This is a genomic window from Streptomyces sp. NPDC057271 (assembly GCF_042668715.1).
Taxonomy (GTDB): domain Bacteria; phylum Actinomycetota; class Actinomycetes; order Streptomycetales; family Streptomycetaceae; genus Streptomyces.
Genome location: NZ_JBHUYJ010000024.1, coordinates 1 through 56,080 on the forward strand (window position 1 = coordinate 1; position 56,080 = coordinate 56,080).

The 56,080-nt window shown below is 70.1% G+C and carries 53 protein-coding genes, 1 tRNA gene and 2 pseudogenes (1 of these 56 cut by a window edge); 22 read left to right on the forward strand and 34 right to left on the reverse strand.

The features are described 5' to 3' along the window. The first annotated feature begins 223 nt into the window (after positions 1-223). Entirely contained in the window at positions 224-1,681 is a 1,458-nt protein-coding gene (locus ACFUJR_RS14075) for an aminopeptidase P family protein (protein WP_383163680.1), read from the forward strand. Between the two features lie 98 nt (positions 1,682-1,779). Here the strand turns inward: ACFUJR_RS14075 and ACFUJR_RS14080 are convergent, their stop codons facing one another. Beyond that, positions 1,780-2,226 (reverse strand): ATP-binding protein, encoded by a 447-nt coding sequence (locus tag ACFUJR_RS14080; RefSeq protein ID WP_383163678.1) that lies wholly within the window; start codon positions 2,224-2,226, stop codon positions 1,780-1,782. A 290-nt stretch (positions 2,227-2,516) separates the two neighbouring features. On the opposite strand from ACFUJR_RS14080, the gene ACFUJR_RS14085 reads away from it, so the two are divergent. The 9 genes from ACFUJR_RS14085 to ACFUJR_RS14125 all read left to right on the forward strand — a co-directional run bounded on the left by ACFUJR_RS14085 (position 2,517) and on the right by ACFUJR_RS14125 (position 12,425). Further along, positions 2,517-3,314 carry a hypothetical protein gene (locus tag ACFUJR_RS14085; RefSeq protein WP_383163676.1) on the forward strand — a complete coding sequence of 266 codons (798 nt, stop codon included), beginning with the start codon at positions 2,517-2,519 and terminating at the stop codon, positions 3,312-3,314. 124 nt (positions 3,315-3,438) lie between these two features. Then, on the forward strand, positions 3,439-4,191 hold the full coding sequence (locus tag ACFUJR_RS14090) for a YcnI family protein (protein ID WP_383163674.1): 753 nt from the start codon (positions 3,439-3,441) through the stop codon (positions 4,189-4,191). A 96-nt stretch (positions 4,192-4,287) separates the two neighbouring features. Then, positions 4,288-4,953, forward strand: coding sequence for an SCO family protein (locus tag ACFUJR_RS14095; protein WP_383163757.1), 666 nt, complete (start codon positions 4,288-4,290; stop codon positions 4,951-4,953). After that, entirely contained in the window at positions 4,950-5,426 is a 477-nt protein-coding gene (locus ACFUJR_RS14100; protein WP_383163672.1) for a copper chaperone PCu(A)C, read from the forward strand. The genes ACFUJR_RS14095 and ACFUJR_RS14100 overlap by 4 nt, the downstream gene beginning before the upstream one ends. Before the next feature lie 25 nt (positions 5,427-5,451). After that, a complete protein-coding gene (locus ACFUJR_RS14105; RefSeq protein WP_383163670.1) occupies positions 5,452-7,521 on the forward strand; it encodes a copper resistance protein CopC in 2,070 nt (689 codons plus the stop codon). Between the two features lie 5 nt (positions 7,522-7,526). Beyond that, positions 7,527-8,807, forward strand: coding sequence for an iron uptake transporter deferrochelatase/peroxidase subunit (gene efeB, locus ACFUJR_RS14110; RefSeq protein WP_383163668.1), 1,281 nt, complete (start codon positions 7,527-7,529; stop codon positions 8,805-8,807). A gap of 27 nt (positions 8,808-8,834) precedes the next feature. Beyond that, a complete protein-coding gene (pheA, locus tag ACFUJR_RS14115; RefSeq protein ID WP_383163666.1) occupies positions 8,835-9,770 on the forward strand; it encodes a prephenate dehydratase in 936 nt (311 codons plus the stop codon). Between the two features lie 562 nt (positions 9,771-10,332). Next, a complete protein-coding gene (gene serS / locus ACFUJR_RS14120) occupies positions 10,333-11,622 on the forward strand; it encodes a serine--tRNA ligase (RefSeq protein WP_383163664.1) in 1,290 nt (429 codons plus the stop codon). Further along, positions 11,619-12,425, forward strand: coding sequence for an HAD family hydrolase (locus tag ACFUJR_RS14125; protein WP_383163662.1), 807 nt, complete (start codon positions 11,619-11,621; stop codon positions 12,423-12,425). The genes serS and ACFUJR_RS14125 overlap by 4 nt, the downstream gene beginning before the upstream one ends. 50 nt (positions 12,426-12,475) lie before the next feature. On the opposite strand, the gene ACFUJR_RS14130 is transcribed toward ACFUJR_RS14125, so the two are convergent. The 6 genes from ACFUJR_RS14130 to ACFUJR_RS14155 all read right to left on the reverse strand — a co-directional run bounded on the left by ACFUJR_RS14130 (position 12,476) and on the right by ACFUJR_RS14155 (position 18,407). Continuing rightward, positions 12,476-12,560: transfer RNA gene (locus ACFUJR_RS14130), tRNA-Ser, on the reverse strand. Between the two features lie 464 nt (positions 12,561-13,024). Further along, complete coding sequence (gene lpdA, locus ACFUJR_RS14135) at positions 13,025-14,428, reverse strand: dihydrolipoyl dehydrogenase (RefSeq protein ID WP_383163660.1); 1,404 nt, start codon at positions 14,426-14,428, stop codon at positions 13,025-13,027. Between the two features lie 481 nt (positions 14,429-14,909). Further along, positions 14,910-15,629: an ABC transporter permease subunit gene (locus ACFUJR_RS14140; RefSeq protein WP_352188593.1), complete on the reverse strand. Its 720-nt coding sequence runs from the start codon at positions 15,627-15,629 to the stop codon at positions 14,910-14,912. Between the two features lie 14 nt (positions 15,630-15,643). Then, positions 15,644-16,555, reverse strand: coding sequence for an ABC transporter ATP-binding protein (locus ACFUJR_RS14145; protein ID WP_383163658.1), 912 nt, complete (start codon positions 16,553-16,555; stop codon positions 15,644-15,646). Beyond that, complete coding sequence (locus ACFUJR_RS14150) at positions 16,552-17,448, reverse strand: ABC transporter permease (RefSeq protein ID WP_383163656.1); 897 nt, start codon at positions 17,446-17,448, stop codon at positions 16,552-16,554. The genes ACFUJR_RS14145 and ACFUJR_RS14150 overlap by 4 nt, the downstream gene beginning before the upstream one ends. Then, positions 17,445-18,407 carry an ABC transporter ATP-binding protein gene (locus ACFUJR_RS14155; RefSeq protein ID WP_383163754.1) on the reverse strand — a complete coding sequence of 321 codons (963 nt, stop codon included), beginning with the start codon at positions 18,405-18,407 and terminating at the stop codon, positions 17,445-17,447. Before ACFUJR_RS14155 ends, ACFUJR_RS14150 begins: the two co-directional genes overlap by 4 nt. 249 nt (positions 18,408-18,656) lie before the next feature. On the opposite strand from ACFUJR_RS14155, the gene ACFUJR_RS14160 reads away from it, so the two are divergent. The 6 genes and pseudogenes from ACFUJR_RS14160 to ACFUJR_RS14185 all read left to right on the forward strand — a co-directional run. Further along, a complete protein-coding gene (locus tag ACFUJR_RS14160; RefSeq protein ID WP_383163654.1) occupies positions 18,657-19,508 on the forward strand; it encodes a M24 family metallopeptidase in 852 nt (283 codons plus the stop codon). After that, on the forward strand, positions 19,505-21,286 hold the full coding sequence (locus ACFUJR_RS14165) for an SDR family oxidoreductase (RefSeq protein WP_383163652.1): 1,782 nt from the start codon (positions 19,505-19,507) through the stop codon (positions 21,284-21,286). Before ACFUJR_RS14160 ends, ACFUJR_RS14165 begins: the two co-directional genes overlap by 4 nt. A 283-nt stretch (positions 21,287-21,569) precedes the next feature. Continuing rightward, positions 21,570-22,541 carry a MerR family transcriptional regulator gene (locus ACFUJR_RS14170; protein ID WP_383163650.1) on the forward strand — a complete coding sequence of 324 codons (972 nt, stop codon included), beginning with the start codon at positions 21,570-21,572 and terminating at the stop codon, positions 22,539-22,541. A 134-nt stretch (positions 22,542-22,675) separates the two neighbouring features. Continuing rightward, positions 22,676-23,218 carry an RNA 2'-phosphotransferase gene (locus ACFUJR_RS14175; RefSeq protein ID WP_383163751.1) on the forward strand — a complete coding sequence of 181 codons (543 nt, stop codon included), beginning with the start codon at positions 22,676-22,678 and terminating at the stop codon, positions 23,216-23,218. A gap of 38 nt (positions 23,219-23,256) precedes the next feature. Continuing rightward, positions 23,257-23,709, forward strand: a complete 453-nt coding sequence (locus tag ACFUJR_RS14180; protein ID WP_383163648.1) for a hypothetical protein — start codon at positions 23,257-23,259, stop codon at positions 23,707-23,709. Next, positions 23,685-23,942, forward strand: a pseudogene (locus tag ACFUJR_RS14185) (LLM class flavin-dependent oxidoreductase); the annotation flags it as partial. The gene ACFUJR_RS14180 and the pseudogene ACFUJR_RS14185, both read left to right, overlap by 25 nt. Before the next feature lie 24 nt (positions 23,943-23,966). Here ACFUJR_RS14185 and ACFUJR_RS14190 read toward each other — a convergent pair. The 7 genes from ACFUJR_RS14190 to ACFUJR_RS14220 form a co-directional block, all read right to left on the reverse strand. After that, positions 23,967-24,911 (reverse strand): GNAT family N-acetyltransferase, encoded by a 945-nt coding sequence (locus ACFUJR_RS14190; RefSeq protein WP_383163646.1) that lies wholly within the window; start codon positions 24,909-24,911, stop codon positions 23,967-23,969. Next, positions 24,911-25,885 (reverse strand): phosphotransferase family protein, encoded by a 975-nt coding sequence (locus ACFUJR_RS14195; RefSeq protein ID WP_383163644.1) that lies wholly within the window; start codon positions 25,883-25,885, stop codon positions 24,911-24,913. Before ACFUJR_RS14195 ends, ACFUJR_RS14190 begins: the two co-directional genes overlap by 1 nt. Continuing rightward, the gene (locus ACFUJR_RS14200) at positions 25,882-26,601 is read right to left on the reverse strand and encodes an HAD family hydrolase (RefSeq protein ID WP_383163642.1); all 720 of its coding nucleotides are present in this window, start codon (positions 26,599-26,601) and stop codon (positions 25,882-25,884) included. Before ACFUJR_RS14200 ends, ACFUJR_RS14195 begins: the two co-directional genes overlap by 4 nt. Continuing rightward, positions 26,598-27,749, reverse strand: a complete 1,152-nt coding sequence (locus ACFUJR_RS14205) for a hypothetical protein (protein ID WP_383163640.1) — start codon at positions 27,747-27,749, stop codon at positions 26,598-26,600. The genes ACFUJR_RS14200 and ACFUJR_RS14205 overlap by 4 nt, the downstream gene beginning before the upstream one ends. 118 nt (positions 27,750-27,867) lie before the next feature. Then, entirely contained in the window at positions 27,868-29,058 is a 1,191-nt protein-coding gene (locus ACFUJR_RS14210) for a hypothetical protein (protein ID WP_383163638.1), read from the reverse strand. A gap of 23 nt (positions 29,059-29,081) precedes the next feature. Beyond that, complete coding sequence (locus ACFUJR_RS14215) at positions 29,082-30,389, reverse strand: MFS transporter (RefSeq protein ID WP_383163636.1); 1,308 nt, start codon at positions 30,387-30,389, stop codon at positions 29,082-29,084. 354 nt (positions 30,390-30,743) lie between these two features. Beyond that, positions 30,744-31,637, reverse strand: coding sequence for an LLM class flavin-dependent oxidoreductase (locus tag ACFUJR_RS14220; protein WP_383163634.1), 894 nt, complete (start codon positions 31,635-31,637; stop codon positions 30,744-30,746). A 101-nt stretch (positions 31,638-31,738) separates the two neighbouring features. On the opposite strand from ACFUJR_RS14220, the gene ACFUJR_RS14225 reads away from it, so the two are divergent. The 4 genes from ACFUJR_RS14225 to ACFUJR_RS14240 all read left to right on the forward strand — a co-directional run bounded on the left by ACFUJR_RS14225 (position 31,739) and on the right by ACFUJR_RS14240 (position 34,056). Further along, positions 31,739-32,089, forward strand: coding sequence for a hypothetical protein (locus ACFUJR_RS14225; protein ID WP_383163632.1), 351 nt, complete (start codon positions 31,739-31,741; stop codon positions 32,087-32,089). 101 nt (positions 32,090-32,190) lie between these two features. Next, entirely contained in the window at positions 32,191-33,351 is a 1,161-nt protein-coding gene (locus ACFUJR_RS14230) for a hypothetical protein (RefSeq protein WP_383163630.1), read from the forward strand. 55 nt (positions 33,352-33,406) lie between these two features. After that, positions 33,407-33,655, forward strand: coding sequence for a hypothetical protein (locus ACFUJR_RS14235; protein ID WP_145488736.1), 249 nt, complete (start codon positions 33,407-33,409; stop codon positions 33,653-33,655). Beyond that, positions 33,652-34,056: a DNA-binding protein gene (locus tag ACFUJR_RS14240; protein ID WP_383163628.1), complete on the forward strand. Its 405-nt coding sequence runs from the start codon at positions 33,652-33,654 to the stop codon at positions 34,054-34,056. Before ACFUJR_RS14235 ends, ACFUJR_RS14240 begins: the two co-directional genes overlap by 4 nt. Before the next feature lie 56 nt (positions 34,057-34,112). On the opposite strand, the pseudogene ACFUJR_RS14245 reads toward ACFUJR_RS14240, so the two are convergent. From ACFUJR_RS14245 to ACFUJR_RS14255, 3 genes and pseudogenes are all read right to left on the reverse strand, one after another. After that, positions 34,113-34,357 (reverse strand): annotated as a pseudogene (locus ACFUJR_RS14245) (LLM class flavin-dependent oxidoreductase); the annotation flags it as partial. A 90-nt stretch (positions 34,358-34,447) separates the two neighbouring features. Further along, entirely contained in the window at positions 34,448-34,660 is a 213-nt protein-coding gene (locus tag ACFUJR_RS14250; protein WP_383163626.1) for a hypothetical protein, read from the reverse strand. 121 nt (positions 34,661-34,781) lie between these two features. After that, a complete protein-coding gene (locus tag ACFUJR_RS14255) occupies positions 34,782-35,138 on the reverse strand; it encodes a hypothetical protein (RefSeq protein WP_383163624.1) in 357 nt (118 codons plus the stop codon). Positions 35,139-35,317: 179 nt separating this feature from the next. On the opposite strand from ACFUJR_RS14255, the gene ACFUJR_RS14260 reads away from it, so the two are divergent. After that, positions 35,318-36,322 (forward strand): helix-turn-helix domain-containing protein, encoded by a 1,005-nt coding sequence (locus ACFUJR_RS14260; protein WP_383163622.1) that lies wholly within the window; start codon positions 35,318-35,320, stop codon positions 36,320-36,322. Between the two features lie 29 nt (positions 36,323-36,351). On the opposite strand, the gene ACFUJR_RS14265 is transcribed toward ACFUJR_RS14260, so the two are convergent. From ACFUJR_RS14265 to ACFUJR_RS14330, 14 genes are all read right to left on the reverse strand, one after another. Further along, a complete protein-coding gene (locus tag ACFUJR_RS14265; protein ID WP_383163620.1) occupies positions 36,352-37,095 on the reverse strand; it encodes a 4'-phosphopantetheinyl transferase family protein in 744 nt (247 codons plus the stop codon). Between the two features lie 269 nt (positions 37,096-37,364). After that, positions 37,365-38,090, reverse strand: a complete 726-nt coding sequence (locus tag ACFUJR_RS14270; protein WP_383163618.1) for a class I SAM-dependent methyltransferase — start codon at positions 38,088-38,090, stop codon at positions 37,365-37,367. A gap of 127 nt (positions 38,091-38,217) precedes the next feature. After that, positions 38,218-38,883 carry an O-methyltransferase gene (locus ACFUJR_RS14275; RefSeq protein WP_383163616.1) on the reverse strand — a complete coding sequence of 222 codons (666 nt, stop codon included), beginning with the start codon at positions 38,881-38,883 and terminating at the stop codon, positions 38,218-38,220. Positions 38,884-38,897: 14 nt separating this feature from the next. Further along, positions 38,898-39,704: an aspartyl/asparaginyl beta-hydroxylase domain-containing protein gene (locus ACFUJR_RS14280; protein WP_383450408.1), complete on the reverse strand. Its 807-nt coding sequence runs from the start codon at positions 39,702-39,704 to the stop codon at positions 38,898-38,900. Positions 39,705-39,767: 63 nt separating this feature from the next. Then, complete coding sequence (locus ACFUJR_RS14285) at positions 39,768-40,493, reverse strand: 2OG-Fe(II) oxygenase (protein ID WP_383173681.1); 726 nt, start codon at positions 40,491-40,493, stop codon at positions 39,768-39,770. Positions 40,494-40,521: 28 nt separating this feature from the next. Further along, positions 40,522-40,839 carry an acyl carrier protein gene (locus tag ACFUJR_RS14290; RefSeq protein WP_383173677.1) on the reverse strand — a complete coding sequence of 106 codons (318 nt, stop codon included), beginning with the start codon at positions 40,837-40,839 and terminating at the stop codon, positions 40,522-40,524. Then, positions 40,836-42,143 carry an AMP-binding protein gene (locus ACFUJR_RS14295; protein ID WP_383173674.1) on the reverse strand — a complete coding sequence of 436 codons (1,308 nt, stop codon included), beginning with the start codon at positions 42,141-42,143 and terminating at the stop codon, positions 40,836-40,838. Before ACFUJR_RS14295 ends, ACFUJR_RS14290 begins: the two co-directional genes overlap by 4 nt. Next, entirely contained in the window at positions 42,136-43,419 is a 1,284-nt protein-coding gene (locus tag ACFUJR_RS14300) for an MFS transporter (RefSeq protein WP_383173671.1), read from the reverse strand. Before ACFUJR_RS14300 ends, ACFUJR_RS14295 begins: the two co-directional genes overlap by 8 nt. Continuing rightward, on the reverse strand, positions 43,419-44,420 hold the full coding sequence (locus ACFUJR_RS14305; protein ID WP_383173668.1) for a radical SAM protein: 1,002 nt from the start codon (positions 44,418-44,420) through the stop codon (positions 43,419-43,421). The genes ACFUJR_RS14300 and ACFUJR_RS14305 overlap by 1 nt, the downstream gene beginning before the upstream one ends. Then, positions 44,414-45,649 carry a dienelactone hydrolase family protein gene (locus ACFUJR_RS14310; RefSeq protein ID WP_383173666.1) on the reverse strand — a complete coding sequence of 412 codons (1,236 nt, stop codon included), beginning with the start codon at positions 45,647-45,649 and terminating at the stop codon, positions 44,414-44,416. The genes ACFUJR_RS14305 and ACFUJR_RS14310 overlap by 7 nt, the downstream gene beginning before the upstream one ends. Beyond that, positions 45,646-46,590 carry a GNAT family N-acetyltransferase gene (locus ACFUJR_RS14315; protein ID WP_383173663.1) on the reverse strand — a complete coding sequence of 315 codons (945 nt, stop codon included), beginning with the start codon at positions 46,588-46,590 and terminating at the stop codon, positions 45,646-45,648. The genes ACFUJR_RS14310 and ACFUJR_RS14315 overlap by 4 nt, the downstream gene beginning before the upstream one ends. Continuing rightward, the gene (locus tag ACFUJR_RS14320) at positions 46,574-47,950 is read right to left on the reverse strand and encodes a B12-binding domain-containing radical SAM protein (protein ID WP_383173660.1); all 1,377 of its coding nucleotides are present in this window, start codon (positions 47,948-47,950) and stop codon (positions 46,574-46,576) included. Before ACFUJR_RS14320 ends, ACFUJR_RS14315 begins: the two co-directional genes overlap by 17 nt. A 148-nt stretch (positions 47,951-48,098) precedes the next feature. After that, a complete protein-coding gene (locus tag ACFUJR_RS14325; protein ID WP_121828340.1) occupies positions 48,099-48,392 on the reverse strand; it encodes a hypothetical protein in 294 nt (97 codons plus the stop codon). Between the two features lie 156 nt (positions 48,393-48,548). Continuing rightward, on the reverse strand, positions 48,549-48,725 hold the full coding sequence (locus ACFUJR_RS14330) for a hypothetical protein (RefSeq protein WP_383173657.1): 177 nt from the start codon (positions 48,723-48,725) through the stop codon (positions 48,549-48,551). Between the two features lie 167 nt (positions 48,726-48,892). Between ACFUJR_RS14330 and ACFUJR_RS14335 the strand changes: the two genes are divergently transcribed. Beyond that, entirely contained in the window at positions 48,893-49,750 is an 858-nt protein-coding gene (locus ACFUJR_RS14335) for a Cof-type HAD-IIB family hydrolase (protein WP_383173654.1), read from the forward strand. A gap of 117 nt (positions 49,751-49,867) precedes the next feature. On the opposite strand, the gene ACFUJR_RS14340 is transcribed toward ACFUJR_RS14335, so the two are convergent. The 3 genes in view from ACFUJR_RS14340 to cydB are tightly spaced (at most 20 nt apart) and all read right to left on the reverse strand, a layout consistent with a single transcriptional unit that may run on beyond the window. Continuing rightward, positions 49,868-51,583 carry a GAF domain-containing protein gene (locus ACFUJR_RS14340; protein ID WP_383173651.1) on the reverse strand — a complete coding sequence of 572 codons (1,716 nt, stop codon included), beginning with the start codon at positions 51,581-51,583 and terminating at the stop codon, positions 49,868-49,870. Between the two features lie 20 nt (positions 51,584-51,603). Beyond that, the gene (cydD, locus tag ACFUJR_RS14345; RefSeq protein ID WP_383173648.1) at positions 51,604-55,224 is read right to left on the reverse strand and encodes a thiol reductant ABC exporter subunit CydD; all 3,621 of its coding nucleotides are present in this window, start codon (positions 55,222-55,224) and stop codon (positions 51,604-51,606) included. 15 nt (positions 55,225-55,239) lie between these two features. Then, on the reverse strand, positions 55,240-56,080 hold the 3' portion of the coding sequence (gene cydB, locus ACFUJR_RS14350; protein ID WP_383173645.1) for a cytochrome d ubiquinol oxidase subunit II. The gene runs 167 nt beyond the window's last position; the window shows 841 of its 1,008 coding nt (coding positions 168-1,008); its start codon lies beyond the right edge, outside the window; it ends in the stop codon at positions 55,240-55,242.

The following is a 56,080-nucleotide window of genomic DNA, read 5'->3' on the forward strand; positions in this document are numbered from 1 at the left end:
GGCGCTTCGACCGCTGCTCACGCGCGGCGGGCGCCGCACCCGCCGCGCCCGCCGCGGGTGAACCGCGCCCGCGCCCCGCGCCCCGCGCCGGCGACGCGCCCGCCGCGCGTGAGCCGCGTGTAGCCCGCAGGTGACTCAGCGGTAATGGGTCTTCCGGCCCTGGGCCCCCTTCCGTACGACCGTACGATGGAGGGGGTTCAGTGTCGTACCAAAGGAGACCCCCGTGGCAGACGAGCTCACCCCGGAAACCCCGGACGAGACCGAAGAGCCGATCAAGCAGCGCAAGAACGGCCTGTACCAGGGCGTATCCGACGAGCTCGCCGAGAACATGAAGTCCGGCTGGGCCGACACCGAGCTGCACGGCCTGGAGCCGATCGCCCAGGCGCGGCACACCGCCGACCGCCGCGCCGCGCTTTCCGCGCGCTTCCCCGGCGAGCGCCTCGTCATCCCCGCCGGCAACCTGAAGACGCGCTCGAACGACACCGAGTACAGCTTCCGCGCGTCCACCGAGTACGCCTACCTCACCGGCGACCAGTCGCAGGACGGCGTCCTCGTCCTGGAGCCCACGAAGAGCGGCCACAAGGCGACGATCTACCTGCTGCCGCGCTCCGACCGTGAGAACGGCGAGTTCTGGCTCGACGGCCAGGGCGAGCTGTGGGTCGGCCGCCGCCACTCCCTGACCGAGGCCGAGCAGCTCCTCGGTATCCCGGCCAAGGACGTCCGCGAGCTGGCCGCCGCGCTCAAGGAGGCCACCGGGCCGGTCCGCGCCGTCCGCGGCCACGACGCCGGCATCGAGGCCGCGCTGGCCGACAAGGTCACCGCCGAGCGCGACGAGGAGCTGCGCGTCTTCCTCTCGGAGGCCCGTCTCGTCAAGGACGCCTTCGAGATCGCCGAGCTCCAGAAGGCCTGCGACTCCACCGCCCGCGGCTTCGAGGACGTCGTCAGGGTCCTCGACAAGGCCGAGGCCACCAGCGAGCGCTACATCGAAGGCACCTTCTTCCTGCGCGCCCGCGTCGAGGGCAACGACGTCGGCTACGGCTCCATCTGCGCCGCCGGCCCGCACGCCACCACCCTCCACTGGGTCCGCAACGACGGCGCGGTCCGCTCCGGCGAGCTGCTGCTCCTCGACGCCGGCGTCGAGACGGTCGAGCTCTACACCGCGGACGTGACCCGCACCCTGCCGATCAACGGCAGGTACACCGAACTCCAGCGCAAGATCTACGACGCCGTGTACGAGGCGCAGGAGGCGGGCATCGCGGCGGTGAAGCCCGGCGCCGCCTACCGCGACTTCCACGACGCCGCCCAGCGCGTGCTCGCCGAGAAGCTGGTCGAGTGGGGCCTGGTCGAGGGCCCCGTCGACCGTGTGCTTGAGCTGGGTCTGCAGCGCCGCTGGACGCTGCACGGCACCGGTCACATGCTCGGCATGGACGTCCACGACTGCGCCGCCGCGCGCACGGAGGCGTACGTCGACACCACCCTGGAGCCGGGCATGTGCCTGACCGTCGAGCCGGGGCTCTACTTCCAGGCCGACGACCTGACCGTGCCGGAGGAGTACCGGGGCATCGGCGTCCGGATCGAGGACGACATCCTCGTCACGGAGGACGGCAACCGGAACCTCTCCGCCTCGCTGCCGCGCCAGGCCGACGAGGTCGAGGCGTGGATGGCCGGCCTGAAGGGCTGACGCACCGCGCTTCGCACGAGGCGCGCGTACGACGAAGGCCTCCGCGGACGTCACGGTCGGCGGAGGCCTTTTCGTACACCTCGTCAGATCACACCGGGTCAGGTCAGCGCGAGCGGTGCGTCCGTCCGCCACTTCACGATCTTGTCGAAGCTGACCAGCGCCCCGCCTCGTCCCGTACGGCCGAAGTGGACGTGGTCCGCCAGCTCCTCGATCAGCCGCAGACCCCGCCCGTTCTCGGCGTCCGCGGCGGCGGAGGTCACCGGGAACCCGGTCCCGGAGAAGCCCGGCCCCGAGTCGGCCACCTCGATACGGCAGGTCTCGCCGTCCAGATAGGCCGTGACCCGGTACTCCTCCGAGGCCGGGCCGGAACCGGAGTCCCCGCCGTGCTCCACGGCATTGGCGCACGCCTCGGTCAGAGCGACCGACAGTTCGTAGGACACGTCGGGGTCGACCCCCGCCGTCTCCATCGTGCCGAGCAACAGCCGCCGGGCGAGCGGAACGCTCGCGGCCTCGCGCCTCAGATGGAGGGACCACCAGATGCTCATGCTTCAGCCTCCTGGCTGCGGCTCGACATGCTGCGGCGCGACATACCGTTACCTATTGCCGCCCTAAGGGGCCCGTAAGCCCCTCGCAACCACAAGAGCGCTCGTTCGGCGGATGTGTACACGCCGCGCGCCGGTGTATGCCCGGCCCGGGGGTCCCACCCCAGGCACCGCCCCTCACCTGCCCGACGCCCCGGCGGACGCCCCGTCCGAAGTCGGCCCGAAGGCACCAAAGGTGATCTTCCGGACCTGCCTCATGTGAGGCATGGGGCTGGTGCAATGATGGGCCCGCCATGTCTGCCCCCGCGCTCGCGCCACGCATGCTGAGGGCCGCGGTCTTCACCGCGGTCTGCGTCGTGCTGTCCGGACTCGGGCACGCCCTCGCCGCGTGCGCGGGCATCGCCCTGTGGACATTGGCCGTCGGATTCCTGACGATCTTCGGCGTCACCGTGCTCCTCGCCGGGCGGGAGCGCTCACTCCCCGCCATCGTCACCGCGCTGGCCGGCGGACAGCTCGGCCTGCACGTCCTGTTCGGGCTCGGACAGCGGCCGCTCTCGGTCGGCTCCCTCGGCCCGGTCACCGAGGACGCGCTGATCCGGATGGCCGCCAAGATCGTCTGTGGCGGCGGGGCGACGTCCCTGAGCGCCGCCGACGCCACCCGCATCATCACCGACGCCGGCCTCGACCCGGCCGACGCCGTCACCGCGCACGCGGCCCACGGCACCCACCTGGCGACCGGAGCGGCCGGAGCCGACCTCCTGCCCGACCTGCCGATGGCGCTCGGCCACCTCCTGGCCGCACTCGCCACCGGCTGGCTCCTGCGCCACGGCGACCTCGCCCTCGGCCGGCTCGTCCGGCTCTCCACCGACGGGGCGACCGAGCTCGCCGAATGCGCCCTCGTCCGCTCCCTGCGCGCCGCGCTGACTCTCGTACGGGCTCTGCTCGCCGGCCTCCCCGGGCTTCCGGCCGCCGGATCGCTGCGCCCCGCGCGTACCGCGGACGACACCTCGCCGCCCACCGGCGCCGAGGCACTCCAGCACACGGTCGTCCGGCGCGGCCCCCCGGCCGCCGACTGCGTCCTCGCAGCCTGACGCGGACCGCTCAACGAGAGCGGACCCGCGGCCCGTCGTACGCCCGCACCACCCGGAACACACCCTTCCGGCCGTCGGCGTGCCGGAACCCCGACCCTTCTTACGAGCTGGAGTGTCTGAAGTCATGAACGTTTCCCGTATCGCCCTCGCCGGCGGCATCGCCCTCTCCTCCGTCGCGCTGCTCTCCGGCACCGCCTTCGCGCACGTCGGCGTCCAGCCCCAGGGCGAGGCCGCCAAGGGCGGCTACGCCACGGTCAACGTCAAGGTCCCCAACGAGCGCGACAACGCCTCCACCATCAAGGTCGAGGTCAACTTCCCGGCCGACCACCCCCTCGCCTCGGTGATGCCGCAGCCCGTTCCGGGCTGGAAGGCCGAGACCACCAGGTCCACGCTCGCCAAGCCGCTGGAGCTGCACGGCAAGACCATCAAGGAGGCGGTCACCAAGGTCACGTGGACCGCCGAGGGCGGCGCGAAGATCGGCCCCGGTCAGTTCCAGCAGTTCCCGCTCTCCCTCGGCCAGCTGCCGGAGGACACCGACCAGCTCGTCATCAAGGCCATCCAGACGTACGACAACGACGAGGTCGTCCGCTGGATCGAGGAGCCCAAGGACGGCGCCGAACTCCAGAACCCCGCGCCCGTGCTGAAGCTCTCCGCGGCGAGCGACGACCACCACGGCGCCGGCGCGAAGACGGACGACAAGGCCGGCCACGACGACAAGGCCAAGGACGAGGCCAAGGGCGACAAGGCCCACACCGAGAGCGCCGCCGACTCCGGCAGCAGCGACACCACGGCCCGTGTCCTCGGCATCGTCGGCATCCTCGTCGGCGTCGCGGGCGTCGCCTTCGGCCTGCTCGCCGGCCGCCGCCGCTCGGCCTGAACCGAAAAGAACCACGAGAGAACGAGTTCCATGTCCGTCCAGAAGACGAACGATCCCAGCACCGACGCGCGCCCCCGGCCCAGCCGCCGCGCACCCATGATCGTCGCCGCCGCCGCAGTCGTCGCCGCCTCCGTGGTGACGGCCGCGGTCGGCCTCGGCGTCGGAGACGACAAGGCCACCGGCTCCGGCAGCGGAACGGTCGCCGAGGTCTCCGGCGGCAGCGACAGCACCCGGGCGGCGACCGTCCTCGACCGCCCCTTCACCAAGCCCGACCTCGTCCTCACGGACACCAAGGGCAAGCCGTTCGACCTTCGCGCGCAGACCAAGGGCAAGCCGACGCTGATCTACTTCGGCTACACGCACTGCCCCGACGTCTGCCCGCTGACGATGAGCAACATCGCCATCGCCAAGAAGCAGCTCCCCAAGGCCGACCAGGACAAGCTCCAGGTCGTCTTCGTCACCACCGACCCGGAGCGGGACACTCCGGCCGAACTCGGCAAGTGGCTGCCCGCCGCCGGAGACCCGTCCTTCGTCGGGCTCACCGGCGACTTCACCACGATCCAGGCGGGTGCCCGTCAGATCGGCATCGGCATCGATCCGCCGAAGAAGGAGAAGGACGGCTCGGTCGTCTCCATGCACGGAGCCCAGGTGATCGCCTTCTCGCCCACGACCGACCAGGGCTACGTCCTGTACGGCGAGGACACGAGGGTCGAGGACTACGCCAAGGACCTGCCGAAGCTCATCAAGGGGGAGAACCCGTGAACCGCCGCACCACCACCCTGATCGCCGCCCTCGCCCTCACCTCCGGGCTGGCGCTGACCGGGTGCTCGACCGACAGTTCCGCCGGGGCCGCCGGAGCCGACGGCAAGCCCGAACTGAAGGTCAGCGGCGCGTTCATGCCGCAGCCCGTGATGGACATGGCAGGCGGCTTCCTGACCATCAAGAACGACAGCGGCGCCGCGGACAAGCTGACCTCCGTCACGAGCCCGATCTCGGACGACGTCCAGATCCACGAGACGAAGAACCAGAAGATGCAGCAGGTGAAGTCCTTCGACATCCCCGCGAACGGTGAGCTGAAGCTCGAACGTGGTGGCAGTCACATCATGTTCATGGCGCTGAAGACCAAGCCGAAGCAGGGCGAGAAGGTCAGCATCGAGCTGCACTTCGAGAAGTCAGACCCCATCAAGGTCGACCTTCCCGTCGAGGCCGCCACCCACAACCCGAAGCAGCACTGAGCTACTTGAGGGACTGACGACACACATGCCCACCACCACCGCCCCGCGCCTCGGAACCGCCCTGGTTCGGCTGCTGCTCGTCGCGGCCACGCTTCTCGGCACCCTGCTCGCCGCAGCGGCGCCCGCGTCCGCGCATGCCGCGCTCACCGGCAGCGACCCGCAGGACGGGGCGGTGGTCGCCACCGCCCCCCAGGACGTCAACCTCACCTTCTCCGAGCAGGTCGCCATGAGCGACGACTCGATCCGGGTCCTCGACCCGGCGGGCAACCGCGTGGACACCTCCGAGATACGCGACCTGTGCAGCGGCTCGATCGTCAGATACGGGGTCGGACTCCGTGCCGGGCTGCCCGAAGGTACGTACACCGTCGCCTGGCAGACCGTCTCCGCCGACAGCCACCCCATCGCGGGCGCCTTCACCTTCTCCATCGGCGCCCCCTCCCAGACCACCGTCGCCCTCCCCGACCAGGAGGTCGGCGGCGGACTCGTCGGCGCGCTCTACGGCATCGCCCGCTATCTCTCGTACGGAGGTTTCGTCGTCCTCGTCGGCGGCGGCGCCTTCGTCCTCGCCTGCTGGCCGCACGGCGCGAGCGTCCAGGCCCTTCAGCGGCTCGTCGTCAGGGGCTGGCTCACCCTGACCGCGGCCACCCTGGCCATGCTGCTGCTCCGCAACCCGTACACCGGCTCCGGCGAACTCGCCGACGCCTTCGACCTCGGCGGGCTGGGCTCTGTCCTGGAGACGAAGACGGGCGCCGCGCTCATCTCCCGGCTGCTGCTGCTCGGCGCCGCGGCGCTCTTCATCGCCGTGCTCTTCGGGACGTACACCAAGCGGACGGACGAGAAGGAGAAGAAGGACCTCACCTTCGGTCTCGCGATCGGCGGCACCGTGGTCGCCGCCGGAATCGCCGGCACCTGGGCCCTCGCCGAGCACGCGTCCACCGGCATCCAGCCGGCGATCGCGATGCCCGTCGACCTGCTGCACCTGCTGGCCGTGGCGTCCTGGCTCGGCGGACTGACCGCCCTGCTCGTCGCGCTCTACCGGGCGCCGGGCATCGAGCGGGCGGCGGTGGAACGCTTCTCGAAGATCGCCTTCGGCTCGGTCGTCGTCCTCGCGGCCACCGGGCTCTACCAGTCCTGGCGTCAGGTCGGCTCCTGGTCCGCCCTGACCGGCACGTCCTACGGCCGGCTGCTCCTGGCCAAGATCGGGCTCGTGGCCGTCCTGGTCGGCATCGCCTGGGTGTCCCGACGCTGGACCCAGCGCCTCGGCGACCCGACGGCGTCCGAGCAGGCCGAGGAACCCGAGGAACCCGAGGAAGCCGAGGAAGCCGAGGAAGCCGAGGAAGCCGAGGAAGCCGAGGAGGCCGAGGAGGCCGAGGAGGCCCCCGAGGCGGAGGACACCACGCAGACCACCGCCGCAGAGGACGACCCGGGAGCGGACGACCGGGAACGGGCCGCTGAGAATGGGACCACTGAGAACGGGACCGCTCAGGAAGAGGCCGCTCAGGAAGAGGCCGTCGGCCCCGAGCGGGCCGCCCAGCTCGCCCGGCAGCGCGCCGCCGTCGCCACCGCCCGCACGAAGCGGGACCGGGACGCCGACCCCGAGCGCACCGGCCTGCGACGCTCCGTCCTGACCGAAGCCGTCGTCGCTGTCGTCCTGCTCGCCGTGACGACCGTCCTGACCTCGACCGAACCCGGACGCACGGAGGAGGAGTCGGGACGCTCGCAGTCCGCCTCCGGCTCGACCGCCGTCCCCGAGCGGCCCGTCGACATCCGGCTGCCCTTCGACACCGGAGGCGCCGCGGGCAAGGGGACCGTCCGGCTCAGCCTCGACCCCGGCCGGACGGGTGCCAACGTCCTGCACCTCTTCGTCGACGACCCCGACGGCCGACCCCTGGACCTTCCCGAGATCAAGGTCGCCTTCACCCTGAAGGCGAAGGACGTCGGCCCGCTGCCCGTCGTCCCCGAGCGGATCCAGGCCGGACACTGGAGCGCCAACGGAGTGCAGATTCCGATGGCCGGGGACTGGCAGATCCAGGTGACCGTCCGCACCTCCGACATCGACCAGACCACCATCGACAAGAACGTGAAGATCGGCTGACCGACGTGAGCAACGACGACAACCTTGAGATCTCCCGCCGACGGCTTCTCGGCACGGTCGGCGCGGCGAGCGCGGCCGGTCTCGCCCTCGGCGCGGCGGGCGGTACCGGGGTGTACGCGGCGGTCGCCGACTCCGGCACCTCCGCCTCTTCGGCCGGCGACGGGACGGCACTGACGACGGTCGGCTCCACCCAGGCGATGTTTCACGGGAAACATCAAGCGGGGATCACCACTCCGCTTCAGGCACGGGGCCATCTGATCGCCTTCGACCTCGCGCCCGGAGCCGGCCGCAAGGAGGCCGCAGCACTGCTGCGCCGCTGGTCGGCGACGGCCAAGGCCCTGATGGCGGGCGAACCGTCGACCGACGACACCGGCATCGCCCTGGACGCCGGACCCTCCTCCCTGACGGTCACCTTCGGCTTCGGCCACTCCTTCTTCGGCCGTACGGGACTCACCGCCCGCCGCCCCGCGCAGCTGGACGCGCTGCCCGCCTTCTCCGCCGACGCTCTCGACCCCAAGCGGTCCGAGGGAGACCTGTGGGTGCAGATCGGCGCCGACGACGCGCTGGTCGCCTTCCATGCCCTGCGCGCCCTGCAGAAGGACGCCGGCGCGGCCGCCACCGTCCGCTGGCAGATGAACGGCTTCAACCGGTCCGCAGGCGCCACGGCCAGGCCGATGACCGCCCGCAACCTCATGGGCCAGGTGGACGGAACCGGCAACCCCAAGCCGTCCGACCCCGACTTCGACCAGCGCGTCTTCGTCCCCGCCGGAGGCGGCACCGGCCCGTCCGGAGCGCAGGAGTGGATGGCCGGAGGCTCGTACGCGGTCGTCCGCCGGATCCGCATGCTGCTCGACGACTGGGAGAAGCTCCCCCTCGACAAGCAGGAGAAGGTCATCGGCCGCCGTAAGTCCGACGGAGCCCCGCTCACCGGAGGGACGGAGACCACCGAACTCGACCTCGACAAGACCGGACCCGACGGCAAGCTCGTGATCCCGGACAACGCCCACTCCCGGATCTCCGCCCCCGAACAGAACGGCGGAGCCGCCATGCTGCGCCGCCCCTTCTCCTTCCACGACGGCATCGCACCTGACGGCACCCCCGACGCCGGGCTGCTCTTCATCTGCTGGCAGGCCGACCCGCTCAGGGGCTTCGTGCCCGTCCAGCGGAAGCTCGACCGGGGCGACGCGCTCTCCCCTTTCCTCCGGCACGAGGCGAGCGGCCTCTTCGCCGTGCCGGGCGGGGCGGCGGAGGGCGAGTACGTGGGCCAGCGGCTTCTGGAGTCCTGAAAGCCGGGCGCCTATTAGGGTGACCGTATGTCAGCCACCCGGTATACGTATCTCGGCCCCGAAGGCACGTTCACGGAGGCCGCGCTGCGTACGCTGCCCGAGGCCGCGACCAGGGAACTCGTCCCGATGGTCTCCGTGCCCGCCGCGCTGGACGCAGTACGCAACGGAGAGGCAGCCGCCGCTCTCGTACCGATCGAGAACTCGGTGGAGGGTGGCGTCACCGCGACGCTGGACGAGCTGGCCTCCGGCGAACCGCTGATGATCTATCGCGAGGTGGTCCTGCCGATCGCCTTCGCGCTGCTCGTCCGGCCGGGCACCAAGCTGTCCGAGATCAAGACGGTCACCGGTCACCCCGTGGCGCAGCCGCAGGTACGGAACTGGCTGCGCGGCCACCTGCCCGAGGCCCTGTGGGAGTCGGCGGCCTCGAACGCGGACGGGGCCCGACTGGTGCAGGAGGGCCGGTTCGACGCGGCCTTCGCCGGCGAGTTCGCGGCGGTGACCTATGGCCTGGAGGCCCTGGTCACCGAGATCCATGACGCGGAGAACGCCGAGACCAGGTTCGTCCTGGTGGGCCGTCCGGCGCGGCCCGCGGCGCCGACCGGCGCGGACAAGACGTCGCTGGTGCTGTGGCTGGGTGATGACCATCCGGGTGCCCTCCTTGAGCTGCTCCAGGAATTCGCGGTGCGCGGGGTCAACCTGATGCTGATCCAGTCCCGTCCGACGGGCGCGGGGATCGGCAACTACTGCTTCGCCGTGGACGCCGAGGGCCATGTCTCGGACCGGCGTGTGGGCGAGGCGCTCATGGGTCTGAAGCGGATCTGCCCGAAGGTGCGGTTCCTCGGTTCGTACCCGCGGGCGGGCGTCGCGGTGGAGGACGTACGGGCGCTGCGGCGCGGGACGTCGGACGCGGAGTTCATGGCGGCCTCCGATTGGCTGGCGAGGGCCCAGGACGGTCGGGCCTGACCTGATCGTGCCCCATCGCCTCGGTCGCCGGGGGCGGTCGTCCACAGGCACGAACCATTAGTCCTACCTGCATATTTTCCTTCCACCCACATAGTTATCCACAGGCTGTGCGCTCAACCTGGGGACAAGTCGATATGGCTGGGGAGTGAGGTCGACAAATCGCCCCAGTCGGCTCCCTGTCACCCACAGGGCGCAGCTCGCCTCACGTCACCCCCATTCCGTTGATCAACTCTTTAGGGCGAGCGAGAGCGAGGAATTCCCACTCGGAAGAGTGTCCGGGGGTGGTTTGATCATGATTGCGCCCAGAAATTCGTTCATCATCCACAGAAGTTCCGCACAGCCTGTGGAAAACTCCGCGAGGCACGCATCCGCTGTGGAGAAGTCCGTGTCCGCACAGGGCGGTTCGGTCAGCCGCGCGTGCCGGTCCGCCCCTTTTCGGGGGCCCCTGTCCTGTTTATTGACGAATAGGGAGAGCATTTCCCAATACCGGCAATTCGGGCATAGCGACACGCACGGCTATATCGGGTGGGGTGGGCCGAGCACGCACCGGTAGCCTGGTGGGGTGATTGACCTTCGCCTGCTCCGTGAGGACCCCGACCGTGTTCGCGCCTCCCAGCGCGCCCGTGGAGAGGACGTCGAGCTCGTCGACGCCCTGCTCTCCGCCGATGAGCGGCGCAGGTCGTCCGGCGTCCGCTTCGACGAGCTCCGATCCGAGCAGAAGGCGCTCGGCAAGCTGATCCCCAAGGCCTCCCCCGAGGAGCGCGCCGAGCTCCTGCAGAAGGCCGAGCAGCTCAAGGCCGACGTCAAGGCCGCCGAGGCCGAGCAGAACGAGGCCGACGAGACCGCCCGCGCGCTCCTGCTCCAGCTCGGCAACATCGTCCACACGGACGTGCCCGTCGGCGGCGAGGAGGACTTCGTCGTCCTTGAGACACACGGCACGATCCGCGACTTCGCGGCCGAGGGCTTCGAGCCCAAGGACCACCTGGAGCTGGGCGAGGCGCTGGGTGCCATCGACGTCGAGCGGGGCGCCAAGGTCTCCGGCTCGCGCTTCTACTACCTGACGGGTGTCGGCGCCCTGCTGGAGCTGGCCCTCGTCAACGCGGCGATCGCGCAGGCGACCGAGGCCGGGTTCATCCCGATGCTGACGCCGGCGCTGGTCCGCCCGCGTGCCATGGAGGGCACCGGCTTCCTCGGCCAGGCCGCGGAGAACGTGTACCACCTGGAGAAGGACGACTTCTACCTCGTCGGTACGTCCGAGGTACCGCTCGCCGCGTACCACATGGACGAGATCATCGACGCGGACAAACTTCCGCTGCGCTACGCCGGCTTCTCGCCGTGCTTCCGCCGCGAGGCCGGCACCTACGGCAAGGACACCCGGGGCATCTTCCGGGTCCACCAGTTCGACAAGGTCGAGATGTTCTCGTACGTCGCCCCGGAGGACGCCGAGAACGAGCACAAGCGGCTCCTGGAGTGGGAGAAGCAGTGGCTGACCAGCCTTGAGCTGCCCTTCCAGGTCATCGACGTGGCCACCGGCGACCTCGGCTCCTCCGCCTCGCGCAAGTTCGACTGCGAGGCCTGGATCCCGACGCAGGGCAAGTACCGCGAGCTGACCTCCGCGTCGAACTGCGACGGCTTCCAGGCACGCCGCCTGTCCGTACGGATGCGCGACGAGCGGGGCGGCAAGAAGGTCGTCCAGCCGCTGGCGACGCTGAACGGCACGCTGTGCGCCGTACCGCGCACGATCGTGGCGATCCTCGAGAACCACCAGCTCCCGGACGGTTCGGTGCGGGTGCCCGAGGTGCTCCGGCCGTACCTGGGTGGCCGCGAGGTCCTGGAGCCGATCTCCCGGTGAGTTCCTTCCCGTACAAGCTCGTCGCGACGGACCTCGACGGCACGCTGCTGCGCGCCGACGAGTCCGTCTCGGAGCGGACGCGTGACGCTCTCGCCGCCGCGGTGGCGGCGGGGGCGGCGCACATCGTCGTCACCGGCCGGTCCGTCCCCTGGACGCGGCACATCCTCGACGACCTCGGCTACGAGGGACTCGCGGTCTGCGGTCAGGGCGCGCAGGTCTACCACGCGGGCGAGCACCGGCTGCTGACCTCGGTCACCCTGGACCGGCAGCTGGCCGGCCTGGCGCTGTCGAAGATCGAGGCCGAGGTGGGCCCGCTGGCCCTGGCGGCGAGCAGGGACGGCCTGGACGGCGAGGTGCTGGTCAGCCCCGACTACCGGGTGCAGGAGGGGCCGCTGCCGTTCGTGCCCTTCGAGGACCCGGCGGAGCTGTGGTCCGCCCCGCTGAACAAGCTCTACATCCAGCACCCCACGCTGTCGGACGACGAACTGGCGGGCGCCGCACGGCACACGGCAGGCAGCCTGGTGGACGTGGTCATGGCGGGGCCGGGGATCGTGGAGATCCTCCCGCTGGGTCTGAGCAAGGCAACCGGCCTCTCGCTCGCGGCGCGCAGGCTCGGTGTGAAGGCGGCGGAGACGATCGCCTTCGGCGACATGCCGAACGACATCCCGATGTTCGGCTGGGCGGCACGGGGTGTGGCGATGGCGAACGCGCACGAATCCCTGAAGGCGGTCGCGGACGAGGTGACGGCCTCGAACGAGGACGACGGCATCGCGGTGGTGCTGGAGCGCCTGCTGCAGGCGTAGGTGCAGGCGCAGGCGTAGGCACAGGCGCAGGCGTAGGACCATGCGTGGCGCGGAGGATGCGCGAATCGAACGCGCGCGGGGGTGACCCCGACCATGGCTTAGCAAGCCAGTGCCTTACCGCTCGGCCAATCCTCCAGGTGGGCGGCCTCACGCGGAGAACCCGCGCGCTCGAAGCGGCCGCCCCGGCGGCGCTAGGGGGCGCCGCCCTGCAGGGAGCTCGACGGACTCGAACTCCGGCTCGAACTGGTGTCGGTCGTCATCGTGCTCCTCCCCGGTCTCGCGGCCGGCCCGGCGGCCTCATCGGCGGGCGTCTCCCGCACAACCAGTGTGCGCGCGGGGAAGGTTCGGAAGCCAACGGTTTTCCGTCCGGCATGTCTCATGTCAGCAGCAGGCAGGCCGGCCCGATGGCGAGAGAGATCGCGTGCCCCGGATCCGATGACGATGCTGGTGATCGCGATGACGAGCGGCCACAGACGCGTACCGGGTGACGAACGCACCCACGACCTGACGGTCGGGACGGTTCGCCACCCGGCGTAGCACCACCGGGGAGGGTTTCACTCGGCACGTTTCAGTGCCTGTACCCCGCGCCGGGAGGGTTCTCAGAAATTGATCATGTGTCCGGCAAGACCGTGGACGGCTTCCTTCACGGCCTCGCCCAGCGTCGGGTGCGCGTGGACGTTCCGCGCGACCTCGTGGACCGTCAGGTCCCACTGCTGGGCCAGCGTCAGCTCGGGCAGCAGCTCGGTGACGTCGGGGCCGATCAGGTGGGCGCCGATGATCTCGCCGTACTGCGCGTCGGCGATGATCTTCACGAAGCCGGTGGAGTCGCCGAGGCCGTGCGCCTTGCCGTTCGCGGTGAACGGGAACTTCGCGACCTTGACGTCGTACCCCTTCTCCCGCGCCTGCGCCTCGGTCCAGCCGAAGCTGGCGATCTGCGGCTGGCAGTAGGTGGCGCGCGGGATCATCGGGTAGTCGAGTTCCATGGTCTCGGCGTCCCCGATGGTCTCGGCGGCGACGACGCCCATGGACTCGGCGGTGTGCGCGAGCATGAGCTTCGCGGTCACGTCGCCGATGGCGTAGATGTGCGGCACGTTGGTACGGCAGCGGCCGTCGACCTCGATCGCGCCGCGCTCGGTGAGCGCCACACCGGTGGTCTCCAGGCCGTAGCCGGAGACGTTCGGGGCGAAGCCGATGGCCTGCAGGACCTTGTCGGCCTCCAGGACCTTCTGCGCGCCGTCCTTGCCTGTGACGGTGACGCGGACCTGCGGGCCGGACTCGTCGATCGCCTCGACGCGGGTGGAGGTGAGGACGTCGATGCCGAGCTTGCGGTACTGCTTGGCCAGCTCCTTGGAGACGTCCGCGTCCTCCAGCGGGGCGATCCGGTCGAGGAACTCGACGATGGTGACCTTCACGCCGTAGTTGTGCAGGACGTAGGCGAACTCGATGCCGATCGCGCCGGCACCGGCGATGACGATCGACTGCGGCACGTCCTCGGCGAGGATCTGCTCCTCGTACGTCACGACGCGCTCGCTGAGGGCGGTGCCCGGCAGCAGGCGCGGGGTGGCGCCGGTGGCGATGATGCAGTTGTCGAAGGTGATCGTCTGCGTGGTGCCGTCGGACTTGGCGACCTGCATCGTGTTCGCGTCGACGAACGTGCCGCGGCCGTCGAACTCCGTGATGCCGTTCTTCTTCATGAGGAAGTGGACGCCCTTGACCCGGCCGTCCGCGACCGAGCGGCTGCGGCTGAACGCCTCGCCGTAGTCGAAGGAGACCGTGCCGTCGACCTTGATGCCGAAGGTCTTGGCCTCGTGGTTGAAGATGTGGGCGAGTTCGGCGTTGCGCAGCAGCGCCTTGGTGGGGATGCAGCCGACGTTCAGGCAGACACCGCCCCAGTACCTCTCTTCGACGACCGCGACCCGCTTGCCCAGCTGGGCGGCACGGATGGCGGCGACGTAGCCGCCGGGGCCAGCTCCGAGTACGACGACGTCGAAGCGGTCTGACATGACTGACTCCCGAGGGTGGTGAGGGTGTTCGTGTCCCGTACGGAGCCACAGTAGTCCGGCACTCCTCGGAGGGCCCGAGAGCCAGTCGTAGGACGACCGGGCGACCGGGTCGATCATGGCGAAGTGTCGCAGGCCCGTCGGCTGTCTGCTCGCGGTGGCCGGGCCGCTGGTCGTCGGCGCGGTACACCAGGCCACCGGCTCGTGGACGGTGTCGATCGTCCTGGTCCTGGGCGTCTGCGCGACCGCCCTGGTGGGGGCCTGCTCACGGCCGGAGACCGCAAGGTCTGACCCACCCGAGGCAGGAGCGAGGCCCGAGCGGAGGGCCGTTCCAAGAACGCTTGGAGGGCCCGCTCGGAGGGGCCCCTCGGAGGGCCGGTCCGAGAACGCTCGGAGGGGCCCGCTCGGAGGCCCACCGAGCCTCACTCGGCGACGCACCCGGCCTCCCGCGGGGGCCTCGGTGCGTCGCTTCGTCCTACGCGTCCTACTCCTCACCCGCCAGCTTCAGCGTCCGCAGCTTCTGGCCCGCGTACCAGGTCGCGAGGACCGTCACACCGATCAGCAGCGACACCGCCGTCGCCAGGCCGACGTCCGAGGTGATGAGACCCTCGCCACTGACCTTCTGGGCGACCGCGAGCGACCACTGCTGCACGCTCAGCGTCTTCGCTCCGGAGATCAGCGAGCCGAACAGGGCCTCCCAGACCAGCGCGTAGACCAGCCCGATGACCACCGCATGGCGGCTGACCGTGCCCAGCAGCAGGAAGAGCGCGCTGTACGCGATGGAGGCGACCAGCGCCGCGACGGTGTACGCCACCGCCACCTGCTGGCCGTTGCCGTTGAGGATCATCCCGGCGATGAAGGTCGGTACCGCCGAGAAGACCATCGTCACGGCGATCGCGACGATCAGCTTGGTGAAGATGATCGACGGCCGTTTCACCGGCTTGGACAGCAGATAGACGATGGAACCGTCGTCGATCTCGGGGCCGATCGCGCCCGTTCCGGCGATGACGCCGATCAGCGGCACCATCGTGGCGAGCGCGAAACCGCCGAGGACGTCGGCCGCGACCTGGTCGTCGGCGCCGTTGAACACCCGTACCGCCGCGGCGATCGCCAGCAGGAGCGCGGGCAGCAGGAAGAGGATCAGCGCCCGCCGGCGGCCGAGGAGGGCCCGGTAGGTGAGCCGGGCGACTGTGGGGTTGTACATCGGTCAGGCTCCTTTCAGGCCGCTACGAGGTACGAGAAGACCGATTCGAGGGACTCGTCCGAGGGCGAGACCGTCAGCAGCCGGATCCCCTGCGCCCGGGCGACCCGGGGCAGCAGCTCCGTGAAGCGACCGAAGTCCACCGCCTGGATGCGCAGGGCCCCTTCGGCGAGGTCGACCTCGATGCCGGACGTGGACGGGTCGGCGATCAGCGCGGCCGCGAGCGCCCGGTCGTCGCTGGACCGTACGAGATAGCGGTGCGGCCGGTCCGTCATCAGCCGGCGGATCTTGCGGAAGTCGCCGGAGGCCGCGTGCCGCCCGGCCACGATCACCTCGATGTGCGAGGCGAGCTGCTCGACCTCCTCCAGGATGTGCGAGGAGAAGAGCACCGTGCGCCCCGCGGAGCCCATGCGGCGCAGCAGGTCCATCAGCTGCATCCGCTGACGCGGGTCCATGCCGTTGAAGGGCTCGTCCAGCAGGAGCACGGACGGGTCGTGGACGAGGGCGGAGGCCATCTTCACGCGCTGGCGCATGCCCTTGCTGTAGGTCGCGATCTTGCGGTCCTGCGCGTACTCCATCTCGACCGTGGCGAGCGCGTGCTGGGCCTCCTTGTCGCCCAGGCCCTGCAACTCGGCGTTGGCGACGACGAACTCACGCCCGGTGAGGAAGTCGTACATCGCCTCCCGCTCGGGCACGACGCCGATCTGCCGGTAGACGGACTCGTTGCGCCAGATCGCCGCGCCGTCGAGGGTGACCGTGCCCGTGGAGGGGGCGAGGAAGCCGCCCATCATGTTGATGAGGGTGGACTTCCCGGCGCCGTTGGGGCCGAGGAGGCCGGTGACGCCCGGGCCGATGGTCATCGTGACGTCGTTCACGGCCACGACGTTGCCGAACCACCGCGAGGTGTGGTCGATGTTGAGCGTTGTCACAGCCCGACCTTTCGGTAGCGGCGCATCAGGACTCCGTACGAGCCGGCGATCAGCGCGAGGACGACCAGCAGATAGATCACACCGACCGCGGTCCCGGGCGCTGCGGCCTCCCCGCCGGGGGCGGCGGTCGGAGCGCCGAGGAAGGCGTCCTGCACTCCGCCGATGAGGGTGATCGGCGAGAACAGGCCGATCCACTTGACGGCGCCGACGTTGTCCGTGCCGTAGGCGATGCCCTGGAGGGTGGAGACCGCGCCGTAGGAGATCACCAGGACGGCGATGACGGCGGCGACTCCGAAGCCGCGGCGCGGGGTGAGCGCGGCCATGACGAGGCCGATGCCGCCGAAGAGCAGCGAAAGGAGCGTCACGGAGACGAGGCCCTGGCCCAGCATCTGTGTCTGCTCGGCGAAGTCCATCTTGGCGAGCAGCGAGCCGATCCAGAGGATCAGCAGCGGGGAGACGGTGAGGATGAACATCGCGGAGGCCATCGCGCCGTACTTGGCGAGCACGTAGTCCACGCGCTCGATGGGGCGGGCGAAGTAGAGCGGCATGGTGCGGAACCGCAGGTCACGGGAGACCGACTGGGGTGCCTGCGCGGCCAGGAAGATGGCGATCACCATCTGGAGGAAGATCGCGTACTGGGTGTACTCGATCGGCAGCTTCGACGACTTGGTGACGACCGCGACGGCGACGATGATCAGCGCGGGCACGCACATCACCGCGAACAGCAGCATCGGCAGCACCTTGGACTTGGCGCTGCGGCCCAGTCCGTACGCTCCGCGCAGCGACTGGGAGAAGAGCGCGCGGCGCGCGTAGGCGCGGCCGAGGCGCGGCCCGTCGTAGTCGCGGTAGCCGATGTTGTGGATCTGTGTGGTGTCGGGGGCCTGGGAGCTCATCGCGCCGGCACCTCCTCCTGCTGCTGGGCGTCGGGGCGGAAGACCTCGGCGATGTGGTGCCGCCGCTGCTCCATCCGTACGAGACCGAGGCCGAGGTCGGCGACGGTGTCACGGACGAGGTCGTACGTCTCCTCGCCCACGGCCTCCACCAGGAGGATGTGGCTGGCGCCGGGCAGCCCGTCCTCAAGACCCTCGTGGAGCGTGACGCCCGCGGCGGCGAGCGCGGCGCGCAGCGCCTGGGCGCCGTCGGGATGGGTGTCGGAGTCGGTGACCTCGACCGCGAGGGTCGTGGTGATCTGGGTGAAATCGCTGGTGGAGCTGGAACGCAGCAGCCGGCCGCCGTCGATGACCACGACGTGGTCGCAGGTGCGCTCCAGCTCGCCGAGGAGGTGGGAGGTGACGAGCACCGAGATGCCGAAGTCGGTCCAGATCCGGCGGATCAGGCCGAGCATCTCGTCGCGGCCGACCGGATCGAGGCCGTTGGTCGGCTCGTCGAGGAGGACCAGCTGCGGGTCGTGGACCAGCGCCTGGGCCAGCTTCACCCGCTGCTTCATACCGGTCGAGTAGCCGCCGATGGGGCGGTACCGCTCCTCGTACAGACCGACGTGGCGCAGGGTGTCGGCCGTCCGCTCGCGGGCGGCGGTGGCGGGCAGGCCCGACATCCGCGCCATGTGGACGACGAACTCGGTCGCCGAGACGTCCGGCGGGAGGCAGTCGTGCTCGGGCATGTATCCCACCCGCTCACGGATCTGCGCGCCGGAGGTCGCGACGTCCAGGCCGAGCACGTGGGCACTGCCCTCCGTGGCGGGGGACAGGCCCAGGAGGATTTTGATCATCGTGGACTTGCCGGCTCCGTTGGCACCCACCAGTCCGGTCACACCGGGCCCGATGTCCAGGGAGAGCCGGTCGAGAGCGGTCACCCGGGGGAACCGCTTGCTGAGGCTTTCGGTGGCGATCACAGTCACGGTTCGAAGGTAGTGGCGTGCGCCACAGGAGTCGTCAGCCCAACGGCTCGATCGTTGTACGACTCCAGTCGTACAGACCCGTAGGGGAGTCGAGACCAAAGTCTTTCCGCCGGCGACCCCACCGGGTTTTCCACAGGCGTCCTGCACACCTCTTGACGTAGCCGCCGGGCATTGTCACATTCATCAGTGTCAAGTTACGACCACGTAGCGCACACACGGATGTTCACGGGACGGACGGGTGGCATGGCCTCAGCAGTGACAAGCGAACCGACCGCGGAGCTGCGCGGGTTCCGGGAAGTGCAGCGCCTCTCGTACGAGTGCGCGGAAGCCGTCGCCGGGCAGCTCAGGCCGGGCGTGACCGAGCGCGAGGCCGCGAAGATGCAGCGCGACTGGCTGTACGAGCGGGGTGTCCGGGACTGGTTCCACCGGCCCTTCGCCTGGTTCGGCGACCGCACGGCCTTCGTCGACTTCAAGATCCCGCTGCAGTTCTTCCCCACGAACCGGCGCCTCGAAGCGGGGATGCCGTTCATCCTCGACATGGCCCCCGTGTACAAGGGCTACACCTCGGACATCGGCTACTCCGGCTGTCTGGGCCTCAACCCGGTCCACGACAAGCTCCTGACCGACCTCCGGGCCCACCGTGAACTGATCCTGGCCGAGGTGCGCGAGCGCCGCTCGCTGCGGGAGATCTACGAGGACGTGGACCGGCTCATGGTCCGCCAGGGGTACGCCAACCGACACCGCGCGTATCCCTTCGGCGTCATCGCCCACAAGATCGACCGGGTCCGGGAGCGCCGCTGGTCCCCCACCCTCTTCGGCTTCGGCACCCAGTCGCTGAAGGGCCTCGCGAGCGACGCGATCCACGGCCATCGCGACGGCTGGTCGCCGCTCTGGTCGCCGTACACGTTCTCCGACCACCCGCCCCGGCCGGGGTTGTGGGCGGTCGAGCCGCACCTCGGGTTCCGGGGTACGGGAGCGAAGTTCGAGGAGATCCTCGTCGTCACCGACTCCAGGGACCCCGAACAGAGCGCTTTCTGGCTGGACAACGACCTGCCGCACGTGCGGCGCTGGAACGAAGAGGGGGCGGCGGCATGACGGCGGCACTGGACGGGGCGCGGGAGCGCTGGGTCCGTACGGGCGGGATCGAGCTGTGCGTCGCCGAGCTGGGCGACTCCACCCGGCCGACGATCCTGCTCGTGCACGGCTACCCCGACTCCAAGGAGGTCTGGTCGGAGGTCGCGCACCGGCTCGCCGAGCGGTTCCACGTCGTGCTGTACGACGTCCGGGGCCACGGGCGGTCCACGGCGCCCGCTCCGCTGCGCGGCGGTTTCACGCTGGAGAAGCTGACGGACGACTTCCTGGCCGTCGCGGACGCGGTGAGCCCGGACCGGCCCGTGCACCTGGTCGGACACGACTGGGGCTCGGTGCAGTCCTGGGAGTTCGTGACCGTCCCGCGCACCGAAGGCCGCATCGCCTCCTTCACCTCCATGTCCGGCCCGTCCCTCGACCACTTCGGACACTGGATCAAGCAGCGCATGACCCGGCCCACCCCGCGCGGGATCGGCCAGCTCCTCGGCCAGGGCGCCAAGTCCTGGTACGTGTACATGCTGCACACCCCCGTCCTGCCCGAGCTCGCCTGGCGCGGACCGCTCGGCAAGCGGTGGCCCAGGCTTCTGGAGCGCGTCGAGAAGGTCCCGAGCGGCGACTATCCGACGCCGTCGCTGCCCGACGACGCCGCCCACGGGGCCTGGCTCTACCGTGACAACGTCCGCTCCCGGCTGAGTCGGCCGCGCGCCGACGCGTACGCACACGCGCCCGTGCAGCTGATCACGCCCACCGGCGACGCGTTCCTGTCCGAGCGGCTCCACGACGACCTCGCGGCCTGGGTCCCGGACCTGACCCGGCGCTCCCTGCCGGCCAAGCACTGGGTCCCGCGTACCAGGCCCGACCAACTGGCCTCCTGGATCACCGAGTTCGTCCGGGCGAACGAGGACCCGGCCACCAAGGCACCGAGCACGGCCGCGAAGAGCACGGCCGATCCCGTGTACGCCGAGAGGTTCGGCGGTCGGCTGGTGCTGGTCACGGGTGCGGCCAGCGGCATCGGCCGCGCCACCGCCTTCGCCTTCGCCGAGGCCGGTGCGCGGGTCGTCGCCGTCGACCGGGACGGCGAGGGGGCGGCGCGTACGGCGGAGATGGCCCGGCTCATCGGCGCCCCCGAGGCCTGGGGCGAGACCGTGGACGTCAGTGACGAACAGGCCATGGAGAAGCTCGCCGCGAAGGTCGCGAGCGAGTACGGAATCGTCGACGTCCTCGTCAACAACGCGGGGATAGGCCTCTCGGGCTCGTTCTTCGCCACGACCAGCGAGGACTGGAAGAAGGTCCTCGACGTCAACCTGTGGGGCGTCATCCACGGCTGCCGGATCTTCGGCGGGCAGATGGCCGAGCGCGGCCAGGGCGGTCACATCGTCAACACCGCCTCCGCCGCGGCCTTCCAGCCCTCCCGTGCCCTGCCCGCGTACAGCACGTCGAAGGCGGCCGTGCTCATGCTGAGCGAGTGCCTGCGCGCCGAGCTGGCGGACCAGGGCATCGGGGTCTCGGCGATCTGCCCCGGGATCGTGAACACGAACATCACCGCGACGGCCCGGTTCGCAGGGGCCGGCGAGGAGGAGGAGAAGCGCCGCCAGAAGAAGGCCTCCCGGCTCTACGGCCTGCGCAACTACCCGCCGGAGAAGGTCGCGGACGCGATCCTGCGCGCCGTCGTCCGTGATCAGGCCGTCGTCCCCGTGACCCCCGAGGCGCGCGGCGCCCACCTCATGTCCCGCTTCGCCCCGAAGGCGCTGCGCGCGATAGCCCGCCTGGAGCCGCCGACGTGAGGACCCGACCCGTGCGGGCGCCGGCCGCGGGGACGGCGGCAGTGACGGCGGCAGGCCCGGTGGCGGTGACGGTGAGGCCCGGCAACGGTGACGGCGACAGCCCCGGTGGCGTCGGCGGCAACGGGCCCGGTGGCGGGGACGGTACGAGCGGCGACGGCCGGACGGACGGGGTCGGGGCGGCCGTGGCCGTGCCCCGTCCCGGCCGACGGTCGTACCATCCCTCGCGGGAGAGCTCCCCGCGCAGGACCGCGATCGGGTAGCAGGATCGAGCGTGGGAGTGGGTTTGTCCGAGCAGACAGCACAGGGGGTCCCCTCGGCACAGGCCTCCCCGGCGGAGTACCGGATCGAGGATCTGGCCCACCACAGCGGTGCCACGGTCCGCACGATCCGGGCCTACCAGGACCGCGGCCTGCTGCCCCGGCCCGAGCGCCGGGGCAGGTCCAACGTGTACGGCGACACGCATCTGGCCCGGCTGCGGCAGATCGCGGACCTGCTCGACCGTGGCTACACCCTGGCCTCGATCAAGGAGCTCCTGGAGGCGTGGGACGCGGGGCGCGGCCTCGGCGGCGTCCTGGGTCTGGTCGCCGAGGTCGACGGCCCGTGGACGGACGAAGAGGCCGACCGGATCTCCCGTGCGGATCTGGACGCCACCTTCGGCGGCAAGCCCGACGAGGAGGCGATCCGCGAGGCGATCGCCCTCGGTGTCCTGGAGCGGATCCCGGACCGGGAGGACGAGTTCCTGGTCCCGAGCCCCCAGGAACTGGCGGTCGCGGCCGAGTTGTACGAGGCGGGCGTCCCGCTTCCGGCGATCTCCGGGCATCTGCGGGAACTTCGCGTCCAGGTCGAGCACATCGCCTCGCGTTTCCTGGAGTTCACGACCGAGCACGTCTTCGCGCGCTATCTGGAGCACCGGCCGCCGACGGACGCCGACGCGGTCGAGGCGGCGGCGATGGTACGGAAGCTGAGACCGCTCGCCCAGCAGACGGTGGACGCGGAACTCGCGCGGGCCATGCGTCTGTTCGCCACGCGGCACCTCCAGCACCATCTGTCCCCGGAGCCCCCACCGGTACGCGGTGACGAGCCTCGCCCGGTGGCCCTCCCCGCCAGCACGATTCGGGCCGTACAGCGCCTGGTTGGCGCCGAGAACGTGGCCGCGTTCATCACCGCGGCCGCCGAACGCGAGGTGCAGACACGAACATTGGACACTCTTGCCTCACATCGCCCTGAAGATAGTGAAGTAGCCCAAATGCACTGATAGCACAGGCTCGTTGTCCACAGAATCGCCAATTCACCTGTGGATAACCGCAGTTCGCTGTGGATCAAACATCGCCGGCGAATTCATTGGTCGACCGATCCACGCTCCGGCATCCTGGCGTCATGAACAGACCGATGGACGAGAGACGCACCGTGAGGGTGTCGAAGTACCTCTCGAAACACCTGCGACACCAGCCCCAGCGGATCGGACTGGCCCTCGACGCGCACGGCTGGACCGAGATCGACGACCTTCTGCGCGCGACGGCGGCCAACGGATTCCCGATCACACGGGCCGAACTGGACCATGTCGTCGCCGCCAACGACAAGAAGCGCTTCGCCATCGAGGGAACGCGCATCCGCGCCAGCCAGGGCCACACCGTCGAGGTCGACCTCGACCTGCCGCCCGCGGAGCCGCCCGCGTACCTCTACCACGGTACGGTCGCCGCCCGGCTGGACGCCATCCGGGCCGAGGGTCTGCGCCCCATGGCCCGCCACCACGTGCACCTCTCCCCCGACCGGGAGACCGCGACCCGCGTCGGCGCCCGCCGCGGCCGCCCGGTCGTCCTCGGCGTCGACGCCGGAGCGATGCACCGGGCCGGCCATGTCTTCCACGTCAGCGCCAACGGCGTCTGGCTGACCGACGCGGTCCCCCCGGAGTTCCTCCGCCTTCCCGGCTGAGCATCCGGATCGGGCCGCGCTGGGGCATGATCGTTCCCATGGCGCACCCCCATCTGCCCACCACCGAGTCGGCCGTCACCGCGATCCGCGAGATCGCCCGTGAGTACAACCTGGAGATGACCGTCACCGACGACATCGGTGCCGACCAGACCTCCCGGCGCACCTCCGCAGGTGTCTTCACCGTCCTCGACCCGGACGGCTCGCTTCCGCACGAGGCCTTCGTCGAGCTCGGCGGCTCCCCGCCGGTCACCGTCCGCCTCTTCCCCGAGGACGACGCGAAGATCACCGTCGACGGCGTGGACTTCGAGGACGTCCCCCGCGACCACGTCCCCGCCTTCGTACGCTCCGTCCACGGCGGGCTCGCCTATGTGAAGGGCAGGTTCTTCCCGCCCGGCTGGCGTCTGATCGTGCCGCTGCCCGGCGACGAGACGTACAAGGAACTCATCCTGGACGACAGCCTCACCCCCTGGCTGAGCGGTCGGGTCCGCTGACGCGGGACGGCCGCCGCGCCCTGCGCGGTTCCCACCGGCCGCCGTGGGCTCGGGTGCATGGCTCGCGCCCGAGCGCCGTGATCCTTCCGGTCCACCGGCGACACGACCCCGTCCACCGTCGGCACGACGGCGACCGCGAGCGCCGGCAGCGCGCCGAAGAGCGGGGCTTCCACGCCGCGTACACGCACGACCACCTGTCCTGGCGGGCCTTCCGGGACGGACCGTGGTTCGGCCGAGACGGCTTCGGCCGCCTCACCTCAGGGGACCACGGTCACCTCGACTCCGCTGAGGAAGTCCGCTCGGTACGGCGCGAGGTCCACGTCCTCCCCCGATGCCAGGATGTGCAGTCGGAGCCCCTGGGTGCGGTTCGGCACACCATCCAGTGTGCCGAACCCGGCATCGTGGGCGAGGAGCAGCGACGGGTCGGTCAGCGCACGCAGCGACACGAAGCGGTCGGCCTCGTCGCCTCCCAGAGCAGGGTCGACAGCCTCCGAAGGCAGCGGAGTGAACCCGAGCCGCTTCTTGAACTCGTACAGGCCGGGAGAGGTGATATGCCCGTACAGAGAGGTGTCGTTACCCAGGGACATGCGGTCGCAGCTCAGGTCCCGGCCGGCCTGGAACGCCGCCATGTACAGGGCGCGTGTCAGGGAGCCGCGCTGGTCGACATCCGCGGTGGCCACATAGCGCAGCTGGAGCAAGGAGCCGTCCGCGCGCACCCGGCAGACGCACCCGCCCACCATGCGGCTTCCCTCATACGCGAAGACACCGATGTGGGAACCGGACTGCTCCAGGAGCGACTGCTGCTCGCCGCGGGCCAGGTTCACGCCGTTACGCATGTCGGCGACCTGCTTCTCGTACACGCCCAGGAACTCCTCCAGCGGGCCCTCCTCCAGCTCCGACCGCACCTCCACGCGCAGTCCGGCCGAGGCGGCGAGCTCCAGACCTCGTCGCACCTTGCGCCTCTCGTTGGAGCTGAGTGCCCCGAGGAACTCGGCCTCGGAGGCTCGTAGCGGTGCGACCCAGTTGACCCAGCCGGGCTTCACGATGAACCCGGCGGCCGTGAGGCGTGCCTGGTCGCTTGGCTGGGGATCGACAACCCTCAGCAGGTCGACGTCCGGCCCGCGCCAGGGGCCGGACGAGGCGAGTGCCTCCTCGGCGGTGAGTTCGGCGACTGTGAGCCCGTAGCGGTCGACGATGTCCATCAGCGCTGCCTCCCTTGCTCGTGGGACGAACCGGCGGTGTCCGCGGGGCGCACGGCAGCATGGAGCTGCGCAAGCAGGTGCTCCGCCCGTGCGGTGAGGACTCGGGCGCGCTCGGCGTCCGGGGCCACGCTGTGGAAGACCAGCGCGAGCATGATCGCGGTGTCCAGCCGGTACAGCAGGGCCGCCGGAGTGTCCAGGCTCGGGGTCGTCAGCGTCTCCGCGTAGCCGGCCAGGACGGCCGCCGCGTCGATTCCGTTGTCGGGCAGCAGGGCGTACTCGGCAACCCTCGCGAGCTCCATGAGCGGTGGCCCGATCAGAGCGTTGGACCAATCGACGACTGCCGCAAGCCGGCCCTGTCGGCCCAGCAGGTTCTGTCGGCGGACGTCGAGGTGCAGGAGGCGATGCGGGGCCCGGGCGGCCTCCAGGGCGGCTTCGATCCGGTGGGGGGCGGGCAGGGACGGCAGGGCCGGGGCCTTGAGCAGCAGGTTGGCGTGCCGGTCGGACAACCGCTGGACGAAGAAGGTCGTGAAGTCGCCCGGCGCCTGGTAAGCGAGACGTACCGACGGGGGCGCCGTGCCGTGCAGCGCGGCGAGGAAGCGGCCCACGTCGCGCCCGTCGAGCGGCACGTCGTCGTGCTCGACATGGGCGGCGAGGGAGACGATGAGGCCGTCCGGCTGTTCGATCCATTGCAGCGGTGTCGCCACCGGCAGACCGAGCGGACCGAGGTACGCGGCGATCTCGTGCTCCTGCCGGACCAGGGCGGCGCTGTCGACGTTCCCGTAGGGCGAGAGGTACACCCTGTGACGGGGGATGCGTAGCACCGCCTCGCCGAGAGCGGGGTGCCCGACGCGGCAGACCACGAAGTCCACCCCCTCGCCTGCGGGCCCATGGAGTGTCAGCCCGTGCCCGGTGGCGACGGAGCGGGCCACAGCCTCTGTGTCCACGGCCGTCTCGAGAGGTGTTCCACCGGTCATCGGGCGTCCTCCATGGTGGTGATCGGCAGGCTCGACACAAGGTTCACGAGGGTCTCGAGCGAGCTGACCCTGGGGCCCGAGTGGTCGGGGAAGCGTCCGTAGCGGTCGATGAGCAGCGGGTACATGCCGGCATCCCGCGCCCCGTCGATGTCGACGACGAGTGAGTCGCCGATGAACACGCACTCCGCAGGCGACCGTTCGAGCCGCTGGCAGGTCAGGGCGAAGATCTCCGGGCGGGGCTTCTCGAAGCCGACCTCGCTGCTGATGACGACCTCGTCGAACCGCTCGGTGAGCTGGTGTGCCGCGAGGATGTCCCGCAGCCATCCGTCGAAGTTGGAGACCAGGGCGAGCTGGTGACCGGCGGCCCGCAGTGCGTCGAGGCAGGGCAGGACGTCGGGGTACAGGCGGTAGTGCGCAGGGTCCAGGGCATAGCGAGCGGCGCGCTGCGCGGCGGCGTGGGAGTCGGCGCCTCCCGCGCGCCGGAGCGCGTCGTGGAAGAACGCGGTCCACATGGCCAGCCGGGCGTCGGCGTCCGGCTCGTCGTCGGGCCAGTGACCCTCGGCTCCGATGGCCCACAGCGCCTCCCGCACGTCCTGCGCAGAGGGCGCTCCCTCGGCTCCGAGCCAGGAGGTGGAGAGAAGTTCGGGGAAGGCGGGAGTCAGTTCGAGGAGGGTGTCGGCGGCGTCGAACAGTACGGCGGGCAGGGGGCGGGTCATCGCAGACCTCCATCGGCGATCAACAGGCTGGACAGGCCCCCTCGGTCCGCTGGGAATCCTTCCCGCAGCCCTTCCGGGGTGCCGTGGAGGAAGAAGGTCTCCTCCTCGCTGGAGAAGTAGTCGCTCATCAGCACGGCGGACTTCTCCTTTCCGCAGAGCCGGACGGCTTCGAGTGCGAGTTCGACGTCGCCCTTGTGCATTTCGACCAGGACGCACGTGATGCCCGCGGCCAGGTAGCTGGTGAGCTCCCCGAGGAATTGCTCGGGTGGCAGGCTGTGGCGGCCATGAAGGCCGGAGAGGTACGCGAAGGACCGGGCGAAGGGGTCGTCACGGAAGTGCCGGGCGGTCTGCGCGGCAGCGAGGAGGCCGATCGGGATGCCGGGGGTGACGTGGACCTCACGGTCGGTCAGCGGCAGTCCGTCGAGGACGTCGTACGTGTCCGGGTTGCCTTCGACGAGCAGGCCCACGTGCTGGTGACCGCCGGCGTGGAGCTCACGAAGCGCCTCGTCCACCTGGTCGATGTTCTGGTCGAAGTCGCCGTAGCGGTAGGGCAGCACGTGCGGGACGAACCGCTCGTGCCCGGGGATCCGGGTGAAGGTGTGGCGGTGCGTCCAGTCGGTCATGACGACGTGCCAGCCGGCGGCGAGTGGGCCCAGGGCGTCCTCACCCGCGTCGAGCGTCCACGGCCCCACCCCCACGGCCTGCACGGACTGGGACTTCGATCCGCCCCCGACACCTTGCCCGCCGGGGGTACCCAAGGGCGGTGCGATGGTCCCGAGCCGGTCCAACCGCCGCGTGATCGAGGCGGCCCTGCGGCTGCGGAACAGGGCGGGAACGACGAAGGCGATGGGCTCCGCGCTGTCCTCGGCGGCCGGGAGGTATTCCGATTCGGTGGCAGCCGCGGTGAACTCGGCCAGGCCACAGGCATCCTCGACGAATGCCACGGGCCGGCCCCAGCCGAGTGCTCCGAGGGCCGCGGTCATGTCCTCTTTGAAGCCCTGCGGCCTGATGGCGATGAAGCCGCTGGAGACGGGGGACAGCGGGTGTGTCTCGCCGGCGACGTTCACGGACTGCAGGTGGCGCACGTCGGCTGCGGCGCGGAAGACACCCATGCCGACGAGAGACGTGCTGGCACTGGACGCGATCATCGTTGGTCTCTCTCTTGGGAAGGCAGGCGCAGCCGACCCGGCTGCGGCGGCAGGGTCTGCCGGGCGCCCGGGGCGGGCCTGCTGTGATGGCCTGGTACGACGCGCGAGGCCGCGAGGGTCAGGAGGCGGCGAACATGTTCTCGGCGGTGGCGATTTCCCGTTCCTCGAGCTCCGACCGGATGGCACCGGCCGCGGTGAGGACGTCGTGCAGGAGCGGGTCGGCTGCGCGGAAGTAGGTCACGAGCCGGGTCAGCCGACAGCCCCGGGTGGTCTTGGCGCGATACGTCGACTCCCCGTAGTGGATGCGGAAGCCGCCGCCGCGCGCCGCATGGGCGATGAGTTCGTAGTAGGCGAGGTTGAAGTAGCTGCCCCGGTCCTCGGTGCTGAAGGCGCCGAGCCTCGGGACGATACGTCGGTGCGGGAGGTCCTCGTAGAAGGCGACGAAACCCAGCGGGCCGTCTTCTCCGTCGGCGCGCAGGACACGCAGTCCTGGCACGGCGGCGGCGCGCTCGAACCGGTCACGCACGGCATCGGCGTCGGCCTCGTGCCCGTAGCGTCGGTACCGGTCGAGCTGGAGTTCCACCAGGTCCGGGGTCAGCCCCTGCGCGCCGAGCAGCGTGATGTCGGGCTGCCCGGCCAGGAACCGAGCCCGCTCTTTGCGGAGCACCTTGCGCCGGTGGGAGCGAAAGCCGTCGAAGTAGGCATCGAGCCCCGTGGCGGGGACGTCGAGGACCGCGTCGGCGCCGGTTGTCACCGGCACGTACCCTCGCTCCCGCAGTATCCGATGCAACGGGGCCCAGGCCGGTTCGTCGCGTACGTTGCCGAACTCCACCACCGGCAGTGCACGTTCGTCCGCGAGGTTCTCGGCCTCGGACACCAGTGCGGTCAGGGCCCGGGCTCCACCCGCACCGCTGGTGACACCAGGCTGTGTCGACCCCGGGGAGACCACGGCAAGGGTGTCCGTGCCTTCGATGGGCGCGCGCCGCGCGAGGTCCGCCATCGTCCCCCGCAGGCGCTCCGTCTCCTGCGGATCGGGTAGCCGGTGCAGAAGGTCCCGCAGTGGGGAGCCGAAGAACACGGACCAGGTGGCGTAGGTGGTATGCGGGCAGTCATGCGGGATCACATAGCAGGTCGCGAATTCCGCCGAGAGCCTGTTGCTGACCCGAGCATGGGGATGCGCACCTTCGGCATGGCCGAGAATGTATTGCTCGCGAGTGATCCGCCCCTCTTCCGCACTCAACCACGGAATGGTCCGCTCAATTTCCGGAGCTGCTGCTCCCGGCGGTATATTGCGGGCCCATTCGGCCACACTGGAATACCTTTTCACTGACATCAGAGATCTTTCTGGGGCTGCTGCCCTGCCGCGCTCCGAAATGGTTCGGAGCCGGCTTGGGGGCCGAATTCGCGGAGGGTACGGTCCGCGACCAGCGCGCTGACGGAGGCGACCGTCCAGACCGCGGCGATCCACAGCACCGGTTCGGGGCCGACGACGCCCGCGATGAGCGGGGCGAGCACGTAACCGAGCGGCAGGAAGGCGAACGAGCCGATTGAGGAGATCGCCCCCACGCGGGACAGGCGGTCGGCCGGAACGTTCTGCTGGATGGCGGTGTTGACGAGCACGCCGTACGCGGCGATGCCGGCACCCGCGAGGAACTGTGCGACACACAAGGCCGGTACTCCCGCACCTGCGGCGAGCAGCAAGGGGGGCAGCCCCATGGCCAGCAGCCCGAGTGCGGCGGTCAGGATCGGGCGACGCAGGCGTAGGCGGCCACACGCGAGGCTGCCGAGCAGTTCGCCCGCCGCGAAGGAGACCATCAACAGGGCCCACCCATGCGGGGTGAGGTGCTGCACGATGCCCGGGCCGAGCACCATGAAGGGCGCGGCGACCAGGAGCAGGATGAGGCTGTCGACCACCGTCATCCGCAGCAGCCAGGGCAGCCCGCGCAGCGCCTGCCATCCCTCAGGTAGCCCTGCCGCCGCGTCGTTGGCCGGCCCGGTGGGCGCTCCGTGCGGCAGGCCCACCAGGAGCACGGCGCTGACCAGGAAGGACACCCCGTCCGCGGCGAGCGCGAGGGCGGGCGGTCCGAGCGCGGCGGAGATCGCTGCCACGGTCGGACCGAGCAGCGAGGCCATTCCGGTCCAGGCGCCGAGGAGCGCGTTGGCGGCTCCGAGGTTCTTCGAATCGACGCAATGCGGCAGGTACCCGAACATCGCGGGATAGCCGACCGCCATCGACATGCCGAAGACGATCTGGCAGGCGAGTCCCCACCAAAGGGACATGCCACCCATGAAGGTGACAGCCGTGCCGAGCTGGGCAAGACCGCACACGATCGAGGAAGCGACCATCAGCGGCCGCTTGGGGAGTCGGTCGGCCGCCACTCCGCCCAGGGCCAGCAGCAGGACCTTGGGCAGGATTGCCGCAGCCATCATGGCACCGAGCCAGACGGCGGAGGCGTCTCGTGCCACGAGGCTGAGAGCCAGCGCGGTCGGCACCACCGCGTCACCGATGAGGGAAATGGCCCGACTGAGAAAGAACCGCCTGAAGGCGGGCGCCCCAAGAAGACGCGAGAACTCTGGAGTGCCCTTCTCGGCAGTCTTTACGGACACGTTGTCGAGCTTTCGGCCCGCTTTCCCGGACATCGGTGGCAAAGAACCGCCGTCCGGGAACGTTCGGGCCGCACCACCACAGTCGATCTACGTATTCCGAGCACCGTTACCGCATCCCCCGCGCAGGTTCCACCTGCAAATAGAATCGCCAAACGATCATGACGTTAAGCGTCCACCCGTTGAGACGTCAAGAGGGTTATCCATGATGGCCGGAAGCACCCTTTCGGGCACTCCGGATGAATTCAGGGCAGTCAGGGTGGGGTGTCCGTGTACTCACTCGACAGCCGGGCTTGCCCCTTCACTCCGGCGGTGCTGCCCTCCCATCCGATGAGTTCCCCAAGTCATGCTCGGAGAAGAGGACTTGGGTGATTGCGCCCCGATGCCGGTTCAGCCAAGCTCGGCGATGGCCTCGGTGGCGATCTGTTCGAAGACGGCTTGGTCGGCGGCGAACACCGAACCGGGAATCGGCCAGTGGATCACGATCTCCGTGAAGCCGAGGTCGCGGTGGCGGCCGGCGAAGTCGACGAAGGCGTCCAGGGACTCCAGCGGCCTGTTCCGGTCGGGGGTGAAGCCGTGGAGCAGGATCTTGTCGAGGCCGGCCACGTCCCGGCCGGCCTCGGCGCACGCCTTGCCGAGCCTCGCGACCTGCCCGCGCAGCGCCTCCACCGACTGCTCCGGCGTCCCCTCCTCGTACAGCTTCGGGTCGCCGGTCGTCACCCACGCCTGCCCGTGGCGGGCGGCCAGCCTCAGCCCCCGCGGCCCGGTCGCCGCCACCGCGAACGGCAGCCGAGGGCGCTGGACGCAGCCGGGGAGGTTCCGGGCCTCCTCAGCCGTGTAGAAGTCGCCCTTCTGCGAGACCACGCCCTCGGTGAGCAGCCGGTCGAGCAGCGGGACGAACTCGCCGAACCGGTCCGCCCGCTCCTTCGGCGTCCACGCCTCCTGCCCGAGCGCGGTGGCGTCGAAGCCGTTGCCGCCCGCGCCGATGCCGAGGGTGACCCGCCCGCCGGAGACGTCGTCCAGCGTGATCAGCTCCTTGGCGAGTGTCACTGGATGCCTGAAATTGGGCGAGGTCACGAGAGTACCCAATCGCATACTCTGTGTGACCGTAGCTGCGGCTGTGAGCGTGGGGACGGCACCGAACCACGGCCCGTCCCGGAACGACCGCCACGACAGGTGGTCGTACGTGTACGCGGCATGGAAGCCGAGGTCTTCGGCCCGCCGCCAGATCTTCTGCCCTTCGGCCCATCGGTGGATGGGGAGGATCACCGTGCTCAGACGCATGACCTCGACGATACTCGGGCCTCCCGCTGTCACGGATATGCCGACGGAGCAGATTCGGGAAGCCACGCTGACGTCGCGATGCGGGCCGCTACCGTGGCGTCATGGGCACGCTGGACAGGGCCGAGCTTGAGGCCATGATCGACGAGGCGACGGTGGACGCCTACGGCGAGGACGAGCAGCGGACCGGTCTGTTCACCATGCCTGAGGAGTACCTCGATCTGCCCTTCACCACCACGGTTCTCGGCGTCGAGGTGACGGTGCACGGTGTCGACCTCACGCTCGACGGCATGATCGTCGCCCTGTGCTCTCGCGGTCGCGTCCGGCAGTCGATCGGGATCCTGGATCTGCCGTTGCCCAGCCCGGCGCCCGAGGGGGCGAACGGGGTCTCCCCTGCTCGCGCGGAGCCGAGAGCTCGGGGAAGGATCGAGGCGTACCGCCACTGGGCCGGTTGAGGGCCGGACACCTCTCACTTCACGCGGAACCGGCTCGTACGAAAGGGCTGAACGTGGCTGAGGCCGCACAGGGCGCACATCAGGGTGTCCATGAACCGTCATTGGCTGATCTCATCGAGCGCAGCGCCGAATTGAAGGGGCGGCTGGTCACCTTCGCGCAGAGTGCCCGCTTCGACCGGTGGTTGACACCCCTCCTGCTGGAGGCTGCTGGGCCTGAACGGCAGTTGGACGAGGGTGAGGCGATCCGGATCACCGACCACTTCATCCTGCGGTACCGGTTGCCGGACGGTTCGACCGTGATGGACCGCTTCGTCACCGGCCGGAAGGACTTGACCGCGGCCGACCGGGAGATGCTGCTCGGCTGGCGTGACCCGGTCGAGGGCGTCTTCGAGATCCGGCGCAAGGACGGCGATGCCGTCATCCTGCTGAACCTTGTCGACGACCTGGAGTACCGCACGTACTCGAACGTCGGGCGGGCGGCGTTCCGCGGCGTGTCCAAGGGTGGATTTCTCCATACCTGCCTGGTGCCCGTCCACTCGGCCGGCGGGGCGTGGTTGGTGTCCGGGGCGATGACGAGCTACCCCAGGTCCAGCGCCGCCGAGATCGCCCAGGCAGCTCTGCAACTGGCTACGCACCACCCTGAACTGGTTTTCCGCAACCCGGAGAAGATCGAGCAGGGGTGGAAGCAGATGCGGGAGGACCGGGCCGCGTTCGTCGAGTTCTGCGGCTGCGACGAACTGGTTCTTCCTCCTTCCGAGGCCGAGGACCTCCTCAACGCCTACTACCGCCACCGCCAGGAGGCAGCCGTGGCCGCGCAGCCCAGCCGTGCCCCGCGCAGGCGGCTCCCCGGCCTGGACCTGCCCTTCTTCGAGCTGCCGTCAGAACTGGCGGACTCGGACACCGTGGGCGTCCTCTACGACCAGGTCGACGGGCTCAACTTCTACGCCGACTACGGGATGCTGCGGGACCTCTTCGCGGACCCCGCCCTCGCAGGGCGCAGTCGGCACCAGGGCCTGCTGCGCACGTACCTGCGCGAGGAGTCGATCACGCCACTGCCGATCCGCCGGCTGGCCACCGCTCACCCGGAGACAGCGGACGCCGTGTTCCGGAAGCTGCTGAGGAAGCCCGGATTCGTCTGGAGCGAACACGGCGACGCGCTGCTGCGCCGGCGCAAGCCCTGGTACTACGAGAGCGACCCGCGCCCTGGAGTGTCCGTGATCGGCGACCGTCTGAGTGAGCTGCTCGGTGCCGGCCAGCGCTGAGCTCGTAGGCGGAGAAGCCTGACAGATAGCGCGCATACCGCAGTATGCTGGCTCCATGGCTGACACGACCCGCATCACGGTCACTCTGCCCACCGAGCAGGTGGCGGAGCTGAAGAGGCTCACGGACAACGTCTCCGGCTATGTCGCGGAGGCCGTCGCCCGCCAGATCAGGCACCAGTTGCTCGGCGAGGAGCTGCGCCGTTACGAGGAGGAGCACGGCGCGTTCACCGACGAGGAACTGGCTGCGGCCCAGGCCAGGATCTTCGGCGCGGGCGGGCACGAGGAGTCGGCGAGCGCCGCGTGAACCCTCAGCGCATCGAGTCCGTCGTACTGGACTCCCAAGGACTGTCCGCCTGGATCTCACAGGACCGGGCCGTGCTCGCGATGATCCGATCCTTCCACTCGATGGCTGCCGATCTCGTGGTCTGCGCCAACACCATCGTGGAAGTCGTGCACGCCCGGGTGAACACCGCCCGACTGAACTGGGTGCTCTCCCAGGTCAAGGTGGAAGCGGTGACCGAGCAGGCGGCCAGAGCCGCCGCCGGCCTGCTGAAAGAGGCCGGCTTGCACGGCCACAAGTATGCGATCGATGCCACCGTCGCCGAGCTGTCGCTCCGCCAGCCAGGCCCGGTGGCCATGCTCACGTCGGACGTCGACGACATGGCCAAGCTGTGCGGTAACCGCGTCCGACTCATCGCGATCTGATCCGCTTCGGGCACGACCAAGACGCCCCTGACGTATGTTTCCCCAGGTCAGGCTGCGATGGGTGAACGAGGCTTGACTGACGTGACGAGGGTGCCCAGGCGCAGGCGTTCCGTGGCCGTGGCGGCGGCGGTGAGGGTGGGCAGGGCGCCGAACCAGGGGCCGTCCCGGAAGGTGCGCCAGGAGAGGTGGTCGTAGGTGTACGCGGAGTGGAAGCCGAGATCCTCGGCCCGCTGCCACTTCGCCCGTCCCCCCGCGTGCCAGCGGTCGACGGGAAGGATCACGGTCTCAGGCGCAGACTCATGCCACCGAGCCTACGTCCGACTCAGGGTGTTCCCGTTCGACTCCGGAATGTGACGTCCGCACGCTGCGGCGATTCCGACAGGTCACGGGACTAGTCCCAGCCGGTGGTGTCCTTGGACGTGGTCGGGGCGGGGGTCGGCTCGACGGCGACGGATCCGGTCTGGCCGTTCGTTCCGGTGCTGGCGACGGAGGTGGCCGGGGCGCTCTCGTGGGTGGCCACCGCGGCGATCCCGAAGGTCGGGAGGGCGACGAGCGCGAGTGCGGCGGCGAACTTCGTGGCGAAGCGCACGCTCTTCTCAGACATGACGAACTCCTACTTGAAAGGGAGGACCGGAATGTGTCAGCTGCGGCACCCCGTGTGTCGCTCGGGTCTGTTCCCTGCTGACATCGACAAGTCTTGCGTTCTCGAGAGTCGCTGACCAGGTTCACGGGTTGACCTCATCCGGCCTTCGCCTGTTCCGTCCTCCGTCCCCCTGCTCCTGGAGCATCCGGTCGAGCATGGCCGGAACCAGTGCCGCCGAGTAGCTTGTGACGTAAGCATGTCGGAGTACCGGTTCGCCGCTGAGCGTTCGGAGCGCCACCGTGTACGCGACGGTCTCTGCCATGGACAGGGCCGCCGCACTGACGAAGAACCCGACCGTCAGCTCACCCCCCTCGCCCGGGTGGATGCTGATGTGACCGACCTTGTCCTCGGGGGTCGCGTGGGAGAGGAACGCGGCCTTGAGGGATCCCAGGTCGTCAGGGGTGTCGGGAAGCCGAATACGGACATGAACCAAGCGCATAACCCCAGCCTTCCGAAATCGCAGACGGTACAACAGCCGCCCATAGCGGACTGTTTATGCCAATTCCGATTCCGGCCACCCCCCCGATAAGCATCCAGGGGGCCTGCGCAATTCCCTTGATCACCTGCCGGAGGCATGTGCTTTGATTCGTCCGGATCATCAGCTGGGGGAGGGTGAACATGCTGGAAGCACTGGGGTTGGACGTTGTCTGCGAGAACGTGTACCGCGCCGTGCTCGCGCAACCACAGGCCGAGTTCGACACGCTCCGAGAGAGACTCGGCCTACCCGAGGCCGAACTGCGTCACGCCTTGGACAGATTGAGCGAACTGGCCTTGGTGCGGCCCGCGTTCGATCAGCCGCACCGCTTCCGGGCCGTGGACCCGGAGATCGGCATCCAGGCCGTCATCGCCCGCCAGCAGGAGCGTCTGGCGGCCGAGCAGCAGCGCATCGAGCAGATCCGGCTCGCTGCCGCACGGTTGGCCGCGGATTTCACCGTCGCTCGACCCCACAGGCAGATCGACGGCATCGAACGCCTCGACGGGATCGAGGAGATCAGAGAGCGGATCGCGCTCCTGGTCCACGGCGTCCGCACCGAGGTGATGACGCTCGCGCCCGGGGGGGCACAGAGCGAGGCCAGCATGGAGGCGGCGAAGCCCCAGGACCAGGCGCTCCTGGGACGCGGGGTCCGGATGCGGACCCTCTACCTCGACAGTGTCCGCAACAGCCCGGCGACTGTGGCCTATGCCGGTTGGCTCACCGAACTCAGCGGTGAAGTCCGGACGACCCCGTCCCTGCCGATCCGGCTGATGCTCCTCGACCGCCGGATCGCCATCGTTCCGACCGACGAGGGGGACAGCCGCGCCGGCGCGCTGGTGCTCAGCGGGAGCGGCACCGTCACCGCCCTGTGCGCGCTTTTCGACACCATCTGGGACAGCGCCGTCCCCCTGGGCGGCGCCTCCTCCCGCGATCGGAAGGACGAGCGTGGCCTCTCCCCCCAGGAGGCGGAGGCGCTCCGCCTCCTGAGTATGGGTCTGACCGACGACGCGGTCGCCAAGCGTCTCGGTGTCTCACCCCGCACGGCCCGCCGTATCGCCGCGGACCTGATGGAGAAGCTCGGGGCACGCAGCCGCTTTCAGGCGGGCTCGCGGGCCGTGGCCAAGGGCTGGCTGACCGGCGAGGAGTGAGAACCCGCCCCGACCGGCCGCGCCCGTCCTCAGGGTGTCCCCTTGTTCGTGTCCTTGATCGCGAGCGCGGCCGCGAGGCCCGTGGGGGCCACGACGTCGTTGAGGCGCCAGCCCGGTACCTCGGCGCCCTCCCCCACGTAGTCATGCGCGGTACCCATGGCAAGCCCGGTGCCGAGGCCCTTGAGACAGGCCCCCTTCCGTGCCCGGAAACGGGCGAGGACGGCCGCCCTCCGCTCGGTCGGGGCGAGTTCCAGGAGAGCCTGCTCCCGGGGGTGCAGGGCGGTGGCGAGTTCATCGGCGAGCCCCACCGCCGGGTGGGCCTCCAGGTGCACGCCCACCGCGGTACGGGCCAGGGCGATCAGGCAGTACCCTGCACGCCGGGACAGCGAGAACTGCAGCGAGCTGCCCGTGACGACCGGCCTGCCGTGGCCGGCATCGCACAACGGGCAGTCGGCCTGCGAGAGCTGTACGTCTTCGGGAGCGCGGCCCAGATGGGCCCCGAGGATGCGGCGCAGGGCGATGCGTGAGGCCGTGTAGTGGGCACGGTCCAGGGGCGAGCGGAAGGCCGTGGCCCTGGCCCGCTCCTTCACGTGGAGCAGGGCCATCGGGTCCGGCTCGGCGGCCCCGGCCGCCAGGTTCACCAGCCACAGCCGCGGGCCCGGGGAGGGCTGGACGAGTTCGGCCAGGTGATCGGAGCGGTAGAGCCGCGGCGTGACCAGCGCCGCGGGAGTGGGTGCGGTGGGGGCGCCGTGGGACAGCAGCGTCGTGGACATGGTGCTCCTTCGACGAGGACGGAAGGGGTACGGGTTCGAAGGACGGCGGCCATCTCCCGGCGGGTCGACGGGCCCTGACCGAGACGGACCCGAGCCGCGAGCGCGGCCAGGACGCGCCACGACGATCCCTCACTCCCACACCGCCGCCCCTTACCCCTGACCGGAGAGAACGCAGCCGTCAGGCCCGGAAGGGCAGCAGCCTCCAAGACCGGGTCAGGGCCTGATCCGCGAGAGCGGGTCCGGTTCCCCGAGCGGTTTCCGGGACGTCGTCACAGCGGGCGCTGAAAGAGTCCGGTGTTCAGGAGCGACACGCCGAAGAGCGGGGAGTCGGGCGACTGCCTTCTCATGGCACGCAGCTCGATCTCGGTGAAGGCGGGGAAGAGACCGCGCAGGTCATCGAGGGTGTAGGCCAGTCCGCCGTCCAGGCTGCGCGTGCGGTAGAACTCCTCGTCGGGCAGTCTCGATCCCGTCGCTCCCGAGGCGAAGCACGCGAGCGCGAAGTGGCCGCCGGGGGCGAGCGCCCGTTCCAGCAGAGCCAGGTAGCTGACACGGCGGTGCGGCGGCAGGTGGTGCAGGCAGCCGGAGTCGTAGATCAGGTCGTAGCGGCCGGGCGGCAGACCTACGGTGAAGATGTCACCGCAGTGGAAGCGGACGTCCACGCCGGCTTCGCGGGCCCTCTCCTGGCCCCAGGCCACCGCGGTACGGGAAAGGTCGACCGCGTCCACCTCGTAGCCCTGCGCGGCGAGGAAGACGGCGTTACGCCCGGGCCCGCAGCCCAGGTCCAGGGCCCGGCCGGATGTCACGAGGCCGCGTTCCAGGTACGAGGCCAGGTTCTCGTCCGGCTTGTCGACGAAGAACGGGATGTCCCGGGAACGGTTGGCGTAGAACTCGTCCCACCAATCGCAGGATCCGTCCGTCCAGCGGTCCGTCTCCGCGGTGAACAGTCGATCCAGCATATGCAGGACGTCGTCCACGGTGCGGATATCACGGGTCACTGCAGTTTCCTCCTCATCGGTCACGCCCTGCGATCGGCACGACTCATCGGTGTTCCCCGTCATTGCGGGCCCGCGGGGCGTCTCCTGACGAACCGGTCGGGAGACGCCCGGAGGACCCGTGCGTCTGTCAGCTCATCCGGATGACGAGCATGCCGTCATGCCCTCGGTGGCCCACCGTCTGGAAGACCACTCCGTCGACCCGGTCGGAGATGCCGACCAGCTCGAGCACCCGCTGGGTGGCGCGGACGGCACCGTTCGACGTCTCCAGGTTCCGGACCTCGCCGGCCCTCACGACGTTGTCGAAGACGATGACGCTGCCCGAGCGGCCCAGTCGCAGGCAGCTCTCGAAGTAGGTCACGTTGTTGTGCTGGTCGGCGTCGATGAAGAAGAAGTCGAAGGGCTCGGCCTTCTCCTCCGCGAGCTGTGCCAGTTGCTCGGCGGCATTGCCCACCCGGACCTCGACACGGTCGTCGAGCCCGGCCGCCTTGAGGTTGCCCGCGGCGACCGCGGCATGCACCGGATTGTTCTCGATGGTCACCATGCGGCCGCCCGGAGGCAGCGTCTTGGCCAGCCACAGTGCGCTGTAGCCGCCGAGGCTTCCCACCTCGAGGATCCGCCGGGCACCGGCTATCCGTGCCAGCAGGCTGATCTGCTTGCCCTGAAGTGCGGAGACGTTGATGACCGGCAGGTCCGCCTGCTCGCTGACGTCCAGCGCGCGGGCGAGGTCGGGGTCGGGCGCACACAGCACACCGCTGAGAAAGGCTTCGGTCTCGGACCAGGTGCCGACAGTCATGACGGACAGTTCTCCTAAGCAGCGAGGGAGGTCGGGCCGGGGGACGAGGCGTCCATCTGGTGGGCCCAGAAGTGCCGTGAGTACATGCGCCGCCAGACGCCCATCATGTGCGTGAGGGCCTCGATCTCCGGCGGGGTGAGATCCGGGTGCCAGAAGTCGAAGAGCAGCACCGTCCGGCGCTCCTCGCCCTCGTTCCACACCTCGTGGTCATAGGAGTCGTCGAAGACGAACGCCTTGCCCTCCTGCCAGGCGCGCGTCTCCGAGTCGACCCGGATACGGGAACCCTCGGTCGCCACCAGGGAAAGGTGGCAGCGCAGGTGGGCGTTGCTGAAGCCGGAGTGCGGGCGGATGTGCGTACCTCCCATGATGGTCGAGAAGTACGTCATGCCGCTGTCGGTGGCGCCGTGAATGGCCGAGAGCGTCTTCAGCGTGCGCGGGAAGGCGGAGACGTTCTTGGCGTACGGCCGGCCGATGCACGACAGGTAGAGCGCACGCCACTTGCCGTCCTCGGCCAGCCCCGTGGGATGCGATACGGCGTTGTCGAGGTCGACGCCCAGGGCCTTCAGCTCCTCGAGGATCGCGGGAGCGGCGGCCTCCAGCTCGTCGAGCCAGGGGAAGTCATCGCGGCTCCACCACGGTCGGGCCGTGAGACCGGGGAAGTAGATCTCCGGCGTCTGCGGACCGCCCACCTCGCCGACCCGCCCCTCGGCGGTGATCTCCAGTCCCTCTCTGATGCGCTCGACCTGCTGGGGGTCGACCTTCCCCTGTGCGAGCCACCGTTCGAACTCCCGGGGGCCTTCGGTGATCCACAGTTCTTCCATGTTCCAGTCTCCAATCCGGCGAGAGATGCCAGTACGCCGATAGTCGAGTGCCCGGGAGGGCGCCTATTCGGAACCGAGCAGGGACGTCAGCCGGTCCATGGACCGCTGCTCGGGCTCGGGAGCGGCGCCGGCGACGAAGCCGGTCATCGTCTGCCGCAAGGTCGTCCCCGCCGTCGGGTCCACCCGGTTGATGCAGTGGATGGTGCCTTCCTGGACGAGCACCAGCCGGTTCGGCTTCGGAACGACGGCCGTCAGGGCGTGCGAGGCCAGGCTCGCCTTCGCTTCGACGGCCTCCTTCGCGGACATGCCGGTCGTGTCGACGTCGACGGTCTCGGGATCGGCGTCCAGGATGAGCAGTTCGCCGGCCCAGGGCGCCTTCCATTCCTCGTGGAGGAAGAAGACGAACTCCCCCAGCCGGCCGGTCGCCACATCGTTGTGCCAGCCCAGTCGGCTTCCTGCGGGGTACTGCCAGAAGCTGAAGCCGACCGCCGTCCAGTCCTCCCCGGGTGCGCCGAACATGTCCGGGTGCGCGCCGAGTTCCCGGAGGATCGTCCGGAAGGCGGCCGGCTGCGCGCCCTGTTCCCGCGACCCGGCCGTCGGCGCCCCGGTGTCCTGTCGGAGCACGGCTCCACGGGAGCGGAAGGCATTCCCGTCCGTCTCCGGATAGATGACACTGGCGACTTCTTCGAATGGTCGCCGCTTCATCAGCGAACGGATCTCCGCGAGCTCGTCCGGCGGCAGGAAGTCATCGATGACCCGGTACCGGGCGCCACTGGCAACGATATTCATGAATTCTCAGCCTTTCTCTCTGTCCGACTCAGCGCCCTGCGCGCCGACAGTCCGCGAGTGCACGTGCCAGCCCGAGGACCGTGCGCGATTCGGGAGTCACGGCCACCGCGTCCGGAAGGAGGACGTCGAAGCGCTCTTCGAGCACCGTGAGCACCTCCAGCCAGGTCAGGGAGTCGAGACCGAGCTCCGCGGGAGTCTTCAGCAGCGTGTCCTGGTCCGCCCCGTGCAGACACCGCAGCCGGACCAGTACGACCTCGTCGACCCCGGCGTTCCCGGCCGCGGAGACGATCGCGTCGATCACCGCCGTCAATGCGTCGTGGGAATCCGCCACCATCTGTTCAGTCATCTCGCCCTGATCCATTCCATGAGCGCGGTACGGTCCAGCTTTCCGATATCGGTCCGCGGGAACTCCGCGAAGATCCTCAACCGTGGTGCGACACCGGGCGGAACGCTCGAGTACAGCGCGTTCTCCACGGTCTCCCGCGAGGGCCGCCGTCCGGAGACCACCGCGTAGAGGTCTTCGAAGTCCGCGTCGCCGACTCGGGGGAGGACCAGGAACTCGACCTCCTCCACACCCTCCACCTCACCGACGGCGGCCCGGATCGCGGAGACGTCCACGAACCTGCCGTTGGCGCGTACGGCTCCGGGCTCGCGCCCGACGAACCACACCTGACCCGAGGCGTCACGCTCGACGATGTCCCCGGTCCGCCACAGGAGCGAGTCGCGTACGGGCTCGTGTGCGTACCCCCAGACAGGAGTCGCCGTGCGCACGAGCAGTTCGCCGCGGCATCCCGGATCCGGACCGACGATCCCGACAGCGGGGATCGGCTGCCCGAGCCCGCGGGATCCGATGAACATCCCTCCGGTCTCGCTCGACCCGTACCCCCGTGTGATCGAGACTCCGAAGCGGGCCACGCAGGCGGCATCCAGCTCGTCCGAGACCGTGCCGGCACCGACGAGGATCGCCAGGGGCCGGGCGTCGCCCGTGCGCCGGGTCTTCGTCAGCAGCCGCAACAAGGCCGGCGTGACGGCCAGCTTGGTGCTCCTGCCCCGGTCCAGGTCCTGGGCCACGCCCGAGGCCGTCGTGAACGGACGGGCGTCGACCCGGCACCCGGACAGGAGCGCGGCGAGCGCCACCCCCGAGCCGAAGGAATGCGCCACCGGTGCGGGGACCCTCACCGTGTCCGTGTCACGCAGTCCCATGCCGTCGCGGTAGCCGACGTGCTCCGCGCGGAGGCTCTCGACACTGCGCCTCGCGAGTTTGGGCTCGCCGGTGGATCCCGAGGTCTCGTGCAGCAGACCGAGACCGGCGGGGACCGGCATGGCCGCGGTGTCGCGCCGTGCCACCGTGATCTCCTCGGCGGGCCCGAGAGTGACGGTGTACGACGCGCCGTGCGCCGCGAACGACTCCGGCGCGCGGGGCGTCACCCACGCGGCGGCGCCGACGCTCCAGCACGCGACCACGGCTGCGAGGAGCGTCTCCGCCGCGAGGCCGGAGAACAGCAGCAGGTCTCCGTCCGTGACACCTGCCTTCCTGTACTGCTCGGCGCACCGCGTGATGCGGCTCGCGGTGGCCTCCGGGAGCGCCTCGCCGATCCGTCCTCCGGACGAGAGGACGGCTTCGGCCAGTCCGCGCCGGGCCTCAGACACCGGAATCGGGGGCCGGTGTCGCGGAATGGATCAGCCGGTCCATCCCGATGATGGGGAGAGCCGTCAGGAAGCCACCCACCACACCGATCCACAGGCAGGGCACGACGCCGATGTGCGAGCCGAGCCAGCCGGCCAGGATCGCCGCCACGGGCATGCTTCCCCACACCACGAAACGGATCGAGGCGGTCATCCGGGCCAGCATGTTCTTGGGGCAGACCCGCTGCCGCACACTCACCTGCGCGATGTTGAAGGTCACCGCACCCCAGGTCATTCCGAACTGGCCGAGGACGAGCAGGGCGACCGGGATCACGAAGGCGGACTCGTCCAGGGATCCGGCCACGGGGAAGGCCGCCATGGAGACACCCGCAAGCAGGAGGCCGACCGCCATGACCTTGCCCGCGTCGAATCGGGCCCGGACCCTCGGGAGGGTGAACGCGGCCAGCAGGCCACCGAGCGTGCCGACGCCGAGGACGACCCCCATGACCGTGGAGCCGAGTCCCAGCGTCCTCAGGATGAGCAGGGGCGTCAGCGTCATGGTGATGGTGGCGAAGAAGTTCGACACCCCCACCGAGACGAGCAGCCGCCGCAGTACCGGGTTGCACACGACGAACCGGACGCCGGCCAGGATGTCCTGCGCCAGCCGGGAATCCTCTCCCGCCTTCTCGCGGCGGGACGGTTCGGAGTCCTTGACCGTCGCCAGGAAACCGGCACACACCACATAGGCGACCGCGTCGATGGCGATCACCAGGGGCGCGCTCACCGCCTTCAGGAGGAGTCCCGCCGCGGCCGGCCCGCCGGCCGCGGAGATCTGGGCCGACGACTCCAGCCTCGCGTTCGCCCGTTCGATGCCCTCGTCGGGGACGATGAACGGCACATACGACTGGTAGGCGACGTCGAAGAAGACCGAGGCGAGACCGACGATCACCGCGACCGCGTACAGCCACATCAGCGAGAGCTGGTCGAAGGCCCACAGCACGGGGACGCCGGCCAGCACGACGGCGCGTACCACGGCCGCTCTGATCATCGTGGTCCGCTTCGACCATCGATCGACCCACGCACCTGCGGGCAGGCCGATCAGCAAGTAGCACACGGTGAGCGCGGCGGTCAGGTATCCGACCTCCGACGCCCCTGCGTGGAGGGTCTCGATCGCGACCACGGGCAGGGCCACCATGCCGAAGCGCTGGCCGACCTGCGACACGGTCTGCGCGGCCCAGAACCTCAGGAACCGGCTGGTGCTCACGTCCGACTTCGCGGCGTCGGAGACGGAGACGCTCATCAGACCCCCACCCCACTCACTACGTGCCGCTCGATGAACCTCGATCCGCTCAGCTCGAGCCCGGAGGAGCGGACGAGTCCCCGCACGTGATCGAGCGTGACGACGAAACGGTCCTTCCCGTAGATCAGATAGCGCTTCTGGTCGCTGGCGCTGGAGAAGTTGACGGTCATCACGTTGGCGCCGGCGTCCAGGCCGCGTGACTGACCCCCACTGCCCACCCGCTCCAGCGCGCTGACCGACGGGATCAGCAACTGCGGGTAGCGCAGCCGGAGAACGGCGATGACGTTGAGCGCCAACTCGTTGTCCCCGATCGGCGAGATGCTCATCGGCGTGTTCGGAGCCGGGACGAAGGGGCTCACGCTGCACATGTCCACACCGAGCTCACCCGCCAGCTCGATGTCGTCGATGATGCTGTCCAGCGACTGCCCCGGGAGGCTGGAGATCAGCCCCGTGCCGACCTTGAAGCCCACCTCCTGGAGATCCCGCATGCACCGCAGGCGCGTCTCCAGGGTTTCGTGCCGAAGGCTGAGGAAGAGTTCGGGATCGCTCGTCTCGTGCTTGAGGATGTAGCTCGTCGCGCCCACGGCCCGCAGGCGCTCGTACTGGGCCCGCTTGAGGTTGCCGACGTTCAGCAGGATCTCGACCCGGTCGCCGTACAGCCGGCGGATCCGCGGGATCACCTCCTCCAGGAGCGGCATCAGCGCCGGGGTCTCGCCGCCCTGGAGCAGGATGACGTCGATCCCGTTGTCCCGGATCAGGCCGGCCAGCTCGACGATCTTGTCCGCGGACAGGAAGTAGGTGTCGTTCTCGCGTACGTTGTCACGACGCATCGGACAGTAGTCGCAGTTCACCCGGCAGACATTGGTCAGCTCGATGACACCCCGCAGCACGACCGCCGCACCGAAGTGCTCGTTCCGTGCCTTCCGGGCCTCCGCGAACAGCTGGTCCTGCTCAGGACCGCGTGCCGACAGCAGCCGACGCATCTCATCACGACTCAGCAAGACTTTCCTTCTTCCTCACGAAGTTCGGGCACTGTCATGTCGACGACCATCTGCGCCATGCGGCCGGGGTCGGCGTCCGCCTCGCCGTACGTGGAGATCGCGTCCGCCAGGGACGGACGGAAATCTATTTCCCGGGACCTGTCGTTGACCGTCACCTGCACTCGGCCGGGATCCACCAGCCGGTCACCGAGGAACAGCCGCAGCCGCGAGCAACCGGACGCGCGAATGACCAGGTGCCTACGGTCCACCGCACGGGCGTCCACGGTCGCCGTGCTCCCGGGGTGAAGGTCGTCCATCTCCACCCAGTGGGCCCGGCCGTGCGCCCTCTCGCGGGCACGGTGCCGGACATGTCCGGGCCACGGCGTTCTCCGCGCGGCGCCGAAGCACCGAACGATCTCGTCGAACTGCGGATTTCCCGGCTCGATGCCCATCGTGCTCAGCTTGTGCTCTCCGTCCGGCACTTCGACGAACGAGAGACCCTGATGGCCACGGCCCCTCAGATGCGTCACGGCATCACGGGCGAGGACGAGGGGGATCTGCTGATCCCGGACTCCGTGCACCACCGTCAGCGGGACACCCAGGACATTGGGCAGCAGCTCACGCACCGTGTTGTCGGGCCCGAACATCTCCCAGATCGAGGGTGCGCCGTTGATGGACGCCGCCATGGCGAGGCCGTCCCAGCGACGGGAGGCCATGCCCCACGTCGCGATGCCCCCCATCGAGGCCCCCACCAGACCGCAGCGGTTCACGTCGACGGCCAGGTGCTCACGGGCCCAGCGCAGTGCTCGCACCGGGAAGTCGCCCGGCTCCGTCGTCCACCGGGCCTCCCGGAACCGGCTTCCGAAGATTCCGGCCACGTCGAAGTTGTTGCTCGTCCCGAACGGTCGAAGCGCGTTCGGGCACAGCATGACCGCGCCGCAGGCGTCGGCGAGCGCCTGGAGGTGATCCCGGAGCACCGCCCCTGAGCTCCCGACGCCGTGCAGTCCCACGATCAGGCCCGGCGGACGCCCGTCCCGACACGACGGCACGTACAGCTCGGCCTCGGTCGGCCGCCCCCAGGCGTCGAGCAGCTCCACGGTCTCCGACCGGGCGGCTTCCCCCACGTCGGCCGTCGAGAACAGCAGCCGCTCGAGACGTCGCGGGTCGAGTCCCTCCCGCCGGAACAGCTCCGCCGCCGCCTCGGGACTCTCCTCCAGGCAGACGCGCCGCGCCTCGTGTGCTCCGATCACGGCGTCCTCAGCTCCGTCGTGGCCGGGTGGACCGGCGTACCCGAGGTTTCCGCGACGGCGAAGGACACCCTGCCGAGCACGACGGGGGAACGGCTCAGCCGCCGCGCCCCCAGGCCTGCCATGGCCAACGCGGCCGGGATGTCCGCTGCCTCGACCAGCACCTCGACGGCGGTCGCGCCGGCCGACACCGCGGTGTCCTCGACGGCGGCCAGGAACCTGTCCAGGTCACCCGTCGAATGGCACGGGTTGCCACTCAGGACGAGTCGTGAGCGGTCCAGCACCCAGGCGAGCCGGGTGCCGGCCGAGGAACTCCACGGGACACCGAGCAGTTCCCGGACCATGGGAGCCGCTTCGCCTCCGCCCGCTTCGCCTCCGCCCGCTTCGCCTCCGCCCGCCTCGCCTCCGCCCGCTTCGCCTCCGTCCGGGACGATGAGCGTGCCGGACGTACGCGGGGGCGGCCCCGCGGGGCGCTCCGCGTCGGAGCCGTACGGCAGCTGGACGAGGTAGCGGTGCAGGAGCGGGCCGACAGGACGCAGCCGCAGCCTGGCCGCCAGGCGCGCCTCGGGCTTGTTCGGCTCCACCCAGGCGACGACACCCTCGTATCCGGCCTCCCGCGCCCAGTCCCGGATGGCGAACGCCACGTCGAGCGAGGCTCCCGACCCCCGGAACTCGTCGTCGACGAAGACGCCCTTCAGCAGCAGGTGCCGGTTCCACCGCATGGCTCGGTGCACCGCCGCCGGCGTTCCGTCCGGGGTGAACAGGCCCATCCAGCAGTAGTCCGCTTCGGCCGCCAGTTCGCGGCGGATGACGTCGGCGTCAATGTCCTCGAACGGGCAGAGCCGCAGAGCCGTGTCGACCTCTCCGGCATCGAGGCGGCGTGCTGTCAGTCCCGATCCCGTAGGCGGGTTCGGGAGGGGGGCGATATCACTTTCCGCAGCCACCGCCGCCACCTCCTCCTACTCCGGCCAGGGAAAGATAGGTGGCCCCCGGGGGCGCGATGGTGGGCATTGCCTGTGTTCTCGCCATCTTGCGCGCAGCCGCACGGCCGGCCATCAGGTTCATCATGAGTTGGGGGGTGATGAATCTGGATTCCAGATCCTGGACGATCCAGTTGAAAACGTCGATGTCGAAGGGATAGAAGACGGGGTAGAGCAATTGGTCGTCGTCCGCCCCGAGTTGCCTCGCGAGGGCGGTCTCGGGTAGCACCCGATAACCCACGTGCATCACGAGTTCGTCATCGCGGAGATTCTCGTTGATGAAACGGGCACTGTTCCGGACCGTCTCCCTGTTCTCGCCCGGACCGCCGAATACGACGTTCACCTTCACCGGAAGGTCGTTCTTACGACTGCGCTCCAGGAATCGAGACACGTGCCGGCTCGAGAAGGACTTGCCCAGGTTGCGCATCATGGTGTCGTCGAGGCTGTCAGGTGACACCACGACGGCTTCCACTCCGCTGTCCTGGAGCATCTCGCCGAATTCGTCGTCAAAGGGCTTCGGCGTGAAGTACGCCGACCAGGTCAAGCCGTCCAGGGAGAGATCCTTGAGGAGCTGGACGACTTCCTTCGCGAACCGCAGTTCGCTGTTGAAGATACCGTCCGTGAAGAAGATGCGCCGGAATCCCGCACGATGAATACCGCGGATCTCCTCCGCCAGGACGTCCAGCGGCTTGAGGTCCCCGGCGTTATCGCCTTCGATGTACGCGTACGGGCAGTACCCGCAGGTCTGGTAGCAGGTCTTCCGTCGGGTCTCCACGCCGATCATCGCCTGGTGCGCGTTCGTGTACGCCGCCATGAGCGAGGCCGGGTGGCGCAGGGTGTCGGTGAGGAATCCGCAGTGCCGCCTTCCCTGCAGGACGCCCCCTCTCCCCTTGAAGGACCGCGGGTTCGTCGCGATGTCGAGCATTACCTGCTCACCTGGGCCGATGACTCCCACGTCGAGCCCGAGCCGGTCGACGAGCGTGTCGCCGAAGAGGCTGAACCCCGGCCCGCCCCCGACCAGCACCGGATCGAGCCCCCGCCGGTCGAGTTCGGCTCGCACGCGCTTCGCGAAGGAGACGTACTCGTCGACATGAGTGCTGCAGGTGATGTCGATGGGGTCGATGTTCCGAATGGTGAACCCGATGACATCCCATGCGTGACCGAGCCAATCGAGGTCGGTCAGACCGGTCGGCTCCGCAACGAAATCCATGAGCCGCGTCACGTGGCCGGCGCGGTCCAGGGCGTCCTGGACACACCGGACACCGATGGGGAATATGGGTTGATTCCCATCCATGGGAAGACTGGCCAGGTTGACCAGCAGCACGCGTGACATACAAAACCTCTTCACCCAGAGAGAAGGCCGGGGCACAAGGACGGCGGAGACGTTGAGTCTTGCGCCCCGGCCAGAGGGGCGAGTAGCGGCTCAGTTCTTACGAAGGGTCACGTAACCGCATCGCGCCGGGATTTCTGATTCAGCCGCAGGACGGCGAGGACATCGTGATGAGGAAGTCCGAGTCGACCAGGTCGAAGAGAAGCTCACACGCCCGGTCGAAACGCTCGGCGTCGACGAGCATGAGCGACTCCATGGACTCCTTCTCGATGACGATGCCGGCGTCGGCAAGCGTCTTGCGAGGCTTGTCCTTCAGAGCCGCGGCGAACGACTCGTCGGAACCGAGGCGCGCCACGAGGGCCTCCAGGGTCTGCGCCGCCTTCTCGGCTTCGGCGACCTGCTGGGCAGTGAACGAGGTTACGGCGGTCTGCGTCATTCCATCACTCCTTGTCGACGTGCTTTAACAGCCGGATATCAGCCGAGACGTCCCCGTGTTCAACAACTGTGGCCGTCTCTTTCGATGCTTCGATCCTTGCCGACGGATAAGGGCCGGACCAGAGGTCCGGCTTGGCCCCTTCCGCCTCTGGCCGGTTTATGCCTGGGCCGGAGACCAGAAGTCGACGCGCTCGGGATTCGGCCGGTACCGGCGGCTCGCGGCGGCCCACCCGGCCGTCAGGTGCTTGTCCGGCTCGGCGTTGGTCAGCTCGCCGGTCCACGTGTCGGTGGCGAAGACGAACAGGACGAAGTGTCCGCGGCGCGGGGGCAACATCTGAGGCGCGGCAGTGTGGCCCGGGGCGCGGAGGCGGCAGCGGGGGCGCGGAGGCGGGTCCCTGGAGCGCGGGGGCAGCGGCGGGGGCGCGCGGCGGAGCGGGAAATGCCCCTCTCAGATGTGCGCCCCCTCGCACGCCCGTGCACCATGTACGGAAGAATGGATCGGTGACCTCACCCCACTCCGCGCGCCGCGCCGCCCCGGCCCCCCGACTGATCGCCACCGACCTCGACGGCACGCTGCTGCGGGACGACAAGTCCGTGTCGGAGCGCACGATCGCCGCGCTCGCCGCCGCCGAGCGGGCCGGCATCGAGGTCTTCTTCGTCACCGGCCGCCCGGCCCGCTGGATGGATGTCGTCAGCGACCATGTCCACGGCCACGGCCTCGCGATCTGCGCCAACGGCGCGGCCGTCGTCGACCTCCACTCCGGAGGAACGTTCCTGGAGGTGCGTCCGCTGGCACGCGACGTCGCGCTCGACGTCGTGTCGACGCTGCGTGCCGCCGCCTCCGGCACCTCGTTCGCGGTCGAGTTCACCACCGGCATCCACTACGAGCCGCAGTACCCGCCGTTCTTCCTCGACCCCGGTGCCACCGTCGCCTCCGCCGAGAAGCTGCTCTTCGAGGAGGATCCGGGCGCCGCCGCCCCGGTCCTGAAGCTCCTCGCCCAGCACCCGGACCTCGATCCCGACGACTTCCTCGCGACGGCCCGCGCATCCGCCGGCGCGCTGGCCTCCTTCACGCGGTCCAGCCCGACGGCGCTGCTGGAGATCAGCGGCCTCGGCGTCTCCAAGGCGTCCACCCTGGCGCTGTGCTGCGCCGAACGCGGGATCTCCGCCGATGAGGTCGTGGCCTTCGGGGACATGCCGAACGACATCGAGATGCTCAGCTGGGCAGGCCGTTCGTACGCGATGGGCAACGCCCACCCGGACGTGACCGCCGCCGCCTCCCGCCGTACGGTCGCCAACAACGAGGACGGCGTTGCCGTCGTGATCGAGCGCATTCTCGCGGGCACGATCGACGACTGACGCCTCGGTGGCGGATCCGGCACCGGCCGGCGGGCAGGTCCGACAGCCGTCGGCCCCACAAGGGGCGGTACCGCTGCAGAAGGGGCGGGGCGGTACCGCCAAGGCGGGGCGGTACCGCTACAGAGGCGCCTGCCACACCACCGTCGTACCGCCGCCGTCCTTGCCGATGCCCGGCTCGCACCAGCTCGACCCGCCCAGCGACTCCGCGCGCCGCGCCAGGTTGCGCAGTCCACTGCGCCGCCCGCCTTCCGGGATGCCGACGCCGTCGTCGGCGACCGAGAGCCGCACTCCGACGACGCCGTCGGGGAGTTCGACGCCCGCGTCGACGACGACCTCGATCCGGGTGGCCTGCGCGTGCCGGAAGGCATTGGACAACGCCTCGCGCAGCGCGGCGATGAGGTTCCTGCCGGTGAGTTCGCCGACCGTCGAGTCGATCGCGCCGAGGAGGCGGTGCGCGGGTTTGAAGCCGAGCGGCACGGCGGCCATGTTGATCTCCCGCAGTACGCGGGTGCGCAGCCCGGAGGGGGCCTCGGCGGGCCCCTGCTGGAGCGCGAAGATCGCGGTACGGATCTCCTGGATGGTCACGTCGAGTTCGTCGACGGCCTTGCCGACGCCGTCGCGCACCGTGGGCACGACCGACCTCCGCTGGGCGCTCTCCAACATCATCCCGGTGGCGAAGAGCCGCTGGATGACCAGGTCGTGCAGGTCACGGGCGATCCGGTCGCGGTCCTCGTAGACGGCCAGCCGCTCCCGGTCGCGCTGCGCCTCGGCCATCATCAGCGCGAGCGCGGCCTGGGAGGCGAACTGGGTGGCGAGCGTGCGCTCGGCCTCGGTGAACGGCCGGCCGCCACGCGCGCGTGGTGTGGCGAGCGCGCCGAGCACCCTGCCGCCGCTGTGCAGGGGCAGCAGCATGCTGGGGCCGTACCGGGCGGCGAGGCGGCTGCTGACCATGCGCGGGTCGGTGGAGGCGTCGTCGACGAAGACCGCTTCGCCTTCGAGGAGCCGGCCCACCACGGCGCTCTCGGGCGGGATCACCGTGCCCAGCGCCGGGGAAGCGGGTTCGGAGGAGACGGCGACGATCTCCAGGCCGCCTTCCTCGGCGGGAAGGAGCACGATCCCGGCGGCCGCGTCGGCGAGCCTACGGGCCTGCTCGGCGACCACCGAGAGGGCGTCGTCGGCGTCGCCGCCGGAGAGCAGGGCGGTGGTGACGGCCACCGAGCCGTCGATCCAGCGTTCGCGCTGGCGGGCCGCCTCGTAGAGGCGGGCATTGCCGATGGCGATGCCCGCCTCGGTGGCGAGGACGCGGACCATGTGGACGTCGTAGTCGTTGAACTCGCCGCCGTCGCTCTTCTCGGCGAGGTAGAGGTTGCCGAAGATCTCGCCCTGGACCCGGATCGGGACCCCGAGGAAGGTCCGCATCGGCGGGTGTCCGGGCGGGAACCCGGCGGAGCGGGGGTCGGCGGACAGATCGGCGAGCCGGATGGTCCGGGGCTCACGGATGAGTGCGCCGAGCAGCCCGGCGTGGCCGTCGGGACGGCGCCCGATCCGGCGGGCGACGTCGGCGTCGACCCCGTAGGTGACGAAGTCGGAGAGGCCCTCGCCCTCCTCGCCGACGACGCCGATGGCCGCGTAACGGGAGCCGGCGAGTTCGGCCGCCGTCTCGCAGATGCGGTCGAGGGTGGAGTGCAGTTCGAGCCCGGTGCCGACCGAGCGCATCGCCTCCAGGAGCTGGGGCACGCGCGCGGTGAGTTCCGTGGACAGGCCCTGGAGGCTGCGGGTGGCCTGGGTGGCGGCTTCCAGGGGGTCCGGGAGATCAGGCACGGCGGCGGTCATGACCGTGAGCCTAGTAAGTCCTATTTGGCAAGAAAAGTCGGATCTCCCGCAACCTGCCCCGAATCCTCGCCCGAGGTCCCGCCCGTGGTCCCGCCCGAAGCCTCGCCCGAAGCCCGTCCCGGGGTGAGCAGCAGATCGGTCTCATGCTCCTGCTCCAGCATCCGCCGCAGCGGACCGTCGGCCCGTGCCAGCTCCGCGTAGGGCCCGCGCTGCACCGTCCGGCCCTCGTCCAGGACCACGACCTCGTCGACGGCGTCGAGGCCGTGCAGCCGGTGGGTGATGAGGACGGTGGTGCGCCCCTCGGTGGCGAGCAGCAGGTCGTCGGTGAGGGCGTCCGCCGTGGCGAGATCCAGATGCTCCGCCGGCTCGTCCAGGACGAGGACCGGGAAGTCGGCGAGGAGGACCCGGGCGAGCGCGAGGCGCTGCCGCTGGCCGCCCGAGAGCCGCGAGCCGTGTTCGCCGACCAGGGTGTCGAGCCCGTCGGGCAGCCCGTCCACCCAGTCGAGCAGACGGGCCCGGTCCAGGGCCGCGCGCAGTTCGTCCTCGCTCGCGCCGGTTCGCGCCAGGCGCAGGTTCTCGCGGATGGTGCTGTCGAAGATGTGGGCGTCCTGGGCACAGAGCCCGACGAGACGCCGGACGTCGTCGCCGCCGAGCTCGGCCGCCTCCACCCCGCCGATCCGGTACGAGCCGGTGTCGGCGTCCAGGAAGCGGAGCAGCACCTGGGCGAGCGTGGTCTTGCCGGATCCGGAGGTGCCGACGACGGCGACCCGCCGCCCGGGCTCCAGGGTGAGCGCGAAGTCGCCGAGCGCCGCCCGCTCCTGCCCCGCGTACCGTGCCGAGAGGCCGATGACCTCCAGCGGGAAGGGACTTCGCGGCGGCGTGGCGGGCCGCGGGGGCTCGTGGACGGGTTCGGGGGCGTCGAGGACCTCGTACACCCGCTCGGCGCTGCGCTTGACCCGCTGGCGGTACTGGACGGCGAGCGGGAGGCCGGTGACGGCCTCGAAGGCGGCGAGCGGGGTCAGGACGACGACAGCCAGCGCCACGCCGTCCAGACGGCCGTCACGGACGGCCTGGACCCCGACGAGCGCGGCAGCGGCGACGGTCAGACCGCAGGCGAGGGCGGAGAGCCCGGCCCCGAGCGCGGTGGCGGCCGCCTGTCGGCGGGCGATGGCGGTGAGCGTACGGTCGGCCGCTCCGGCCCGTTCGGTACGGTCCTTCAGCGCCCCGGCCACCGTCAGTTCGGCGCAGCCGCGCAGCAGATCGACGACGGTGACGGTGAGAGCGCCGCGGGCGGGCGCGAGCTCCCGCTCGGCGCGGCGGGCCAGCGTCCCGCTCAGCAGCGGTACGGCGACGCCCGCGGTGAGCAGACCCAGGGCGAGTACGGCCCCGGCCTCGGGGAGCAGCCAGGCGGTGAACCCGACGGACCCGGCCCCCACCACGAGCGCCGCGCCCGCGGGCAGCAGCCAGCGCAGCCAGTAGTCCTGGAGCGCGTCGACGTCCTGGACGAGCCGGGAGAGCAGGTCGCCGCGGCGGGCGCGGCGCAGCCCGGCGGGGGCGATGCGCTCCAGGCGCCGGTAGACGGCCACCCGGAGTTCGGCGAGCATCCGCAGCACCGCGTCGTGGGACACGATCCGCTCGGTGTACCGGAACACGGCCCGGCCGATGCCGAACGCCCGCGTGGCCGTGACGGCGACCATCAGGTAGAGCACCGGGGGCTGTTCGGAGGCACGCGAGATGAGCCACCCGGAGACCGCCATGAGTCCTACGGCGGATCCGAGCGCCAGGCTCGCGAGCAGCAGGGCGAGACCCATCCGCCCCCGCAACTCCCCGGCCATGGCGCGCACGCGTCCGAAGACCGGTCGCCCCTCTCCCGTCTCCGCGGTGCCTGCCGCCGCCGCTGCCCCGGCCTCCGCGGCCGCGGCCGGCTCCGTCGTAGCCTGCGCGGGCACGGCGGAGGGCCAGGACGAGCGGTCCAGGGGCGTGGTGGGCCGCTCCTCAGGGGCGCTCGTCGGCGCGAGTTCCACCACGCGGTCCGCGACCGCGAGCAGTGCGGGGCGGTGGACGACCAGGAGGACCGTACGGCCGACGGCGAGGCGGCGGACCGCGTCGACCACGGCCGCCTCTGTCCCGCCGTCCAGCGCGGCCGTGGGCTCGTCCAGCAGCAGCACGGGCCGATCGGCCAGGAACGCCCGGGCCAGGGCGAGGCGTTGGCGCTGGCCCGCCGAGAGACCCGCGCCGTCCTCGCCGAGCATGGTGTCGATGCCGACCGGGAGGGACCGGACGAACCCGTCCGCGCCGGCGTCCCGCAGGGCCTCCCGTACCGCCTCGTCGGAGGCGTCCGGGCGGGCCAGCCGCACGTTCTCGGCGATCGTGCCCGCGAACAGATACGGCCGCTGCGGCACCCAGGCGATCCGCGACCGCCACTCCTCCATGTCGAGCGTGCCGAGTTCGGCGCCCCCGACCTGGACCGAACCGCCCTCCTCCGGTGTGGCGAACCCCAGCACCACATCGAGGAGCGTCGACTTTCCGACCCCACTCGGCCCCACGAGGGCGACGGTCTCACCGGGCTCCAGGACGAGCGAAGCCGCGTCCAACGAGGGCTCGGACCGGCCCGCGTGACGGACGGTCACGTCCGTCAGCTCGATACGGGTCGACGAGGTCACCGCGCCGGTGCCGTGCTCGGGCGCCGGGCTCTCCAGGACCTCGAAGATCTCCTCCGCGGCCGCCAGTCCCTCCGCCGCCGCGTGGTACTGCGCCCCCACCTGCCGGATCGGCAGATAGGCCTCGGGCGCCAGAATCAGAATGACCAGACCCGTGTACAGGTCGAGGTCGCCGTGGACCAGCCGCATGCCGATCCCGACGGCGACCAGCGCCACCGAGAGCGTCGACAGCAGCTCCAGGGCGAAGGAGGAGAGGAAGGCGATGCGCAGCGTCTTCATCGTCGCTCGCCGGTACTCCGACGTGATGGCGCGGATGGACTCGGCCTGGGCCTTGGCCCGTCCGAACACCTTGAGCGTCGGCAGCCCGGCCACCACGTCGAGGAAGTGCCCCGAGAGCCGGGAGAGCAGCTTCCACTGACGGTCCATCCGAGCCTGGGTGTACCAGCCGATGAGGATCATGAAGAGGGGGATCAGCGGCAGCGTCACGACGATGACCGCCGCCGAGACCCAGTCCTCGGTGACGATCCTGGCCAGGACCGCCACCGGCACCACCACCGCGAGCCCCAGCTGCGGCAGATAGCGCGCGAAATAGTCGTCGAGCGCGTCCACTCCACGGGTGGCGAGAGCGGCCAGCGAGCCTGCTTTCTGGCCGCTGAGCCATCCCGGCCCGAGTGAGGCCGCCCGGTCGAGCAGCCGCCTTCGCAGTTCGGACTTGACCGCGGCGCTCGCCCGGTGGGCGGCCAGCTCGGTCAGCCAGGAGACCAGGCCCCGCCCCGCCGCGACTCCGGCAAGCAGGAGCAGGGGCGTGGTCAGGTCAGAAACCGACAGGCCCTTCTGGAAGGCCCCCACGACCACGTCGGCGATGAGCATCGCCTGGGCGACGACCAGCGCCGCCCCGGCCAGGCCGAGCACCACGACCGCTCCGAGGAAGAAGCGGGTGGCCCTGGCGTACCGGAGCAGACGCGGATCGATCGGTTTCACGTGAAACATCTCCCACTAGTGAGCGGCGTCGCCGGCGATGTGCTGCGTACCGATGCGCTTGCGGAACACCCAGTAGGTCCAGCCCTGGTAGAGCATCACCAGCGGAGCGGCGATCGCGGCGCACCAGGTCATGATCTTCAGGGTGTACGGGCTCGACGAAGCGTTCGTCACGGTAAGGCTCCACTCGGGGTTGAGCGAAGACGGCATGACGTTCGGGAAGAGGGTGAAGAAGAGCATCGCCACCGCCGCGGCGATCGTGACACCCGACAGCGCGAACGACCAGCCTTCACGCCCCACCTTGATCGCCACGATGGCGCCTGTCAGCGACACCACGGCGACGAGCATGGCGCCCAGGCTCCAGCCGTCACCCTTGTCCGCCTGGGTCCAGATCAGGAAGCCCAGCGCGAGGACGGCCGTCAGGAGTCCCAGCTTCAGCGCGAGCGCCCGGGCACGGGCCCGGATGTCCCCCACCGTCTTGAGCGCGGCGAAGACCGTCCCGTGGAAGGTGAAGAGAGCGAGGGTGACCAGGCCGCCGAGGAGCGCGTACGGGTTGAGCAGGTCCCCGAAGGTGCCGACGTACTCCATCTCACTGTCGATCTTCACGCCGCGCACGATGTTGCCGAAGGCGACGCCCCACAGCACGGCGGGGATCAGGGAGGTCCAGAAGATGGCCTCCTCCCAGTTGCGCTGCCAGTTCTCGTCGGGCCGCTTCGCCCGGTACTCGAAGGCGACACCACGGATGATCAGACAGACCAGGATGATCAGCAGCGGCAGGTAGAAGCCGGAGAAGAGCGTCGCGTACCACTCGGGGAACGCCGCGAAGGTCGCGCCGCCGGCCGTGAGCAGCCACACCTCG

Bases quoted from the DNA above. Each gene is read 5' to 3' on its own strand.
- lpdA (WP_383163660.1), bottom strand. From the start codon at position 14,428: ATGTCAGACCGCTTCGACGTCGTCGTACTCGGAGCTGGCCCCGGCGGC.
- ACFUJR_RS14265 (WP_383163620.1), bottom strand. From the start codon at position 37,095: ATGTCCACGACGCTGCTGTCCCACGGCGCCCCCACCGCACCCACTCCC.
- ACFUJR_RS14150 (WP_383163656.1), bottom strand. From the start codon at position 17,448: ATGAGCTCCCAGGCCCCCGACACCACACAGATCCACAACATCGGCTAC.
- ACFUJR_RS14280 (WP_383450408.1), bottom strand. From the start codon at position 39,704: ATGGAAGAACTGTGGATCACCGAAGGCCCCCGGGAGTTCGAACGGTGG.
- ACFUJR_RS14330 (WP_383173657.1), bottom strand. From the start codon at position 48,725: ATGTTGCCCCCGCGCCGCGGACACTTCGTCCTGTTCGTCTTCGCCACC.
- ACFUJR_RS14325 (WP_121828340.1), bottom strand. From the start codon at position 48,392: ATGACGCAGACCGCCGTAACCTCGTTCACTGCCCAGCAGGTCGCCGAA.
- ACFUJR_RS14260 (WP_383163622.1), top strand. From the start codon at position 35,318: ATGCTGGAAGCACTGGGGTTGGACGTTGTCTGCGAGAACGTGTACCGC.
- ACFUJR_RS14250 (WP_383163626.1), bottom strand. From the start codon at position 34,660: ATGTCTGAGAAGAGCGTGCGCTTCGCCACGAAGTTCGCCGCCGCACTC.
- ACFUJR_RS14215 (WP_383163636.1), bottom strand. From the start codon at position 30,389: ATGTCCGGGAAAGCGGGCCGAAAGCTCGACAACGTGTCCGTAAAGACT.
- ACFUJR_RS14285 (WP_383173681.1), bottom strand. From the start codon at position 40,493: ATGAATATCGTTGCCAGTGGCGCCCGGTACCGGGTCATCGATGACTTC.
- ACFUJR_RS14340 (WP_383173651.1), bottom strand. From the start codon at position 51,583: ATGACCGCCGCCGTGCCTGATCTCCCGGACCCCCTGGAAGCCGCCACC.
- ACFUJR_RS14180 (WP_383163648.1), top strand. From the start codon at position 23,257: ATGGCGCACCCCCATCTGCCCACCACCGAGTCGGCCGTCACCGCGATC.
- ACFUJR_RS14235 (WP_145488736.1), top strand. From the start codon at position 33,407: ATGGCTGACACGACCCGCATCACGGTCACTCTGCCCACCGAGCAGGTG.
- ACFUJR_RS14090 (WP_383163674.1), top strand. From the start codon at position 3,439: ATGAACGTTTCCCGTATCGCCCTCGCCGGCGGCATCGCCCTCTCCTCC.
- ACFUJR_RS14105 (WP_383163670.1), top strand. From the start codon at position 5,452: ATGCCCACCACCACCGCCCCGCGCCTCGGAACCGCCCTGGTTCGGCTG.
- pheA (WP_383163666.1), top strand. From the start codon at position 8,835: ATGTCAGCCACCCGGTATACGTATCTCGGCCCCGAAGGCACGTTCACG.
- ACFUJR_RS14195 (WP_383163644.1), bottom strand. From the start codon at position 25,885: ATGACCGGTGGAACACCTCTCGAGACGGCCGTGGACACAGAGGCTGTG.
- ACFUJR_RS14190 (WP_383163646.1), bottom strand. From the start codon at position 24,911: ATGGACATCGTCGACCGCTACGGGCTCACAGTCGCCGAACTCACCGCC.
- ACFUJR_RS14160 (WP_383163654.1), top strand. From the start codon at position 18,657: ATGGCCTCAGCAGTGACAAGCGAACCGACCGCGGAGCTGCGCGGGTTC.
- ACFUJR_RS14140 (WP_352188593.1), bottom strand. From the start codon at position 15,629: ATGTACAACCCCACAGTCGCCCGGCTCACCTACCGGGCCCTCCTCGGC.
- ACFUJR_RS14220 (WP_383163634.1), bottom strand. From the start codon at position 31,637: ATGCGTCTGAGCACGGTGATCCTCCCCATCCACCGATGGGCCGAAGGG.
- ACFUJR_RS14080 (WP_383163678.1), bottom strand. From the start codon at position 2,226: ATGAGCATCTGGTGGTCCCTCCATCTGAGGCGCGAGGCCGCGAGCGTT.
- ACFUJR_RS14225 (WP_383163632.1), top strand. From the start codon at position 31,739: ATGGGCACGCTGGACAGGGCCGAGCTTGAGGCCATGATCGACGAGGCG.
- ACFUJR_RS14255 (WP_383163624.1), bottom strand. From the start codon at position 35,138: ATGCGCTTGGTTCATGTCCGTATTCGGCTTCCCGACACCCCTGACGAC.
- ACFUJR_RS14200 (WP_383163642.1), bottom strand. From the start codon at position 26,601: ATGACCCGCCCCCTGCCCGCCGTACTGTTCGACGCCGCCGACACCCTC.
- ACFUJR_RS14085 (WP_383163676.1), top strand. From the start codon at position 2,517: ATGTCTGCCCCCGCGCTCGCGCCACGCATGCTGAGGGCCGCGGTCTTC.
- ACFUJR_RS14290 (WP_383173677.1), bottom strand. From the start codon at position 40,839: ATGACTGAACAGATGGTGGCGGATTCCCACGACGCATTGACGGCGGTG.
- ACFUJR_RS14300 (WP_383173671.1), bottom strand. From the start codon at position 43,419: ATGAGCGTCTCCGTCTCCGACGCCGCGAAGTCGGACGTGAGCACCAGC.
- ACFUJR_RS14175 (WP_383163751.1), top strand. From the start codon at position 22,676: ATGGACGAGAGACGCACCGTGAGGGTGTCGAAGTACCTCTCGAAACAC.
- ACFUJR_RS14165 (WP_383163652.1), top strand. From the start codon at position 19,505: ATGACGGCGGCACTGGACGGGGCGCGGGAGCGCTGGGTCCGTACGGGC.
- ACFUJR_RS14205 (WP_383163640.1), bottom strand. From the start codon at position 27,749: ATGATCGCGTCCAGTGCCAGCACGTCTCTCGTCGGCATGGGTGTCTTC.
- ACFUJR_RS14095 (WP_383163757.1), top strand. From the start codon at position 4,288: ATGATCGTCGCCGCCGCCGCAGTCGTCGCCGCCTCCGTGGTGACGGCC.
- ACFUJR_RS14275 (WP_383163616.1), bottom strand. From the start codon at position 38,883: ATGACTGTCGGCACCTGGTCCGAGACCGAAGCCTTTCTCAGCGGTGTG.